This is a genomic window from Aquabacterium sp. (assembly GCF_016195855.1).
Classification (GTDB): domain Bacteria; phylum Pseudomonadota; class Gammaproteobacteria; order Burkholderiales; family Burkholderiaceae_C; genus Aquabacterium.
Map to the genome: position 1 here is coordinate 1 of NZ_JACPYU010000016.1, position 56,142 is coordinate 56,142.

The following is a 56,142-nucleotide window of genomic DNA, read 5'->3' on the forward strand; positions in this document are numbered from 1 at the left end:
AGAGGATTTGCCTCAACGCAGGCCCTCGTCATTCTGGCTCGCAAGCTTCTGAGAGTCGCATGGGCAATCTGGCGCAGTGGAAAAACCTTTGATGCAAGCCAGATGGGCGTACAAAACGCTTGCGTCAAAACATAGAACCTCACTGCGCGGCTGCGCCGCTTCGTTCAAACAAATCGGGCCAGTCAGATAGACGAAGCACGCTACGCGTGCCCACCTCGCCACTGCGCGTCTCGGCGTCAACAAGGCGCCCGGCCAGATACCGGCTCAGACCTTTTCCGCCTCGCTCGTGGCATGCATAGGCCCACGTCCTGGTGGAGGGCGCAGTTCAGGCTTCAGGGCTACAACGCCATTGCCATTGCCATTGCCATTGCCATTGCCATTGCCACCGCGCCAGCAACCGTGGCGATACTCAAGCGGGGCGACAAAGGCTGAGGTGGTGTGCGGCAGGGCGCCTTGTTGGCGTCGGAGGCGCGCAGCGAGATTCAGGTTTGCCCCTTGCCAAGGGCAAGGGGATGGCGAGCATGTTTGAGGCCGCAGGCCGAGTTGCGCAGCCACCTGAGTTGAGCGAGCACTGGAGAGCAGTCCCGCTTCAGCGGGACCGCCAACATTGAAGCCCGGACGCATGCCACCTCGGCCGCGCCCCGCGCTGCCCCGACAAAGCGCGCATCAACGCAACTTATGCAAGCTGAGGACTCAGCTCACACCTGCGGATCAATCCCCAACTCAACCGCCATGCGCTGCACCAATGCACGCAAGGCATTCAACTCACTGGCCATACGCGCCTGCTCGGCCTTCAACGCCGCCAGTTCCTCATCACGCACAGCAGGCGCAGCACCGTAAGAGGCCGATGCCGTCACCGCAGGGATCTGCACCTCACCGCACAGCAAGTGCGCCCAGCGGCTTTCGCGCTCGCCGGGGGCGCGTGGCAGCTTGATCACCCGCGCCGGTTGCTTTTCAGCCAGCTCTTCCAGAAAACCTTCGACCGACGAGACATCGGCAAAGCGGTGCAGGCGCTCGGTGTGCAGGCGCAGCTCGGCGGACGTCTGCGGGCCACGCAGCACCAGCATGGTCAGCAGCGCCACGGACTGGCTGGGCACACCCAGGCCTCGCGCGGCATTGTGGTCAAAGCGCACCACACGGTTGCCACTGACCTCATTGACCAGACTGAGCTCCTTGAGGCCATTGATGGCCTGCAGGGCATCCGCCTCGCTGAGCTGCATGACGGGCTCACGTGCCGTCTTCTGGTTGCAGCCCAGGGTCAGGGCGTTGAGTGACAAGGGGTAGCTGTCCGGCACGGTGTGCTGTTTCTCCACCAGCACGGCCAGCACGCGGGCTTCTTCAAGGGTGAGAGGACGGTGGCTCAATGCAGACTCCTGATGCGATGTGGCTTGAGCTTATACCTGTTGCGAACGGGTTTGCACCGCAATCATGCCGCCGCTTCCCGCCCAGTTCGCTGGCTGGACAGCGCGTAGGCACTGAGCGCCTGCGTCAGGTAGCGAAACAGCGTCATCACCGGCTTGTTGTGGCGCAGGTCCCCGTGGGTGGCCAGCCACATGTCCAGGCTGAAGGTCAGCTGATCGGGCAGGACCGGCAGCAGCTCAGGGTCGCGCCCGGCAATGCCGATCTGGCTGCCGCCAATGCCCAGGCCGGCGCGCAAGGCGGCCAGCAGGGCCAGATCGTTGTCACAACGGAAGGTGAACATCTCGCGTGACAGCGCCACGCCTTGCTGCTGCGCCAGCCGGGTGGCCACGGTGCCTTTGTCCGGGCCGATCAGGGCGTGCCGGGCCATGTCCGCCAGGGTGCGGGGCATGCCCCTGGTATGAACATAACGTTGGTGCGCATACAGGCCGATGTCGACACGGCCCAGCCGTTTGGCGATCAGGGCTTTTTGCGTCGGTCGCGCCATGCGCACGGCGATGTCGGCTTCGCGCTTGAGCAGGTCGTCCATCTTGTCGTTGAGCACGAGCTCGATGGTGACCAGGGGGTGCTGGGCCTGAAAGCGGCTCAAGAGCTCGGGCAGGACTTCACCGCCCATCATGTGGCTGGCGGTGATGCGCACGGTGCCGCGCTCGTCTTGCTCGGCGCCCGAGGCCATGCGCTGCGCGTGTTGGGCGGCTGCGTCCATGGCCTGTGCAGAGGCCTGTATCGCCAGCGCGGCGGCGGTGGGTTTGAGCCCGTCTGGCCCGCGCGTGAACAGCGGGATGCCCAGTGCGGCCTCCAGCGCGGCCACATGGCGCCCCATGCTGGGCTGCGTTGTGCCCAGCGCGCGCGCGGCGGCAGACAGGCTGCCTTCGCGCATCACGGCGAGGAAGGCGCGGTAGAGGTTCCAGTCAATATGGGATTTGGCCATGCATGAATGTATAGCTGGTATGCATTGCTAGGCAATTGATGAATGGGGTGCCAGTCTCTAGCATGGGCCTGTCTACATTCATGGAGCCGTCATGAGCTCGACCAAACCAGTACATTCAACACCCTCCCGCGCCTTGATCGTGGGGGCCACGGGCGGCTTTGGCGCCCAGATGGCGCGCACCTTGTTGGCGCAGGGCTGGGCAGTTCACGCCTTGACCCGGCATGCCGACATGGCCGAGCAGGTGCGCTCGGGCACCGCCAGCTGGCGTGGCCTGGAAGCCGTGCAGTGGCACCTGGGCGACGCGAGCGTGGCCGCCGATGTGCGGCAGGCCGCACAAGGCGCGCAGGTGATCGTGCATGCGGCCAACCCGCCGCGCTACCAACGCTGGCGTGAGCTGGCCCTGCCCATGCTGGCCAACAGCGTGGCGGCGGCGCGTGAAGTGGGTGCCCGCCTGGTGTTGCCAGGCAATGTCTACAACTTCGGCCCGGACGCTGGCGAGCTGCTCAACGAGCGCTCGCCACAGCACCCGCTGACCCGCAAAGGCGCGGTGCGCGTCGAGATGGAGCAAATGCTGCGTGAGGCGGGTGCGAGCAAGACGCAGCCCGTGCGCTCACTCGTGATCAGGGCAGGGGATTTTTTTGGTGGCCACTCGCCTGCATCGTGGTTCGGCAACCTGATGGTCAAGCCGGGCAAGCCTTTGCGCGAGGTGGTGTACCCCGGCGTGCCGGATGTGGGGCACAACTGGGCTTACTTGCCTGATGTGGCCGAGGCCGTGGCCCTGTTGCTGGCCTTGGATCTGCGTGAGCCGCAGCGCCTGGCCACATGCGAGGTGCTGCACTTTGAAGGCCACTGGCTGCCGCAAGGTGGCGAGCTGGCTCAGGCTGTACGGCGCGCATCCGGCAACCCCCGGCTGCCGATCAAGCGCTTGCCCTGGTGGGTGCTGACAGCCTTGTCGCCGCTGGTGCCACTGTTCAGGGAGATCCGCGAGATGCGCTACCTGTGGCAGGTGCCGCTGCGGCTGGACAACCGCAAGCTGCTGAGCCTGATCTGGCAGGAGCCGCACACGCCCCTGGATGAGGCGGTGCGGACCAGTCTGATCGAGATGGGCTGCCTGAGCCGCACGGCCGCGAGCGACTCATCGGCGGCAGCTCGGTCAGCCAATGCGGTGGCCAGCGTGGCTTAGAACAAGCCGCTCAACGTGGGCGCGAACATCGCGATGTTGGCAGCCAGGGCGCCGCCCCACACCAGCGATCGCATCGGGGCGATGTTGGCGAAGTACAGCGCCGTGTAGACCACGCGCAGGCCGATGAAGGCCAGGGCCAGGTGGTCGGTGCGAGCCTGATCCAGGCCGGCAGCCTGGGCGGCCAGCACGCCGAACACGAACAAGGGCAGGGCTTCAAAGCCATTGTTCTGCGCCGCAGCAGCGCGGGCCTTCCAGCCTTCCTGCTTGGCAGCCCAGCCGCGTGGGTCGTTGTTGTCGTAGCCACCCTGGCTGCGCTTCTTGCCGGCCGAGGCGGCTTTGGCCACGCCCATGGTGAGGACGGGCATCACGGCGGCGATCAACACGGCGGTATTGGCAATGGTCATGTCTGGTGTCTCCAAAGAGGATTGTTGTGAACGGCTGTGCCCATGAAAAAGGCCCGGCCATTCTGGTGTTGACAACAATCCTTGTCAATTACAGAAATGGACCGGGCCAGTTTTAACGATGACCGTTTTCAAGCGCACGCTGGCGCTTGCGGCACAGCCGCGTCAGGCGGCCAGGGCGGGGTAGTCGGTGTAGCCGTGTGCGCCGGTGCCGCCGTACAGGCCGGTGTCGGTGAACAACTCGTTGAGGGCGGCGTTCTCTTGCAGGCGGCGAGGCAGGTCAGGGTTGCTGATCGTCAGGCGGCCGAAAGAGACAAGGTCGCCCTTGCCGCTGGCGATGGCTTCCTGTGCCATCTCCTTGCTGTAACCGTTGTTGACCATCCACACGCCGCTGTAGAGCTTGTGCAGGGCTTCGTAGTCGAACGGGGCGTTGTCACGCGGGCCGCCAGTGTGGCCTTCGACCACGTGAATGAACACGGGGTGCAGTTTCTCCAGCTCACGCACCACGTACTCGAACAGCGGCTGCGGGTTGCTCTCGCTGGAGTCATTGACGGGCGAGACCGGGGACAGACGGATGCCAACCTTGCCCGCGCCGATCTCGGCGGTCACGGCGGCCATCACTTCCAGCAGGAAGCGGGCACGGTTCTCGATGCTGCCACCGTAGATGTCGGTGCGCTTGTTCGAGCCGTCGCGCAGGAAGGCGTCCAGCAGGTAGCCGTGGGCACCGTGGATTTCCACGCCGTCAAAACCAGCGTCGATGGCGTTGCGCGCTGCAGTGGCGAAGTCCTTGACGATGCCGGGGATCTCGGCCGTCTCCAGTGCGCGGGGCACCGAGGTGTCGACCATGCCCTGGCCGGGCACAAAGGTCTTGGCCTTGGCAGCGATGGCCGAGGGACCCACGGGCGCTTGTTCACCCGGTTGGTAAGCCGTGTGCGACATGCGGCCGGTGTGCCACAGCTGCACGAAGATCTTGCCGCCCTTGGCGTGCACGGCGTCGGTCACCTTGCGCCAGCCGGCCACTTGCTCAGGCGTGTGCAGGCCGGGCGTGGAGGGGTAGCCCTGGGCTGTGGCCGACACCTGGGTGGCTTCGGCAATGATCAGGCCGAGGCTGGCGCGCTGGGCGTAGTACTCGACCGTCAGCGGGCCAGGCACGTTGCCCTTTTCGGCGCGGCTGCGTGTCAGCGGGGCCATCACCATGCGGTTGGCCAGCGTGATGTCGCCCAGTTTGAAGGGCTGGAAGAGTGCGTCTTGGGTTCCCATTGAAAAGGCTCCAGTGGTGGGTCGGGGGATGCCGGTAATCGGCGATGAATGGATGTTCGGGGTGTCAGGGTTTGAAGAACTTGTCGAGCATCAGATCGACGACGTCTTTCAAAGGCTGTGTGCTGTGTTCGACCTTCATGCGCAGCACCGCGCCTTCCCAGGCATCCCAGAAGAAGCCGGAGAGCGTGGCGGGTGGCAGGTCGGTGCGGACCAGGCCTTGTTGTTGCGCTTGTTCGATCAGCGCAGCGAGGCGCTCCCGCCAGCCCACCATCACGCTGCACAGCACAGTGCGGCAGCTGGTGCTGGACTCGGCCATCTCGGCGGCGAAGTTGCCCACCAGGCAGCCTTGCAGGCCGCTTTGCTCATGGTGCTGGATGAAGCTGCCAAACAGGTGGCGCATGGCCGCCGTGGGTTCGGGTGGGGCGTCGCGCATGGCGGTGTCCCAGGCCCGGTCCACCCAGGCGCCGTAGTTGCGGATGATCTGCGCGGCGAAGGCTTCCTTGCTGTCGAAGTGGTTGTAGAACGAACCCTTCGGCACGCCGGCCTTGTCGGTGATCTGCTGGATGCCCGTGGCGTTGTAACCCAGCTGGTTGAAGAGGGTGTAACCCGCTTCAGTCAGGCGGTTGGGGATGTCGGTTTTGTCTGCGGTGCGGGCCATGGGTCAAATAATATGACCAGTCGTCTTAAAACTTTGGCGACCACTTTTAACCCGACTAATCTGTGTGGTTATGAGGCGAGCTGAGGCAGGCTCAAGCCATCTCGCTCAGCCCATCTCGCTTTCATGCCAGCCGCCCAGCACCCAGCGCGACAAGGCTGCCAGCGAGACGAACACCGCCACGCCGGTCAGGGAGATCAGCACCAGCGCTGCGAACATGCGGGGAATGTCGAGCTGGTAGCCCGACTGCAGGATCTGGTAGGCCAGGCCGGTGCCGGTGCCCCCCGTGCCAGCCACGAACTCCGCGACCACGGCGCCAATCAGCGACAGGCCGCCCGAGATGCGCAGGCCCGCAAAGAAGTAGGGCAGCGCAGACGGGATGCGCAGGCGCAGCAGCGTTTGCCAGCGGCTGGCCTTTTGCAGCTGGAAGTAGGCCGCCAGCCCTGGGTTGACGCTGCGCAGCCCGATGGTGGTGTTGGAGATGATGGGGAACAGGGCCACGAGCGTGGCGCACACCACCAGCGAGGCTGTCGGGTCTTTCACCCAGATGATGATCAGCGGGGCAATGGCCACGATGGGCGTGACCTGCAGCAGCACCGCATAAGGCAGAAAAACGGCCTCGATCCAGCGGCTTTGCACCATGGCAAAGGCCACGAGCACACCCAGCACGATGGCGCTGATGAACGCCAGCACCGTGATCTTGATGGTGACAAGCAAGGCACTGCTGAGCACGGCCCAGTTCTGGACCAGGGTCTTGGCGATCACCCAGGGAGAGGGCACCAGGTATTCGGGGATGGCCTGCAGCGTCGTCCAGGCCTGCCAGATGCCCAGCAGTACGAAGGCCATGAAGAGGGGCAAGGCCGCTTGTTTGAGCTTGTGGGCGAGTGTGCTCATGGTGCATCCCCTGTCAGGGCCGAGGCCTGGCTCAGGCGATGCTGCAGGTGGCGCACGTGCGCATTGAAGGCGGGGCTGGTGCGATGGTCGTCATCACGCGGCCAGGGGTTGTCAAGGGCGTAGTCTTCAACCACGCGGCCGGGCCTGGCGCCCATCACGATCACACGGGATGACAGGAACACCGCCTCGGTGATGCTGTGCGTGACGAACACCACCGTGAGGCCTTGTTGTCGCCACAAGGCCAGCAAGTCCGCATCCAGCCGGTTGCGCGTGATTTCGTCCAGTGCGCCAAAGGGCTCGTCCATCAGCAGCAGCCGTGGGCGGGTGACCAGGCCCCGCGCGATCGACACGCGCATCTGCATGCCGCCGGACAACTCGCGCGGCCTTTGCTTGGCAAATGCGCTCAGGCCCACGAGTTGCAAGGCTTCGTCCACGCGGCCATCGGCTTGCGGGCGTGGCACGCCGGCCAGGTCCAGCGGCAGGCGCACATTGGCATGCACGTCGGCCCAGGGCATGAGCGTGGCTTCCTGGAAGACGAAAGACAGCTGCTGGCCCGACAACTGGATGCGGCCCGCGGTGGGTTGCAGCAGCCCTGCGATCATCTTCAGCAGCGTGCTCTTGCCGCAGCCGGATGGGCCCAGCAGGGAGACGAACTCACCCGGCCGGATGTCCAGTGACACGGGCATCAGCGCCCGCGTGCCATTGGGGTAGACCTGCTCGACCTCGTGCATCGAGACAGCGGAAGCAGCCTTGTCACCCATCAGGGCATGACCCTCATGTCCTTGACGAACTGGGTCGTGTAGGTCTTCCTGATGTCGACCTTGGTGGGGTCCAGCAGCTTGTGTTGCACCAGCAGGTCGTAGGTCTGCTTCATGCGTTCATCGGTGATGACGCCGATGCCGTACTTGGCCGCGTCACCGCCCATGACCGCGCCTTGTTCCTTGATCTTGCCAATGCCGTAGGCCAGCAGGTCGTCGGTCATGTTGGGGTTGTCTTTCTTGATCAGGGTGTTGCCCGGCGTGGGGTCACCTTTGAGGTAGCTCTTCCAGCCCTCCATCGAGGCCTTGACGAAGGCAGCCACCTGCTTGGGGCGTTCCTGGATGGTCTTGACCGAGCACACCACCGTCATCGCATAAGGGGGCCAACCCTGGTCGGACAGCATGAACACCGTGGGCTTGACCTTGCTTTCCTTCTCGATGGAGAAAGGCTCGGAGGCCAGGTAGCCTTGCTGCGCGATGTTGGGGTCGGCCAGGAAGGGCTGGATGCTGAAGTTGTAGGGCTTCATCTGTGCATCGGTGAAGCCGTATTTGGTCTTCAACCAGGGCCAGTAGGTGACCTGACCAGCGCTGCCGACCAGCAGGGTCTTGCGCTTGAGTTGCTCGAATTGCTTGACATCGGGGTGGGCCACGATCACGACCGGGTCTTTCTGGAAGGCGGCGGCCACGGTGACGGCCTGGATGCCTTTTTCCCACACTTGGATGGTCTGCACGTCGTAGCCCATGACGCAGTCGGCCTGGCCGGCCATCATCAATTGCATCAGGTTGACCTGGGGGCCGCCCATCTTGAGCGTGACGTCCAGCCCGGCCTTGGCATACAGGCCGGTGGCCTGGGCCTGGTAGAAGCCGCCATGTTCGGCCTCGGCATACCAGTTGGTGATGTAGGTGAATTTGTCAGCCGCTTGCGCCGCCTGGTGCGCGCACAGGGCGGCCGCGGCGCAGATCGTCAGGGTGGCCAGACGGGAGAGCGGGGAGAGCGGTTGGGCAAAAGAAGCGGGAATCATGGGCGGGGGCTCCATTCAATGACGGCTATCCAGCCCCGCTTTGTACCTGAGCTTGGTCTGGCTCGCCTCGATTGTGTCCGGATTGTGGGTTTGCGTGAGGTCCGGTGAGCTTGACTGAGGCCCGCCAGCCACAACGATAAAATGCGCGGCTTCGTTCAAATCCCCGGGGGCCCTTGTGTCGGATCGTCTCTTCGTGTCATTGCAGTATGTCCTGCCCAAGAAAGCCCTGACCCAACTGGCGGGCTCGCTGGCCTCGCTGCGTGGCGGTGCGGCCACCACCCGCTTCATCCAGTGGTTCGTGGGGCGCTATGGCGTGAACATGAGCGAAGCGGCCAACCCCGACATCGCCAGCTACCCGACCTTCAACGAGTTCTTCTCGCGCCCCTTGAAGCCCGGCGCCCGCCCGCTGGCCAATGCGGACCTGATCAGCCCGGTGGACGGGGCCATCAGCCAGTTCGGCCCCATTCGCAAGGACCAGATCTTCCAGGCCAAGGGCCACGATTATTCGACCACCACCCTGGTGGGCGGTGATGCACAACTGGCGGCCCGCTTTGAAGATGGCCACTTCGCCACCCTGTACCTGAGCCCCAAGGACTACCACCGCATCCACATGCCTTGCGAGGGCAAGCTCACGCGCATGATCTACGTGCCCGGTGACCTGTTCTCGGTCAACCCGGCCACGGCGCGCGGCGTGCCCGGCCTGTTTGCGCGCAACGAGCGCGTGGTGTGCGTGTTTGAGTCAGCACGTGGCCCCTTTGTGCTGACCCTGGTGGGCGCCACCATCGTGGGCAGCATGGCCACCGTGTGGCATGGCGTGGTCAACCCGCCGCGCGGCGGCCAGGTGCGCGAGTGGCGCTATGACGATCAGGACATCCGCTTCAAGCAGGGGGATGAAATGGGGCGCTTCCTGCTGGGCTCGACCGTGGTCATGCTCTTCCCCAAGGGGCCTTTGAGCTTCAACCCGACCTGGGGGGCAACCAAGCCCATCCGCATGGGCGAGATCATGGCCAAGCTCTGATGCCGGGCTGAAGGCGCCTGCAAATGGGCGCATCATGGCGGTGTGAAGGAGGCCTTCATGAGCGCTGTCGAGACCCTGTATGCCATGCAGATGGATGGCCCGGGCCGCCCGCTGCAAAAGGTGTTGCGCGATGCCGTACCGGTCCCCGATGCGGGCCAGGTGACGATCAAGGTGCACGCCTGTGGCGTGTGCCGCACCGACCTGCACATCGTCGATGGGGACTTGCCCTTCCCCGGCCAGGCTGTCGTGCCGGGGCACGAGGTGGTCGGCACGGTGGTGGCCCTGGGGGCTGGTTTGAGCAGCGAGAGTGGCTTGCAGTTGGGGGCCCGCGTGGGCGTGCCCTGGCTGGGCTGGACCTGCGGCCGTTGCGACATGTGCACCAGCGGCCACGAGAACCTGTGCGAGCAGGCGCGCTTCACGGGCTACCAGATTCATGGCGGCTACGCGACCCATCTGGTGGCCGACGCGCGCTATGTGTTCCCCATTCCTGCCTTGTATACCGATGCGGAGGCGGCGCCCTTGTTGTGCGCGGGCCTGATCGGCTACAGGGCCTTGCGCATGGCGGGGGAGGCTTTGCGTGGCACGCAGCCCCGCCTGGGGCTTTATGGCTTTGGCGCCGCCGCCCACCTAGTGGCGCAGATGGCCAGGTTTGAAGGCTGCGAGGTGTATGCCTTCACGCGCGAGGGCGATGCGGTCGCGCAGGCGCTGGCCCTGCAGCTGGGTGCTGTGTGGGCGGGGGCCTCCGAGCAGGCACCGCCCGTGGCCCTGGATGCAGCGCTGATCTTTGCGCCGGTGGGGGCGCTGGTGCCACTGGCGCTGCAAGCCATCCGGCCCGCCGGCATCGTGGTCTGCGCGGGCATCCACATGAGCGACATCCCGTCCTTTCCCTATGCCTGGTTGTGGCGCGAGCGGCGCATCGTGTCCGTGGCCAACCTCACGCGCGCCGATGGCGAGGGCTTCATGGCGCTGGCGGCGCGTTGCCCCTTGCAGGTCAGCACGCACGTCTACCCCATGGAGCAGGCCAACGAGGCCCTGGATGACCTGCGGGCTGGCCGCTTCAGCGGGGCTGCGGTGCTGATGCCTTGATGGCCGCCTGCAGATCCAGGCTGCGGCCACAGTGGAATTGCCGTGTCGAACCCGTGACCGGGTCAACAAAGGACAGCGCTTGAGCCAGCAGTTGCAAGGGCTGCGAGAAATCCGGCGCGACCTCCGGCGGCAAGGCCGGTAGCAGTTCAGGGTAGATTTGGTCGCCCAGGATGGGCATGCCCAAGGCCGACATGTGGGCGCGCAACTGGTGCTTCTGGCCGGTGATGGGGCTCAATCTGAAGCGCCCGAAGCCCGATGCGGACTCGATCAGCTCGATGTGCGTGTCGGCGTTGGCGGGGCCTTCGACCTCGTGCATGGCCATGAAACGTTCGCTCTCTTCCAGCCTGGATTGGTAGCGCAAGGGCAAGCTCACCGCAGGGTTCAATGGCGCAATGGCCTCGTAGGTCTTGGTGATGGCCTTGTCCCGGAACAGGCTCTGGTAGGCATTGCGCGTGTGCGGCTGGATGGTGAAGGCCACCAGGCCCGCCGTTTCGCGGTCAATGCGGTGCATCGGCACCAGGGTGTCGATGCCCAGCTTGCGCTTGAGGCGCACCAGCAGCGTCTCCTGCAGGTAGCGGCCCTTGGGCGTAACGGGCAGGAAGTGCGGTTTGTACGCCACCACCAGGTAATCGTCCTGGAAGACCACGGCCTCATCGAACGGCACCTTATGCTCGAAAGGCAGGCTGCGCCAGTAGTACAGCTTGGTGTGCGCGCGAAACGGCGCTTGCGGGGCGATGGGCTGGCCTTGTGCATCGACCACCTCGCCCTGGCTCATGCGCCGGGCCCAGTCCTCGCGGGGCACCGCAGGGATGCGCTCAGCCAGGAAGTCCAGCATGGTCATCCAGGGGCCGTGGGGCAGGGCGACGCAGCTGGGGCTGACACCATCGATCGTCGGCAGCATGGCTGCTGGCTCAGTCCGGCTTGTCATCCTCGGCGGGCGGCGCATCAGGGCGCGCGCTGGGCACTTTGGGGGTGAAGGCCGACAGGCGGTGCGCCCGCTCCAGGCGCCACAACTCGTCGGGCACGTCGGTGCGGTAGACGTCGTCGGACGTGGTGTCGGTTTCCTGCAGGTGGGTGTCGACCGCCACGCGGTTGTCGAACACAAAGCACTCGCCTTGCCAGTCCTTGTCGGCGTCGGGCATGGCCTGGAAGTAGTTCATGATGCCGCCGTCGAGCTGGTAGACGTCCAGGCCGAACTGCTGCATCCAGGCGCTGGTTTTTTCGCAGCGCACGCCACCGGTGCAGTACATGGCCACACGCTTGCCCTGCGCCTTCCACTCGTCGGCATGGGCTTGCACATAGCCAGGGAAGTCGCGGAAGTTGCCCACGCTGGGGTCGATGGCGTTCTTGAAGCGGCCCAGGCGGTATTCGAAGCTGTTGCGGTTGTCGATGAGGACGACGTCTTCTTGCGCAATCAGCTCGCGCCATTGCTGGGGGCTCAGGTGCTGGCCTTCGTTGCGGTCAGGTACGACGCCGGTGACGCCGTCCAGGCCCAGGGCCACGATCTCTTCCTTGCGGTGCACGCGCACCTTCCAGAACGGCGGGGTGCGGCAGGCACTGCGTTTGAAGGGCATGTCCGCGAAGGCGCCTTGCAGGCGGGGGTCTTCATGCACGGCGCGCTCGAAGGTGTCGAGTTGCTCGGTACTGCCCGCCAGCGCACCGCTGATGCCCTCGTGCGCTACCAGCACACTGCCTTTCAAAGGCTGGACCAGTTCGCGCAGGATGTCGGCCACCTGGTCCGGGTCACTCAAGGGTACAAAGCGGTAGAACGAGGTGTGCTGCAGCGCGGCCTGCTGAGTGGCAGGCTCAGGGGCCGTTGGCGCGGTGGGCGGGAGCTGGGGCGGGGACGACTTGGAGGCGGGCATGCCGCTATTGTCTCAAACGCCGCCAGCGCGTGCGCCATGGGGGGGAATCAGCTCAGCAAGTCCAGCAAGGTGCGGGCCACCACCTTGGTGGCGCGGTGCAGGTCTTGCAGCACCAGGTGCTCGTCGGCACGCTTGGCGTTGGACTCGAACACCGTGCGGGGCCCGGCGCCATAAATGACGGCCGGGATGCCTTGCGCGCAGTACAGGCGCACGTCGGTGTAAAGCGGCGTGCCGCTGGTTGGGATGGGCTCACCAAAGATGGCTTCGCCGTGTTTTTGCAAGGCCTGGACCAGGGGCTCCGTGCCAGGCAGGGGGCGCAGCGAGTGGGCCAGCAGCAGGCGCTTGATGTCGACACGGATGCCGGGGAAGGTGGCCGCAGCCTCGTTGATGACGCGGCGGATGTCGGCCTCGACCACCACCGGGTCTTCTTCCGGGATCATGCGGCGGTCCAGTTTGAGCGTGACCTTGCCGGGCACGACATTGGTGTTCGTGCCGCCCTCGATGCGGCCCACATTCAGGTAGGGGTGCTGGATGCCCGGCACGCCCGAGGTGATGCCCTGGTAGACCTTGTTCTGGGCATACAGGGCATTGAGGATGGTGACGGCGCCCTGCAGCGCGTCAATCCCGGTGTGGGGAATGGCTGCATGGGCCATCTGGCCATGTACGGTCACCTCCATCTGCAGGCAGCCGTTATGAGCCGTGACCACCTCGTAGCTGAAGCCGGCGGCAATCAACAGATCGGGCTTGGTCAGCTTCTGCTTGAGCAGCCAGCCGGGGCCCAGTTCGCCGCCGAACTCTTCGTCATAAGTGAAGTGCAGCTCGACCGTGCCGTTCACGGTGGTGGGCGGCAGTTGGGCCGCGACGGCTTCCAGCGCACGCAGCGCGAAGCTGTAGGTGGCGAAGTCGCTTTTGCTGACGGCAGCGGCCCGGCCATAGAGCTTGCCGTCGGCCACCTCGCCACCATAAGGGGCATGCGTCCAGCCTTCGCCTGGTGGCACGACGTCGCCATGCGCATTGAGTGCGATCACCCGGCCACCGTCCCCAAATCGGCGGCGCACGATGAGGTTGGTCAGGCTTTGCAGGCCATAGGCTTGGACTTCGTGTTCTGGCACGCCATAGGCTTCGGCCTGCCAGCCGAACTCATTGAGCAGGGCGGCCGTGCGTTCGGCATGCGGTGCGTTGTTGCCGGGCGGGGTATCGGTGGGGACCTGTACCAGGGCCTGCAGGAAGCGCACCTCTTCCTCGAAGTGGGCATCGATCCATTGATCCAGTCGGGTGTAGTGCTCGGCTCGTGCGCTCATAGCTGCTCCAGCAGGTGCATGAAGGCGTCCACGCAAAGCTGCGCGTCGTCATTGGTGATGGTTTCCAGCGGGTTGTGGCTGATGCCGGCATTGCCGCCGCGCACGAACAACATGGCCTGAGGCATGCGCTCATGCAGCTTCATGGCGTCATGCCCCGCGCCACTGGGGAGCCTGAACACGGGCAGCCCCACTTTGGCCACGGCGGCTTCCCATCGGGCTTGCCAGCCTGGGTCGGAAGGTGCTGCGCTGGCTTGCATGGTGCGCTCCAGCTGGAAGCGCAGGCCACGACGCTGGCAGATGTCAGCGAGCTGTTTTTGCACGTCGGCCACCATGGCGTCGCGCTGGGCGTTGTCGGGGGCCCGCAGGTCCAGCGTGAACTGGCAGCGGCCGGGTACGACGTTGACCGAGCCGGCCGGCACCTGCAGCACACCGACCGTCCCCACCGAAGGGCCTTGGGGCAGGGCAGCATCTTGCGCCGCGCGTTGCTCGACATACAGCAGCAACTCGGCCACCGCCGCGGCAGCATCCTTGCGGCGGCCCATGGGCGTGGTGCCGGCGTGGCTGGCCTGGCCGACCACCTCGCCGGCAAAACGTGCGCTGCCGTTGATGGCGGTGACCACGCCCAGGGGCTGGTCGATCTCGTCCAGCCAGGGGCCTTGTTCAATGTGCACTTCGACAAAACCCAGATAGCGGGCGGGATCGCGTTGCAGCTGGTCGATGTCGTCCAGGCTGGCCGAGAGGCCCGCCGATTGCATGGCCTGGCGCAGGTTGATGCCGTCTGCATCGGTCTGGTCCAGCCAGCTCGGGTCAAAACCGCCCACCAGCGCGCCCGAGCCCAGAAAGGTGGCCTTGAAGCGCTGGCCTTCTTCTTCTGCAAAGCCAATGAGCTCGATGCCGTGCTGCAGGCGGCGGCCTTGCGCATGCAGCTCGCGCACACAGGCCATGGGCACGAAGATGCCCAGCCGGCCGTCGTACTTGCCGCCGTTGCGCACGGTGTCGTAGTGCGAGCCGGTCAGCAGGCGCGGTGCACTGGGATCACTGCCATGGTAGATGCCGACCACATTGCCCACGGCATCCAGCGAGACCTCGTCAAAGCCGCATTCGCGCATCCAGGCTTGCAGTTGGGCCGCGCAGGCCTGGTGGGCTGGCGTCATGTAGGTCACGGTCAGCTGGCCTTGCTCGGCGTAGGCCGGCTCGCTGTGGGTGGCCAGGGCCTCGGCCCAGTCCCACACCAGATTGCCCAGCACGGGCTCGGTGCCGAATTTGTCATGCAGGCGGATCTCGGCGATGCGGTGGATGTGGCGCAGGCACTCGGCGAGTTCGAAGTCTGCCGGGTTGTCGAGCCGCCGCGCAAAGGTGTCGATGATCTGCTGGCGTGTCAGGCCCAGGCCACGCGGGCCGCGCACAGCCAGGATGAAGGGCCAGCCAAAGCGCGCCTTGTAGTCGGCATTGAGTTGCTGCAGCCGGGCAAACTCTTCGGGCGTGCAATGGGTGAGGCCGGCGCGGTTTTGCTCGTTCGTGGACTCGGCCGTGAGCTGGCCTGCCACGGCGGCTTTACCGGCCAGCTCCGGGTGGGCGCAGATCAGGGCCTTCTGGCGCGGGGCGCCGGCTTGCCGCACCACCTGCGCCAGCGCGAACTTCAAATGGGCGATGGTGGTGAAGGGGCGCAAGCCCCAGGCGGTTTCGGCGATCCAGGGCGAGTGCTCGTACACCCCGTCCAGCAGGGCGACGAAACGGGGCTGGTCGGCGGCGTTGAGTTGGTCCAGCGTCAGGCTCATGCTGTGTTTCCTCAAGCTGGCGCCTGCACCGAAGGCGTGCCAGGTTGGAAGGGGTGAACCTGCTGCCAGTGCCGCGCAATGTCGATGCGGCGGCACACCCACACCTTGTCATGCTGGGCGATGTGGTCGAGAAAGCGCTGGAAGGCCTTGAAGCGGCCAGGGCGCCCCAGCAGCCGGCAGTGCATGCCCACGCTCATCATCTTGGGCGTGTTGTCGCCCGCCGGGTCACCCTCTGCATAAAGCAGGTCAAAGGTGTCACGCAGGTAGGTGAAGAAGTCTTCGCCTTGCGCGTAGCCCTGCGGCAGCGAGAAGCGCATGTCGTTGACATCCAGCGTGTAGGGCACGATCAGGTGGGGCACCGTCTGGCCATCGCTGCGCTGCACTTCGGTCCAGAAGGGCAGGTCGTCGCCGTAGTAGTCGCTGTCGTAGGCAAAGCCACCGTAGTCGGCCACCAGTCGGCGCGTGTTGGGGCTGTCGCGACCGGTGTACCAACCCAGGGCACGTTGGCCTGTCAGCTCCTCAATGATCTGCATGCCGATGCGCATGTGCTCGAGCTCCAGGGCTTCGTCCATGGCCTGGTAGTGGATCCAGCGCCAGCCGTGGCAGGCGATCTCGTGGCCCAGCTCGACAAAGGCCTGTGTCAACGCGGGGTGGCGCTGCAAGGCCATGCTCACGCCAAACACCGTCAACGGCCAGCCGCGTTTTTCAAACTCGCGCAGGATGCGCCACACACCTGCGCGCGAGCCGTATTCGTAGATGGACTCCATGCTCAGGTGGCGATCCGGGTAAGACGCCGGGTTGGCCATCTCGCTGAGAAACTGCTCGCTGCCCGCATCGCCATGCAGCACGCTGTTCTCGCCGCCTTCTTCGTAGTTCAGCACGAACTGCACGGCAATGCGCGCACCGTCGGGCCATTGCGCATGCGGGGGCGTGCGACCGTAACCGATGAGGTCGCGTGGGTAGGGGTGGGGCGCGGCTTGGGTCATGGCTGGGGGATTGATCAGGTGGGCGCGGATGTGCGGGGTGCTTCAATCAACTGGCGCTCCACCGATTCCAGATGGTCATGGAGCAATTGCAGGGCCAGGTCGGTGTCCCTGGCCTTGATGGCCTTGAGCAATTGCGCATGCTCGGCATTCGAGTTCTGTGCGTTGTCGGCAGACTGGTACATGAGCGTGATCAGCGAGCAGCGCGAGACCAGCTCTTGCATCAGGTCCATCAGCACCTTGTTGCCCAGGACCTCGGCCAGCCGTACGTGGAAGTCGAACAGCAATTTGGTGCGCGTGGGCACGTCGATGCGGGCTACGGCGTCTCGCTCGGCTTTGAGGTGGGCCTTGAGCTTGCGGATGTCAGCCGGCTTGATGTGGGCGATCAACTCGCGCAGCATTTGCGACTCCACCATGCGCCGCACGGCGAACACCTCTCTCGCCTCTTTGATGGAGGGGGCCGCCACGAATGCACCGCGCGCGGGCTCCAGGTGCACCAGTTTCAACTCGGACAGGCGGTACAGGGCCTGACGCACTACAGTACGCGACACACCAAAGCGGTCCCCGAGTTTTTGCTCGACCAGCTTGGCACCGGGCAGCAAGCGGTGCTCCACGATGGCCCGCGTGACCGCCGCCACGATGTGCTCGGTGCTGGACACCTCGGGTGACGAATCTGGTGCATCTGGTGCGGCAATGAGGTCGGCATCCGCACGGGGCAACCGGGCACGCCGGCTGCTTGTGTGTGGTGAAGAAGGAGATGCCTTGCGCACGACGCTCATCATGATTAAAGTGTATACACTTTGAGATTGCACATGCAAGTCAATCTGCAGCCAGTCCGCAAGCCCATCGCCGCGGGAGCCACCTCATGAGCAACCAAGCCGACCCATCCGGTACATCGCCAGCCGCTTCGCCCAATGCGGGCTACCTCACCACCCATGTGCTGGACACCGTCCACGGTACGCCAGCAGAAGGCATGAAGCTGGAGCTGTATGTGCGTGAGACTTCGCCCGACGGTTGTGGCGATGGCCGCTGGTTGTCCTTGCGCAGTGTGGTCACCGATGCCGATGGCCGGCTCGATCGCCCCTTGTTGTCTGGCGACGATTTCAAGACGGGCTGCTACCGCCTGATCTTTGATGTCGAGGGCTACTTCAGGGCCAAAGGCTTGCCGCTGCCCAAGCCCGCATTTCTGGGCAAGGTGTCGCTGGATTTTGGTATTGCCGATGCGCAGGCGCACTACCACGTGCCCTTGCTGGTGAGCCCCTGGTCGTATTCAACCTACCGCGGAAGCTAAGGGCCTGCTGATGATGGAGATGTCCCCCTTGTTGGTCTATGCCCTGGACTGGGCCAACCTGCTGCTGCGCTGGGCGCATGTGATCGTGGCCATTGCCTGGGTGGGGTCATCTTTCTACTTTGTCTGGCTGGACAACTCGCTGACGCCCCCGACCGATGTGCAATTGAAGGACAAGGGCGTCGGCGGCGAGCTCTGGGCGGTGCACGGTGGGGGCTTTTACAACCCCCAGAAGTACATGGGGGTGCCCAAAAGCCTGCCAGATCATCTGCACTGGTTTTTCTGGGAGAGCTACTCCACCTGGTTGACCGGCTTTGCCTTGTTCACGGTGCTCTACCTGTTCAACGCGGGCACCTTTTTGATCGACAAATCCGTGCATGCCTGGACACCGGGTGTGGCCGTGCTGGCCGCCCTGGGTTTTCTGGCAGGTTTCTGGCTGCTGTATGACCTGGTCTGCCGCACCCTGGGGCAGGGCAAGAAGGGCGATCAGGTCGTCGGGGCGTGCGTGTTCGTGATCGTGGTGGGGGCGGCCTGGGCCGCTTGCCAGTTGTTTGCGGGGCGTGCCGCCTTCCTGCTGGTGGGGGCCATGATTGCCACGGCCATGAGCGCCAACGTGTTCTTCTGGATCATCCCGGGGCAGCGCAAGGTGGTGGCGGCCATGAAGGCGGGCGAGCCGGTTGACCCCATTCATGGCAAACGGGGCAAGCAGCGCAGCGTGCACAACACCTATTTCGTGCTGCCCGTGCTGTTCGCCATGCTCAGCAACCACTACGGCTGGGCTTTCGGGCACGCGCACAACTGGTTGGTGCTGGTGCTGATCATGCTGGCCGGTGCCTTGATCCGTCAGTTCTTCGTGGCCCGCCACAAGACGCAACTGGCTGAGGCACGCTCGCCCTGGGGCTGGGCGCTGGCGGGTGTGGCCATCCTGATGGGTGTGGCGATCTGGCTGGCACCCGCGCCAACGGCGAATGGGGCGTCCTCTGCGTCAGCGCCGGCCCCGACGCTGGCCCAGGTGCAACTTGTGGTGGCCCAGCGGTGTGTGCTTTGCCACAACGCCCAGTTGGCCAACAAAGGCGTCAGGCTGGACACGCCGGAGCAGATCAGCGCGCATGCGCAGCAGATCTACCAGCAGGTGGTTGTGCTCAAGGCCATGCCCATGAACAACGCCACCGGCATCACCGATGGCGAGCGGGCCTTGCTGGCGCACTGGTTCAATGTGGGCGCCCCCGCACCTTGATGGGCCAGAGTTTCCACGAGGTGGGATCTGGCCCGCTTTTTCAGGGGGGACTCCCCCGGCTTCGGGGGGCAAGAAAGCAACATAAGCCGACAGCCGCTCGTTATAGTTAGCACATACCGTTACAAATCAAGGTCTGGCCGTGAAGAAGTTTGCAATCGCCGTACTGTCATTGGGTCTCCTGGGCGCCTTGCCCGTTGCACAAGCTGCCTCCGTCACCGTGGACGCAGGCAACTACCTGTTGAGCTACGAAGACACCTTCCTGCCGGGCGCTTCGGTGAGCGTGGCTGGCGGTGTGGTCACCTTCGGTGGCCTGGCCTACAGCACCTTCGCCATTGGCGGTTCCATCGAAACGAACGGCGTGCTTGGTTCGTTCGACAGCTACGGTGGCAATCCTTTCCCCATCGTGATCACCGCCAAGGCCGGTTACACGCTGTCCGGTCTGGTTGAGTCGGTCGCCGGTGACCACCGTGCCGTGGCTGGTGAAGCGCAAGACGCGCAAGCTGGTGTGGTGGCTGGTCTGGTTTCCCGCTGGGTGACGGTCAACGGCACCGATCCACTGGGTCAGAACACACCTTACCAACTGGTGTCGCTGGCTCCTGGCCAGGCTTCGGCTGGTGCCTTCAACGCAACGGGCGCGCTGGCTTTCTCGTCGTCTGGCCCCATCGGCCTGTCGGCACTGGACCTGCTGGCTGGTGCTGGCGCAACCGGCCAAGGCAGCGCTGCCTACGTGTCGCTGAGCCAGTACAAGATTGGCGTGCAGACCACGGCCGTGCCTGAGCCTGAAATGCTGGCTCTGGTGCTGGCTGGCCTGGGTGTGGTGGGCTTGCGTGCCCGTCGCGGCCAACAAGCCTGATGGCTGGCGGGGCCGCGAGGCCCCGGCAAAAATTGCAAAGCGCGCTGCTGAAAGGCAGGGCGCTTTTTTCATTCACGCCACATTCATGCCAGTTGCAAGGCCAGCTTGTTGTGCCGCTCAATGAGCGAGGGCAGCAGCACGGTCGTGATGTGCCCGTGGTCGGACACGATGCGGCCATGCACGATGGTCCAGGCGGTTTGCGCAGGCTGGGTCATCAACAAGGACGCAACCGGGTCATGGATGGCGCTGCCTGCCATCGCCAGCGTCTGCAGGTCGTAGATGGCCAGGTCGGCGGCCATGCCTAGCGCGATCTGGCCGATGTCATCGCGGCCCAGCACCTGGGCACCGCCACGGGTGGCCAGCCTCAAGGCCTCTCGGGCAGCCATGTCGGCCGGGCCATAGTCGCATCCAAAGGGTTGCAGGCTGCGCCCGACGCGGGCCAGCAGCATGGCCTGCCGTGCTTCACCCAGCATGTGGGCGGCATCGTTGCTGGCCGAGCCATCCACGCCCAGTCCGACGGGCACGCCCGCGTCCAGCATGCGGCGCACCGGCGCAATGCCTGAGGCCAGGCGCATGTTGCTGCAGGGGCAGTGAGCCACACCGGTGTGCGTGGCGGCAAAGCGGCCAATGCCATGCTCGTCCAGCCTGACGCAGTGCGCGTGCCACACGTCGTCCCCCAGCCATTCCTGCATCTCGGCGTACTCAGTGGGGGTGCAGTTGAACTTCTCGCGCGTGTAGGCCACATCGTGGTCGTTCTCGGCCAGATGGGTGTGTAGGCGCACGCCACCTTGCCCGCTGCTGCGGGCCAGTCGGGCCGAGTCGCGCATCAGCTCGGGGCTGACCGAGAACGGCGAGCACGGGGCCAGGGCCACACGCAACATGGCGAAGCGCCGGGCATCGTGAAAGGTGTCGATCAGGCGCTGGCTGTCCTTGAGGATGTCGGCCTCGCGCTCGACCAGGCTGTCGGGCGGCAGGCCACCTGCGCTTTCGCCTACGCTCATGCTGCCGCGGCAGGCATGAAAACGCATGCCGATCTCGCTGGCGGCGGCGATGCTGTCATCCAGGCGGATGCCATTGGGATACAGGTAGAGGTGATCGCTGCTGGTGGTGCAGCCGCTGAGTAGCAACTCGGCCATGGCCACTTGCGTGGACACGTGGATCATCTCGGGTGTCAGCCTGGCCCACATGGGGTAGAGCGTGCGCAACCAGCCAAACAGTTCGGCGTTCTGCGCGGCGGGCACGGCGCGCGTCAGGCTCTGGAACATGTGGTGGTGCGTGTTGACCAGGCCGGGGATGACGATGTGGCCGCGCGCGTCGATGGTCTGCGTGGCTTGCGCCAGCAAATCGGGCGGCAGGGCGCTTGTGGGGCCAATGGCCACGATTTCATGGTCTCTGATCAGAATGCTGGCATGGCGCCATTCCTGGCCTTGATCATCCATGGTGGCAATGCAGTCGGCATCCTTGATCAGCAGCGTGGTCGGGCTCACTTCAGGCTCACTTGATGTGCTGTTCGAGCATGGCGGCTGGCGCTGGTGCCACGGCATGCTGCTGCCTCAACATCAGCAACTGCGCCACGACGGCCACGGCAATCACGGCAGGCTCCTTGCCTTGAAGGCCGCCCAAGCCGATGGGGCAGGTCATGTGCGCCAGCTGGGCGGGGCTCAAGCCCTTGTCTTCAAGGCGATGCAGGAACTTCGCGCGTTTGGTTTGCGAGCCGATCAGGCCTGCGAACAGGCTGTCGCCGCGCCGCAGCACGGCCTCGATGATGCGCAAGTCCAGGTCATGCCGGTGTGTCAGCACCAGGTGGATGGCACCAGTTGGGGCGTCGGCCACCTCGGCTTCGGGGCAGTCTGATGGCAACCAGTTGATGTGGGCAGGCAAGCGCTGCAAGGTGGCTTCGTCGGGCAGGCCGCAACCAGCATCGTCGCTGTCGCGCGTGTCGATCCAGCGCACCGAGAAATCCAGGTCGGCCAGCAGCTTGACGATGGCCTGGCCCACATGGCCCGCGCCATGCAGTTCGATGTGCAGGCCCTGGCTGATGGGCCACTGCTGCATGGCCAACTCGTTCAGCGGCGCAAACTGCAGGGTCACCACACCACCGCAGCATTGGCCCAGCGTGGGGCCCAGCGCAAAGGTTTGTAGCCAGGTGCCTGGCGGTTGGTGCTGGCACTCCTGCAGGGCCTGCCGGGCCAGCGCAATGGCCTGCCACTCCAGGTGCCCTCCGCCGATGGTGCCGTGCCGCTCGGCGGTGGTGACCAGCATGCGGGCTCCCGCGTCGCGCGGCGTGGAGCCCTTGCTGTCGGTCACGGCGACCAGCATCGCGCGTTGGCCGCTGCGAACCCAGTCGCATGCCAGTTGGCGAAGCGCGGGGGCACTCAGGCTGGACATGACGCGCCGGCCTTGACGGCGTCAATGGCGTCCAGGATCGCCTCGGGCGTGGCGGGGGCGCGCAGGGGTGGGTCAACCTCGTGGGCAGCGACCGAGGAGATCGCATCGCGGATGGCCAGAAAGACCGAGAAGGGCAGCAGCAGCGGCGGCTCGCCCACGGCTTTGGATCGGTACACCGTGTCTTCGACGTTCTGGTTGTCAAACAGCTTGACGCGGAAGTCGGCGGGACAATCGCTGGCCGTGGGGATCTTGTAGGTGGACGGTGCGTGCGTCATGAGCTTGCCCGTCTGCGGATGCCACCACAGCTCTTCGCTGGTCAGCCAGCCCATGCCCTGGATGAAGGCGCCTTCGACCTGGCCGATGTCCACCGCGGGGTTGATGGACTGACCCACATCGTGCAGCACGTCGGCACGCAGCAGTTTCCACTCGCCGGTGAGGGTGTCCACCAGCACCTCGCTGACAGCCGCGCCATACGCGAAGTAAAAGAAGGGGCGCCCCTGCATGGTCTGGCGATCCCAGTGCAGCTTGGGGGTGGCGTAAAAGCCGTCGGACCATAACTGCACGCGCGCCATGTAGGCGGCCATCACCACGTCCTCAAAGCGCAAGGCTTCGGGGCCCACGTGTACCATGTCATCCCCAAAGCGGATGGCTTCGGCCGGCACCTGGTGTTTGCTTGCCAGCATCTGGACCAGCCGGTCGAGGATCTGTTGGGCTGCGTTGGCGGCGGCCTTGCCATTGAGGTCGGAGCCCGTGGATGCGGCGGTGGCCGAGGTGTTGGCCACCTTGCTGGTGTCCGTGGCGGTGACACGCACGCGCTCGGGTTTGACACCCAGGGTGTGCGCCACCATCTGCGCCACCTTGGTGTTCAGGCCTTGCCCCATCTCGGTGCCGCCGTGGTTGACCAGGATGCTGCCGTCGCTGTAGATGTGCACCAGGGCGCCCGCCTGGTTGAGGTGCACCACATTGAAGGAGATGCCGAACTTGACGGGCGTCAGGGCCAGGCCCTTCTTGAGCACCGGGCTGTTGGCGTTGAAGGTGGACAAGGCAGCGCGGCGCGCGCGGTAGTCGCTGCTGCTGGCCAGCTCGTCCATCAACGCGCGCATCACATTGTCTTCAACCGTCTGCCCGTAGGGCGTGACGTTGCGCTCGGTGGTGCCGTACAGATTGGCCAGGCGCACGTCCAGCGGGTCCTTGCCCAGCTGGCGCGCGATCGAATCCAGGATGACCTCGATGGCCAGCGCACCTTGCGGCCCGCCAAAGCCACGGAAGGCCGTGTTGCTTTGCGTGTTGGTGCGGGCACAGTAGCCATGCAGGTCCACCGCAGGCAGGTAGTAGGCATTGTCGAAATGGCACAGGGCGCGGGTCATGACCGGTGCAGACAGGTCGGCAGAAAACCCCGCGCGCGCCAGCATCTCGACCTTGGCACCCAGCACGCGCCCCTCGGTGTCATAGCCCACGTCGTAGTCGTGCACGAAGCAATGGCGCCGGCCCGTGATCATGAAGTCGTCATCACGATCAGGGCGCAGCTTCACAGGCTTCTTGAGCTTCCACGCGGCGATGGCCGCGATGCAGGCGAACACGGCCGATTGCGACTCCTTGCCGCCAAAACCACCGCCCATGCGGCGGCATTCCACCAGCACATCATGGGCATGCAGGTTCAAGGCGTGCGCCACGGCATGCTGCATCTCGCTGGGGTGCTGGGTGGAGCAGTGCAGCAGCAGGCCATTGCCTTCTTTCGGGATGGCGTAAGAGATCTGGCCTTCCAGGTAGAACTGCTCCTGCCCGCCAAGCTGGAAGTGGCCTTGCAGCCTCGCGGGTGCATCAGCCAGTGCCTGGGCCGCGTCCCCGCGATGCAGGTGCATGGGCGGCACCACGTACTGGCCTGCTGCGTGAGCCGCCTCGGGCGTGAGCAGGGCGGGCAAGGGCTCGATCTTCAGAAAGTCCGGTGCGCGGGCGGCCACGCGCCGCGCGGTGTCCCGGTTGCGAGACAGGACCACGAACACGGGTTGACCCAGATAGCGCACGTCACCGTCAGCAAGGATGGGGTCGTCGTGGACCAGGGCGCCGCAGTCATTGAGGCCGGGGATGTCTGCCGCTGTCAGGATGGCCACCACGCCAGCCTGGGCCTTGAGGCCTTCGACGTCGATGGACAGCAGCTTGCCGTGCGCCACGGGCGACAGGCCCAAGGCCGCGTGCAGGGTGCCAGCCAGCTCCGGCAGATCGTCGATGTAGGCGGCTTGCCCAGCCACATGCAGGTGCGCGGACTCGTGCGGCAAGGCGCGTCCGGCTGCCGTGCTGGGGCGAAAGGCGTCAACGGTCTTGTTCATGTGAGCTCGTTCGATACGTCATGCCGGGTGTTCATGTCGCGTGTTCGTGTTCATGCGGCAGCCGCGGGCCACACCTGCACGTCCTGGGGTCGCAAGGGATGGGTCGGCCTGGTTTCAAGCCAGAAGCGTTCCAGCAGGTTGGCCGCCACCTTGATGCGGTAGTCACGGGTGGCGCGCAGGTCGGTCATGGGCTGGAAGTCCCGGGCCAGTGCGGCCTGGGCCTGGCGCAAGGTGGCCTCGGTCCAGTCTTGACCGACCAAGGCGGCTTCGGCCTGGCTGGCCCGACGCGCTGTGGCCGCCATGCCACCCCAGGCCAGGCGCGCTGCGGTGATGCGGTCGCCATCGAGTTCGATGTACAAGCCTGCGCACACAGCCGAGATGTCGCTGTCACGGCGTTTGGAGATCTTGTAGGCGCGCAGCACGCCGGCATCCTGGACGCCGATCAAGGGGACTTGCACGGACTGGATGAACTCGCCGGCCAGCAGGGTGTTCTTCATGTAGTCCAGGTAGAAGGAGGACAAAGGCAGCTGGCGCGTGGCCTGGCCTTGGCGCAGGATCAGGGTGGCATCCAGCGCAAGCAGGATGGGCGCGCTGTCGCCGATGGGTGAGCCGTTGGCGAGGTTGCCTACCAGCGTGCCGGCGTTGCGCACAGGTGGCGAGGCAAAGCGCAGCCAGATCTCGCGCAGCGCCGGCATGTGCGTGGCCAGCGTCTGCCAGGCCTGCTCCAGCGTGACCGCGGCACCGATGTCCAGCGTGGCGGGCTGATCACTTTGTGCCGCTGTTGCCGTGATGGCCTGCAACTCAGCCACATTGCCCAGATAGATGATGTCGCCCAGCGCCTTGAACTGCTTGTTGACCCACAGACCGATGTCGGTGCTGCCGGCCAGCAGGCGGGCTTCGGGCATGGCCTGGCGCAGTGCAGCCAGCTCGGCCAAGCTGCGGGGCGCAAAGAACCGGCTGCGTTGGGCGCTGTCGGTGCAAGACGGGCCTTCGTACACAAGGCCTGACGGTGAGGCTGCGTTCAGGCTGTTCAACTGCGACAGCAATGCGCTGGTCGAAAACACTTCGCGCGGTGCCTCGTACATCTTCTGCCCCGCATCCAGGATGGGCCGGTAGCCCGTGCAGCGGCACAGATTGCCTGACAGCGCGTCGGCCAGGTCTGTGCGGCTCGGGGCCTGCTCGTGTTGCTGGTAGACGTCCCACAAGGACATCACGAAGCCCGGTGTGCAAAAGCCGCACTGCGAACCATGGCAGTCCACCATGGCTTGCTGGCAGGGGTGCAGTTGGTCGCTGCCGGCTGGCTGCAGATCCTCCACTGTAACCAGGGCCTTGCCGTCCAGCGTGGGCAGGAACTGGATGCAGGCATTGACGGTCTTTTGACGCCATGCACCCGTATCGGGGTCAGATTCACCCACCACGACGGTGCAGGCACCACAGTCGCCCTCGGCGCAGCCCTCTTTGGTGCCTGTGCAATGCGCCTGTTCACGCAGCCATTGCAGCACCGTGGTGGTGGGGGGCAGGTCCTTGACTTCCTGTATCTGCCCCTGATGCACGAAGCGGATCGGGCGGGGGGCGGCGGTGCTCATGCGCAAGGCTCCTTCAACAAGTGGTTTCACGTCCGGTGAAAGTGTCCGCAAAGCCCGTGCCTGCGCTGCCACTCACCACGAAGAGGGTATCGCCAGTGTAGAGTCTGGCCATACCATTTTGCTAATAAGCATTATCAGAGTTGGTGTATGAGCAAGAGCGCACTTTTCGAGAAGATCGACCTCTCCCTGATACGTGTCTTGCACACCGTGATCACTGAATGCAGTGTCTCGCGGGCGGCCATACGCCTGCAATCAAGCCAACCGGCCGTCAGCTCTCAACTCAAGCGCCTGCGCGAGTTGACGGGCGACCCTTTGCTGGTGCGATGCGGGCAGGCCATGGCGCCCACCGATGTGGCGCTCAGCCTGCTGGAGCCTGCGGCGGCCATCTTGCAGCACGCGCAGAGCATGTTCGGCCACACGAGCTCGGTGCGCGAGTTCGACCCCGCCACCACCAACCTGACCTTCCGGCTGGCCGCCACCGACTATCTCGACCCCTTCTTTCTGCCCGAGCTGACATTGCGCCTGAGGCGCCTGGCGCCCCATGTGCGCGTGGAGGTGGTGCAACTGTCGGCCGATCTGGACTACCGCCGCAGCCTGGCGCGGGGCGAGGTCGATCTGGTTGTCGGCAACTGGCTGGAGCCTTCCGACGAGTTGCATCTGGGGCGCCTGCTCAGCGACGAAGTCGTGTGCCTGGTGTCCGAAGACCACCCCGCTGCGCGGCTCCCGAAAGAAGGCAAGCGGGCGTGGTCGGTTGACCAGTACCTGGCGTGCGAGCACGTGGCGCCGCCGGCCTTGCACCCCGGTGCGCTGGGCATCATTGACGAGCATCTGGCTGCACAAGGTCTGCGCCGCAACATCGTCGTGCGCAACCCGCACTTTGCACAGCTGCCTTACATGGTGGCCGGTTCCTTGCTGGTGCTCACCACCGGGCGGCGTTTCTGCGAGCGTTATGCGCAACAGTTGAACGTCAAGATCGTGCGTTGCCCGGTGTCCTTCCCGCCGATGAACTACTATCAGCTCTGGCATGACCTGACGCATCACTCTGCGGCCAGCCGCTGGCTGCGCGAGCAGGTGCGTGACGTTGTGCGCGGTCTGCAACTCGTTCGCCCACCCACGCGTGCGCAGGCCTTGCCTGTGCGCAGCGCCAGTTGACTGCCCCACCTGACAGCTACACCCCATGACCCCTGCCGGATCTGACCTGCCCCCACCAGCTTCAGTCGAGCGCCTGGTCTTGTGGGGCGATGTGCTGGACTTCAGCGACGACCCAGGTTTTGCGTCGCCCAAAGAGGCGAAAGGCATGCGCTGGCGCCCTGACCACGCCGTGTTGATCGAGGGCGGGCGGGTGCTGGCTGTTCAGCCACGCGGCAAGGCCTTGGCGGCCGACTGGCAGGAAGCGCCGGTGCAAGATCACCGCGGCCGCCTGATCATGCCGGGCTTCATCGACACCCATGTGCATTGCCCCCAGCTCGACGTGATCGCCAGCTTCGGCACCGCTTTGCTGGACTGGCTCAACACCTATACCTTCCCGGCCGAGCGGCGCTACGCCGATCCTGCCGTGTCGAAAGACGGTGCCCGGCGCTTCCTCAAGGCGCTGTGGGCCCATGGCACCACCACAGCCGTGGTCTTCCCCACCGTGCACAAGGTGAGCGCCGAGGCCTTGTTTGAAGAGGCAGATGCCAACGCGATGCGCCTGGTCACCGGCAAGGTGCTGATGAACCGGCACGCCCCCGAAGGCTTGCGTGACGACGTGGCCCAAGCCGAGCGCGATTGCGTGGACCTGATCGACCGCTGGCACGGCAAGGGCCGACAGGCATTTGCCGTGACCGTTCGCTTCGCGCCCACCAGCACACCCGAGCAGTTGATGATGGCCGGGCAGTTGTGCCAGACCTACGCCGGCACCTATATGCAGACCCACGTGGCTGAAAACCAGGACGAGGTGCGCTGGGTGGCCTCGCTCTTCCCGGATGCCCGCAGCTACCTGGACGTTTACGACCGCGATGGCCTGATCGGCCCGCGTGCCGTGTTGGCGCATGGCATATGGCTCGATGACAAGGACCGCGCCGTGTTGCGCGAACGGGGTGCACAGATCGCCCACAGCCCCTCGTCCAATCTCTTCCTGGGCAGCGGCCTGTTCGACTGGGCCCAGGCTCAGCGCGAGGGCGTCAACGTGAGCCTGGCCAGCGACGTGGGCGGTGGCACCAGCCTGTCCATGCTGCGCAACATGGCCGATGCCTACAAGATCCAGGCCCTGCAGGGCACGCGCCTGACGGCCTGGAAGGCGCTGTACACAGCCACCCTGGGCGCCGCGCGTCACCTCGGGCTGGCCGATGAGATAGGCCGGGTCGAACCCGGCTGCATGGCCGACCTGGCCATCTGGGACTGGGCCGTGAGCGATGTGGCGGCGCACCGCGATCAACTGGCGCAGGCCAGTGGTGATTTGCACGAGCGCCTGTTTGTCTGGATGACCCTGGGGGACGAGCGCAACCTGGTGGGCACGCTGATTGCTGGTCAAACTGTATACAAAACACGGGCCGCAGCATGAGCCTTCGTCTTGAATTGCGCGGCATCACCAAGCAGTACCCCGGCGTGCGCGCCAATGACGGGGTGAGCCTGAAGGTTCAGCCCGGCGAGATCCACGCGGTGCTGGGCGAAAACGGGGCGGGCAAGTCCACCCTCATGAAGATCATCTTCGGCTCGGTCAAGCCCGATGCCGGCGAGGTCTTTTTCAACGGCCAGCCCGTGCATGTGAAGTCGCCCCAGGAGGCGCGCGCGCTGGGCATCAGCATGGTGTTCCAGCACTTCTCGCTGTTCGACACCCTCACCGCGGCCGAGAACGTGTGGCTGGGGCTGGACAAGTCGCTCAGCCTGGCCGAGGTCACCCAACGCATCCGCCAGGTGTCCGGCGAATACGGGCTGGAGGTCGACCCGGACCGGCATGTGCACTCGCTGACCGTGGGCGAACGCCAGCGCATCGAGATCGTGCGGGCGCTCATGACCAACCCGCAACTGCTGATCCTGGACGAACCCACCTCGGTGCTGATCCCCCAGGCGGTCGACAAGCTGTTTGCCACCCTGCGCCAACTGGCCGATCGCGGCTGCGCCATCCTCTACATCAGCCACAAGCTCGACGAGATCCGGGCCTTGTGCCACCACTGCACGGTGATGCGCGGTGGCAAGGTCACCGGCGAGGTGGACCCGCGTCAGGAGAGCAATGCCAGCCTGTCGCGTTTGATGATCGGCGCCGAGCCCGTCGAGTTGAACCGGCAGGCGCCCGTGCTGGGCGAGGTGGCGCTGGCCGTCAAGGGCTTGAGCGTGGCCAGTGACGACCCCTTTGGTGTCAGCCTCCAGGACGTCAACTTCGCCTTGTGCGCGGGCGAGATCCTGGGCATCGCTGGCGTGTCGGGCAATGGGCAGCAGGCCTTGATGGCGGTGCTCAGCGGCGAGGACCCGCGCGGCGCGCCTGGCAGCGTCACCCTGTTTGGCCATGACATCAGCCGGGCCTCGCCCATGAAGCGCCGTCACCTGGGGCTCAACAGCGTGCCCGAGGAGCGTCTGGGGCGCGGCGCGGTGCCCACCATGTCCCTGGCGCATAACACCTTGCTCACGCGGATGGACGCGATCGGCCCTGGCGGCTGGTTGCGCATGGCCGGCGTGTGGGATATGACCAGCGAGTTGATCGAGCGCTTCAAGGTCAGGGCGGCCGGCCCTCAGGCCATGGCACGGAGCCTGTCGGGCGGCAACCTGCAGAAGTTCATCATGGGTCGCGAGATCGATGCCGAGCCGCGTGTCCTGCTGGTGTCCCAGCCGACCTGGGGTGTGGACGTCGGTGCCGCGGCCCAGATCCGTGGCGAGTTGATCAAGCTGCGGGATGCCGGTTGCGCCATCCTGGTTGTCAGCGAGGAGTTGGACGAGTTGTTTGAAGTATGCGACCGCCTGACGGTGATGGCGCAAGGGCGCTTGTCGCCCAGCCTGGCCACTGCCGATGCCACCGTCGAGCAACTGGGGGTGTGGATGAGCGGCCTGTGGGGGCACCACGAGGGGCACCATGAGGGCCACCACGCGGCAACGGGCCAGGAGGGCGGGCATGTTCAAGCTTGAGCCGCGCGCCACACCATCGACCACCTTGATGCTGGCGTCGCCGCTGGTGGCGCTGGCCATCACCGTCTGCATCGGCGTGCTGCTGTTCCTCGCACTGGGCAAGGACCCGCTGGCCGGCCTGCAGATGTTTCTTGTCGAGCCCCTCAAGAGCAGCTATGCCTTGTCCGAGCTGAGCGTCAAGGCCACGCCGCTGATCCTGATCGGGCTGGGGCTGGCAGTGTGCTTCAAGGCCAATATCTGGAACATCGGGGCAGAGGGGCAGTTCGTCATGGGGGCGGTGTTCGCGGGCGGCGTGGCCATGCGGGCAAGTCCGGACAGCGCCAGCTGGATCTGGGTGCTGGTCTTGCTGGCCGGGGCGCTGGGCGGCATGTTGTGGGCGGCCATCGTCGCCTTGCTGCGTGACCGCTTCAATGCCAGCGAGATCCTCGTCAGCCTGATGCTGGTCTATGTGGCCGAGATGGTGTTGAGCTACCTGGTTTACGGCCCCTGGAAGGACCCAGCCGGCTACAACTTCCCCCAGACCATCACCTTTCTGGACGTGACACGGGTGCCCAAGCTCGTCAGCGGCTTGCGCATGAACGTGGGCGTGGGCATTGCCGCGGTGGCGGTGCTGGTGTTGACGGTGTTCATGGCGCGCACCTATGCAGGCTTTCAGCTGCAGGTGGGTGGGTTGGCCCCTGCGGCGGCCCGCTACGCCGGTTTCTCATCACGGCGGGCCTTGTGGACGGCCTTGCTGCTGTCGGGCGCCATGGCTGGCCTGGCGGGGGGGCTGGACGCGGCCGGGCCGCAAGGGCAGCTCACGCCCTACATCCCCATGGGCTACGGTTTTGGCGCCATCATCGTGGCCTTTGTCGGGCGCCTGCACCCTGTCGGCATCGTGTTCTCGGCGGTGTTGATGAGCATGTTCTACATCGGTGGCGAGCTGGCCCAGTCACGCCTGGGGCTGCCCAAGGCCCTGACCGGCGTCTTCCAGGGCTTGTTGCTGTTTGCCTTGCTGGCCTGTGACACCTTCATCCATCAACGCCTGCGCTGGGTGGCTGCCAAATGACCGGACTGACCGCTGATTCCCTGGCGCTGCTGATCGCCGCCACCCTCAACGCCGGCACGGTGGTGGCCCTGGCCGCGCTGGGCCTGCTCATCAACGAGCGTGCCGGTGTGCTCAACCTCGGCGCCGAGGGCATGATGCTGGTGGCCGCCATTGCCGGTTATGCCACCGGCGTGCAGACCGGCAGTGACACCCTGGCTTTCGTGGCTGGCGCGCTGGCGGGTGCTGCCATGGCTGCCGTGTTCGGTGTGCTGGTCATCTGGCTCAACACCAACCAGTACGCCAGCGGGCTGGCGCTCAGCCTCTTTGGCGCGGGCTTGAGCGCGTTTGCCGGTATCCAGTACACCCAGCAGCGCCTGCCCGAGCGCGCGCACTTCGACATTCCCTTCCTGGCTGATCTGCCTTTTGTGGGCCCGGCCCTGTTCCGGCATCACCCCTTTGTCTACCTGGCCGTGGCGCTCACCATCGCGCTGAGCTGGTTCTTGTTGAAGTCGCGATCTGGACTGGTGCTGCGCGCCGTGGGTGAGTCGCCCGAGTCGGCGCATGCGCTGGGCTACCCGGTGCGTCGCATCCGGCTGATGGCCGTGATGGCGGGTGGCGCGCTGTGCGGCCTGGCAGGGGCTTACATCTCGCTGGTGTACACGCCCTTGTGGGTGGAAGGCATGGTGGCGGGCAAGGGCTGGATCGCCCTGGCCCTGACCACCTTCGCCACCTGGCGGCCAGCGCGCGTGCTGCTGGGCGCCTACCTGTTTGGCGGTGTCACCATGCTGCAGTTTCAGTTGCAAGGGCAGGGGGTTCAGATCCCCAGCCAGTGGTTGACGATGTTGCCTTATCTGTCGACCATCGTGGTCCTCGTCCTGATCTCGCGCAATCCGACGTGGATTCGCATCAACATGCCTGCTTCCTTGGGCAAGCCCTTCCATCCGGGCGCCTGAGTTGGCATGATCGCGGCATGATCATTGCTGCGGTCCAGACTTGTTTTCAACCCTGGAGATGACATGACTTCACCGATGTCCAAGCGTTCTTTGTTGAAGTTGGCTGGCCTGGCCACATTGGCCGCATCGGCTAGCCTGGTCGGATGCGGCAAGAAAGACGCCGCCGCCGCCCCCGAGGCTGCTTCTGGCGCCTCTGCGGCTGCCGCCGCTGCGCCCGCGGGCCCCCTGAAGATCGCCTTCGCCTATGTCGGCCCTGTGGGTGACGCAGGCTGGACCTACGCCCACAACGCCGGCCGCCTTGCGGTTGAAAAAGAATTCGGTGACAAGGTCAAGACCACCTTTGTCGAGAAGGTGCCTGAGGGCCCCGAAGCCGAGCGCGTGATCCGCGACCTGGTGGGCCAGGGCAACACCCTGATCTTCGGCACCACCTTCGGCTACATGGAGCCCATGCTCAAGGTCGCGGCCGACAGCAAGGACGTGAAGTTCGAGCACGCCACCGGCTACAAGACCGCGCCCAATATGCGCACCTACGACTCGCGCACCTACGAGGGTGCCTACATGGCCGGCGTGATCGCAGGCGGCATGAGCAAGTCGGGCGTGCTGGGCGTGGTGGGCTCCATCCCCATCCCCGAGGTGATCCGCAACATCAACTCGTTCACCCTGGGCGCGCAAAGCGTCAACCCCAAGATCAAGACCAAGGTCGTGTGGGTGAACGCCTGGTTTGATCCTCCCAAGGAAACCGAAGGCGCGCAGAGCCTGATCAACCAGGGCGCGGACGTGCTGTTCCAGAACACCGACTCGCCGGCCGTGCTGCAGACCGCCGAGAAGGCGGGCAAGTACGCCTTTGGCTGGGATTCGGACATGACCCAGTTCGGGCCCAAGGCGCACCTGGCATCCAGCGTGATCAACTGGGGCCCGTACTACATCAAGGCCACCAAGGATGTGCTGGAAGGCACCTGGCAGACCGGTGGCGTGTGGTGGGGTGTGAAGGAGGGCGCGATCGACATCGTGGCCATTTCCGACAAGGTGCCCGCTGAGCTCAAGGCCAAGGTCGACACCGTCAAGGCCGGCCTCAAGGATGGCAGCTTTGTGATCTGGAAGGGCCCCATTCTGGGCCAGGACGGCAAGGAAGCCTTGGCCAAGGACGCCGTGGCGGATGACAAGTTCCTGGGCGGCATCAACTTCTATGTCAAGGGCGTGGATGGCGCGGTGCCGTCCAGCAAGTAAGCACACCAGATGACCTCAACCCTGACCTCAAGCCGTTTGGCCATCTCCAGGGACAAGCTGCCTGCCCTCGTGCAGGCCATGCCCAAGGCCGAGTTGCACATGCACATCGAGGGCTCGCTGGAGCCCGAGTTGATCTTTGCCCTGGCCCAGCGCAATGGGGTGGCCTTGAGCTACCCCAGCGTCGAGGCCTTGCGTGCGGCGTACGCGTTCACCGATCTCCAGAGCTTTCTGGACATCTACTACGCGGGCGCCTCGGTGCTGCTCAAGGAGCAGGACTTCCACGACATGGCCTGGGCTTACCTGCTCAAGGCCAAGGCCGACAACGTGGTCCACACGGAGATGTTCTTCGACCCGCAGACGCACACCGATCGTGGCGTGCCCTTCGAGGTCGTGATCAAGGGCCTGAAAAGCGCCTGCGACAAGGCCAAGGCGGAGTTGGGTGTCAGCGCGTCGCTGATCATGTGTTTCCTGCGGCACCTGTCTGAAGAAGCCGCCCTCCAGACGCTGAAAGAGGCCTTGCCTTTCAAGCAGCATTTCATCGGTGTGGGGCTGGACTCCAGCGAGCGCGGTCACCCACCTGAAAAATTCGCACGCGTCTTTGCCAAGTGCAAGGAACTGGGCCTGCACCTCGTGGCCCATGCTGGCGAAGAGGGGCCACCCGCCTACATCATCAGCGCGCTGGATGTGCTGCATGTGGAGCGCATCGACCATGGGGTGCGCTGTGTGGAAGACCCGGCCCTGGTGCAGCGCCTGGCCAGGCAGGGCACGGCCTTGACGGTCTGCCCGTTGTCCAACGTCAAGCTGTGCGTGTTCAAGAAGATGGCCGACCACAACCTCAAGACCTTGCTGAAGCTGGGCTTGAAGGCCACGGTCAACTCGGATGACCCTGCCTACTTTGGCGGCTACATGAACCAGAACTTCCTGGCCACCTTTGCGGACCTGGATCTGGATGCGGACGACGCCTACACGCTGGCCCGCAACAGCTTCGAGGCCAGCTTTGTGGATGCGCCCACCAAGGCAGGCTGGATCGCCCAGCTGGATGCGGTGTTTGCCCGCTTTGCCTGAGACAGCCGTTTGACTGGGCCTGTGTTTCAGGCCTGAGCCAGCGATTCAGCCAGCAGCGCCGCACCCGGGCCGAAGCCATAGGCATCCATCGCCAGATGCCCGTGCGTGACGCTGGCATGCAGGCGCTGGCCCAAGGCCGGCATGGCCTCACCCACACAGGCGGCACCGGCAGCAAAGTAGAACGGCAGCCAATGCTCGTCGGTCGGGTGCATCTCGACAGCGAAAGGTGCCTGGGCGCGGTAGTCCAGCAGGGCAGGCCAATCGGCCGCATCGGTGCGTGCCTGAACCCAGGCCCTGAAGGCCGCGCAGTCGCTTTCTTCCGGGGCATCAACCGGGGTGGGGCGCTTGAAGAAGCGGTGCAGGTTGTGCGTGAGGCTGCCTGAGCCGATCACCAGCACGCCTTGTGCTGCCAGCCCTTGCAGCAGGCGGCCCATGGCCAGCACCTCTGCAGGCTTGCTTTGCGGTGTCAGCGACACCGGCACCACGGGCACATTCACCTGCGGGTACAGGTGCATCAGCGTCGTCCAGATACCGTGGTCCAGCCCGCCCTGTGGCGTGAACTGCGCCAGCAGCCCTGCATCGGCCAGCAGGTGGGTGACCTGGTGCGCCAGCTCGGGCTCGCCGGGGGCGTCGTAGTAGATCTCGTCCAGCGCCTCGGGGAAACCGCCAAAGTCGTGGATGGTGTCGTGGTGCGCCGCGCCCAGCACGAAGGGGGTGCGCGTGGCTGTGTGCGGCGACATGATCACGATGGCGCTCGGGCGGCCCCAGATCCGGTCGATCGTCGGGCCCAGGCGCTGCATGAACAAGCCGGCCTCGCCGGGCTCGATCGCGATCATGGGCGAGCCATGCGACAGGAACAAGGTGGGGAGGGAGGCTGGTGTGCTCATCCGCCCAGTTTAGCGACGCAGGGGCAGGAACTGCACCGAGGCCAGCAATGCCAGCACGAGGGCCAAGGGGACGGTCGACACATAGCCTACGTGCTTGAAACCCAGCGCGCCAATCACCCCGCCCACAAAGAAGGACAGCACCAGCCCCAGGTGCACGAGCAGGCGCTCCTTGTTGGCGCGCACCAGGGGCTGCGCCTCGCTTTCGGCGCTGGCGTTCCAGTACAGCATCTTGCCCAGCTCGATCCCGATGTCCGTCACCAGGCCGGTCACGTGCGTGGTACGGATCTCCGCGTTGGAGACCTTGGTGATCATCGCGTTCTGCAGCCCCATCACGTAGCACAGCAAGGCCACCGTGATGCCCATGGACGTGCCGATGTAATGGTGCATGGCGCCCAGCACACCGAAGGCCAGCAACAGGGTCGCCTCGATCAGCAGGGGCAAGGCGTATTCGTGGCGCGAGGCGCGTCGGCGCGCCCAGTTGATCAGGATGGCCGAGGTCGCGGCACCCAGCAAAAAGGCCAGCAGCGAGGTGAACCAATCCACCACCAGGTCCAGGCGGCCCAGGGCCAGGTCATCGGCCATGCTGGACACCACCCCGGTCATGTGCGAGGTGTACTCCTTGACGGCCAGGAAGCCGCCCGCGTTGGTGGCGCCAGCCACGAAAGCCAGCGAAAGCCCCAGGTGCAGATTGGTTCGGCGGGTGCGCTCCGGGGCCGTGAGCGTCCTGAGGTAATCAACGGGCATGTGCGTGGGTGGAGCGAACTTCCATTTAAGCTGCCATCATCGCGCAATCTTTGTGCCAATTCAGTCCAACCGCATGAATGTCTCGTCCAGCAGCATGACCGTACCGGCCTGGCGTTGGGCCCTGCTCCAGACGCGGCGCGACCTGCGCGCCAGCAGCATGCGCTTCTTGCTACTGGCCGTGGTGCTGGCTGTCGCAGCCTTGACGGCTGTTGGTTTTTTCGCCGACCGCATCGAGCGTGGCCTCACGCGTGACGCAGCCCAACTGCTGGCTGCCGATGCCGTCGTGGTGGCCGACCAGCCCATCCCCGAGTCGCTGAAAACCGAGGCTACAGCCAAAGGCCTGCGGGTGGCCGAGACGGCGGTTTTCGCCAGCATGGCCCGTGCACCGGACGAGCAGGGCGGGGAAGCCCGGCTGGTGGCCTTGAAGGCAGTTTCGCCCAATTACCCCCTGAGGGGCCAGATGACGCTGGGCCGCATGGGGGCCGATGGCATCGTTCACCCCGGTGGCAAGGCGCCTGCAGGCGGCCCGCCCGCCGGGCAAACCTGGGTCGAGCCGGGGCTGCTGCTGGCCCTGAACCTCAAGGTGGGGGACGAGCTCTGGCTGGGCGAGGCGCGTTTTCGCATCGGCGCCGTGATCGTCAGTGAGCCCGAGCGGGGTGGTGGGTTTGTCGCTTTCTCGCCGCGTGTGATGGTCCGCGCAGCCGATCTGCCGCGCACGCAACTGGTCCAGCCTGCCAGCCGCATCACCTATCGGTTGCAGGCTGCAGGCCCTTCACGCAAGGGCGACGCCGACACCACCCGCGTGGCGCCGCTGCCCGGCGATGGCAGCCAGCAGGTGCAGCAGTTCGTCGAGGTCGCCCGCAAGATGTCTGAGTCGCAGCGCGGCCTGCGGGTGGAGACGCTGGACACGGGCCGCCCCGAAATGCGCGCCACGCTGGACCGCGCAGGCCTGTTTTTGCGCCTGGTCGCCTTGCTGGCGGCCTTGCTCTCGGCCGTGGCCGTGGCCATGGTGTCGCGTGACTTCGCCCAACGCCGCCTGGACGATTGCGCCTTGCTGCGGGTGCTGGGCGTGCCGCAGCACGTGATGGCCTGGTCCTACGGCTTTCAGTTCGCCCTGGTTGGCTTGATGGCCAGCGTGCTGGGTCTGCTGCTGGGCTGGTTGTTTCACCTGGTCTTCGTGGCGCTTTTGTCGGACCTGGTGGGTGTCTCCTTGCCGGCGGCGGGCTGGCAGCCGATTGTGCTGGGCCTGTCCGTCGGGGTGCTGCTGACACTGGGCTTTGGCCTGCCGCCTGTGTTGCAGTTGACCCAGGTGCCACCGCTGCGTGTGCTGCGCCGCGAGCTGGGACAGTTGCGTCCCATGTCTGGCGCCGTGTGGGCCTTGGGTGGTGGGGCCATGCTGGCCTTGCTGATGATGGTGGCGCGCGACGCGAAGATGGGCAGCATCGCCTTGGGTGGCTTTGTGGGCGCCGTGCTGGTCTTTGCCTTGTTGGGTACGGTGGCCGTGGCCGTCTTGCGGATGCTGGCGGACCGCCTGGTCGGGCAGATGCCCACCTGGTGGACTCTGGGCACCCGCCAGCTGACGGCCCAGCCCATCCAGACGGTGGTGCAGGTCTGTGCCTTGAGCGTGGGCTTGCTGGCCCTGATGCTGTTGATCCTGATCCGCACGGACCTGGTGGCCAGCTGGCGCAATGCCACGCCGCCCGATGCGCCGAACCGCTTCGTGATCAACATCCAGCCCGATCAGGTCGAGGCCTTCCAGGCCGATTTGCGGCAGGCCGGTGTGAAGCAGTTCGACTGGTATCCCATGGTGCGGGGCCGCCTTGTGGCCATCAATGGCAAGGCCGTGCGCATGCAGGATTACGCCGAGGACCGTGCACAACGCCTGGTCGATCGCGAGTTCAACCTGAGCTTTGCGGCCCAGTCACCGGCCTACAACCCGGTGGTGTCCGGGCGCTATGTGAAAGACGAAGCCGATGCCTTCAGCGTGGAGGAGGGGTTGGCCAAGACCTTGGGCCTCAAGCTCGGTGATCGCTTGCGCTTTGACATGGCGGGCGTGCTGCAGGAGGGCCGCATCACCAGCCTGCGCAAGGTGGACTGGTCGTCCATGCGCGTCAACTTCTTCGTGATGGCACCCAAGGCGGACATGCCCCAGTGGCCGGTCACCTACATCACCGCGTTCAAAATGCCGCCCCAGGCCAGGCTGGACCGCACCTTGGTGCAGCGCTACCCCAATGTCACGGTCATTGACGTCTCGGCCACGCTGGCCCAGATCCAGGGTGTGCTGGGGCAGGTGATCACGGCCGTCGAGTTCCTGTTCGTGTTCACCCTGGCCACGGGCTTGATCGTGCTGATGGCGGGCTTGATGACCTCGCGCGAGCGGCGTGCCCGGGAGTGGGCGGTGCTGCGTGCCATGGGGGCGAGCCAGCGCCTGCTGTCCACCGTGCAGAACGTGGAGCTGCTCAGCCTGGGGGCGCTGGCTGGCGCCATGTCCGCCGCCGCGGCGCTGGGCATCGGCTGGGGCCTGGCCACCAAGGTGTTCGAGTTCGAATGGCAAGCGCCCCTGTGGTGGCCCCTGTTCGGAGCCCTCGTCGGGGCGCTGTTGGCCTGGTCGGCCGGGTGGTGGAGCCTGCGCGGGGTGGTCAGCAGGCCGGTGGCCCTGACCTTGCGGCAGGCTGAATGAGCTTGCCTGGCTGGGGCCGGATCAAGACAGGCTGTTGATCAGGCCCATCTCGGCGCTGCCCATTAGCGATTCGATGTCCATCAGGATCAGCAGGCGGTCGCTCACATTGGCGATGCCGGTGATGTAAGTGGTGTCCACCACCGAATTGCTCATTTCCGGGGCGGGCTGGATGGCCTGCTCTGACAGCTGCATCACGTCGCTCACCGAGTCGACCACGGCGCCCACCACGCGGCCCTTGACGTTCAGCACGATCACCACGGTGAAGCTGTTGATCTCGGTCTGGCCGTCTTCGTTGTAGCAGTTGAACTTCACGCGCAGGTCAACGATGGGCACGATCACGCCGCGCAGGTTCACCACACCCTTGAGGTAAGCGGGGGCGTTGGCGATCTTGGTGGGCGGTTCGTACGAGCGGATTTCCTGCACCTTCAGGATGTCGATGCCGTATTCCTCGGTACCCAGGCGGAACGTGAGGTATTCACGGCCGGCGGGCACGTGGCGCACCTGGCGGTTGACACTGTTGCGCATGCCAAATCCTGTGGGGGCGGCGTCACTGCGGGCAGCGGGCTGGGTCTGGGGGGCGGCTTGCAGGGTTTCCATGCTCGTCCTTCGGGGATCAGGGTCGTGCGCCAAGCGGGGCGTACACCGTGGAGACTGGTCTTGCGTCAATATCGGTCAGCTCGCATGGAACTGAAGCCCGAAATTGACCGTCAGAACGTGAGGCCGTACCAGCCCAGGCCGACGCCCCAGGCCCGGCAGTTCGGGGTGGCATTGCTGCGGCTGGTGGTGACATCCAGCCCGAGTTGGTCCGGCAGCAGCCACCAGCGCAGGCCCACCGCCTGGGTGGCGGGGGTGTTGCTGTGGCCCAGGATTTCCGCAAAGACCAGCCAGCGCTCATGTGGGGTCCACGCCAGGGCGGCCCCGTAGTTGTTGGCGCTGACCTGGTTGAGCTTGTTGCGTTCTCGGCCCAGGTTCAGGTGCAAGGTCCACTGCTCGTCCAGGGGCAAGCTGGCGATGGCGCTGAAGCCGGTGACAGCTTGGTGCCATTGATGGCCGTCCGCCGCTTTTTCGCTGCCAGTGCCGGCCTTCAGCCCGAAGCGCCAGCCTTGCCAGGTGGCCCAATCCGGTGCCCATTTCAGTCCGACGCCCCTGGCTTGGGGCTGCGCCTCGCTCGGGGACACCCTGATCAGCTCGAATCCCAGCTCCAGCCCGTCGATCAGGCCGCAGGCGGGCGCCAGGTGGTGGCTGCGTGCGTCACTGGCGCTGTCTACCCAGGCTTCGAGCTGGCATTGGCCCTGGCTGTTGACGCTGGCATCGTCCGTGAGCAAAGGGCGTCCTGCATGGGCATGCCCTGCCGTCATGGCGGCCAGGCATGCCAGCAAGGGCGGCAACAAGCGTGAGCGGCGTGGCACCGCAGTCAAAGTCATGTAGGGCGTCTGCATGCGGTGGCCTGGTCGCCGGGGATCTGGTCACACCTTGAAGATGGCCATCGATTGTGTCAGCTTCATGGCCTGATCCTTCAGGCTGGCGGCTGCGGCGGCAGACTGTTCCACCAGCGCGGCATTTTGCTGCGTCATCTGATCGAGATCGGCGACGGACTGGTTGACCTGTGCGATGCCGGTGCTCTGCTCGGTCGAGGCCGAGGTGATCTCGCCAATGATGTCCGACACGCGCTGCACGCTGGAGATGATCTCTTCCATGGCTGCACCGGCGTCATGGACCAGGCGGGTACCCGATTCGACCTTGGCGCCCGAAGCCAGGATCAGTTGCTTGATCTCCTTGGCGGCGGTGGCACTGCGTTGCGCCAGGCTGCGCACTTCGCCGGCCACCACGGCAAACCCACGACCCTGCTCACCTGCACGGGCGGCTTCCACGGCGGCATTGAGCGCCAGGATATTGGTCTGAAAGGCAATGCCATCGATCACGCTGATGATGTCGTTGATGCGCTTGCTGGTGCTGTCGATCTCGTCCATGTTGGAGACGACTTCCGTCACGATGCTGTTGCCACGGTGGGCTGCGCTCGCTGCGGAATGGGCCAGTTCATTGGCCTGCAGTGCCGAGTCTGCGCTGTGACGCACCGTGCCGGTGAGGTGCTCCATGGAATTGGCCGTTTGCTGCAGGTTGGACGCGGTGTTTTCCGTGCGGGACGACAAGTCCATGTTGCCGCTGGCAATCTCGCTGGAGGCCACCGAAATGGAGTCGGCCGAAATGCGAACGTCCGAGACAATGGCGCGCAGCGATTGCTGCATGCTGAGCAAGGCGGCGAGCAGTTGGGCGGGCTCGTCGGCGCCACTGGTGTCGGCCTGGTTGCTCAGATGACCTGCCGCGATGGCCTCTGAGATGCGCTGCGCTTCTTCCAGCGGGCGGCAGATGCAGATCTGGTTGAGGATGGTCAGCGGCGCCACGATCAGGATGGCCAGGATCACGGCGCCCGCGAAGAGCGCGACCGTTTTGGTCACGGTCTGGCGTTGTTCTTCATCGGCGGTCGCAGACTCCTTGCTCATGATCGCGTCGATGCTGTCCAGATGCGCATCAAATTGGTCTGCCATGGCCGTGGCGGAGGCCAGTTTGCCCAGGCCGTCATGGCTGCTGAGGTTGCCAGAAGCCAGGTTGCTGCTTTCTGCCTCGACGGCCTTTTGGTAGTCGTCCAGTCGCGTCAGCATTTTGCGAACGATGGCGTTGTCCTCGTCCTCTTCGCCCTCCAGCATCTTGGCGCCGAGGTCCCGGAGCGTCTTGATGTTGTCGCGCCAGGTCTGGACAGCCTTGTTCACCGCGGAGGCATCGCCAGCAAGCAGGAGCATGTTTTTCTCTTCGACCCGAATGTGCCCCAAGGCTTCGCGCATGCCAGACAACTCACCCACTTCAGAGAATGAAGCCTTGCGGTACGCCTCGCCCGCTGCCTGGTTGTGGATCAGGCCATACAGCCCGACGCCTCCCACCAGCATCAGGAGGAAAAGCACCACGGCAATGGCGCTGTACATGCGGAATCGGATGGTGAAACCGCGCATCAGGGAAAACATGTTCATGGCCTGGGCCCAAATCCAAAACTGGAGGGTGGTGGCGCCATGAAGCGGGGCAGTTGCCCGGTCCCAAGTCGCCTTGTTCAGGGGGGTTTCGGCGACTTTGCTCACGTCTTGAGCGTTTTGGCTTTCTTCTGGCAAAAAATTGACGGATGTCCGGATCTGCGATGGGCTCGGCAAGCAGTCTGCCCCGTGCGATCGGCTCCCCAAACAAAAAAGCCCCGCAGAGCGGGGCTTGGGAGGGCGGCCTGAACCGGGTCAGACGTTGAACAGGAAGTTCAGCACGTCACCATCCTTGACCACGTATTCCTTGCCTTCTGCGCGCATCTTGCCCGCATCCTTGGCGCCGGCCTCACCCTTGTACTGGATGAAGTCGTCAAAGGCGATGGTCTGGGCCCGGATGAAGCCCTTCTCGAAGTCGGTGTGGATCACGCCGGCTGCTTGAGGGGCGGTATCGCCCACGTGGATCGTCCAGGCGCGCACTTCCTTCACGCCAGCCGTGAAGTAGGTTTGCAAGCCCAGCAACTTGAAAGCAGCGCGGATGAGGCGGTTCAGGCCGGGTTCGTCCTGGCCCATTTCGGCCAGGAACATGGCCCGGTCTTCGTCTTCCATTTCAGCCAGCTCGGCTTCCGTCTTGGCGCAGATGGCCACGACTTCACCCTTTTGTGCCGCGGCGTATTCGCGCAGGCGATCCAGGAAGGGGTTGTTCTCGAAGCCGGTTTCCGACACGTTGCCCACGAACATCGCGGGCTTGGCCGTGATCAGGCACAGCGGCTTGAGAATGGCCAGCTCTTCCTTGCTGAAGTCGATCGAGCGCACGGGCTTGGCCTGGTCCAGCGCGGCCTGGCACTTCTCCAGCACCTTGACCAGGGCGGCGGCTTCCTTGTCGTTGCCGGAGCGGGCAGCCTTGTTGTAGCGGTGCAGGCTCTTTTCCACGGTGCCCAGGTCAGCCAGGCACAGCTCGGTCTGGATGACCTCGATGTCGGCGATCGGGTCCACCTTGCCGGCCACGTGGATCACGTTGTCGTCCTGGAAGCAGCGCACCACGTTGACGATGGCGTCGGTTTCGCGGATGTGCGAGAGGAACTGATTGCCCAGGCCTTCACCCTTGGAGGCACCGGCCACCAGGCCCGCGATGTCCACGAACTCCACGATGGCCGGCAGGATGCGCTCGGGCTGGACGATTTCAGCCAGCTTGGCCAGACGGGGGTCGGGCACCTCCACCACACCCACATTGGGCTCGATGGTGCAGAAGGGATAGTTTTCAGCCGCGATGCCGGCCTTGGTCAAAGCGTTGAAAAGGGTGGACTTGCCGACGTTGGGCAGACCCACGATGCCGCACTTGAGGCTCATGGATGTTCCTGGTTGGATACAAAAGAGGATGCGCGGCGGCCAACCCGGGTGGGCTGGCCGCACGCGCCAAACCGCGCATTTTACGCGGCTGACGAGGTCTTGGGGGACGGGAGGGCGCCGGCGGGCGCCAGTTGCATCCAGTGAACCAGTTCATCAAGCAGTTGCTGGCGGTCTACAGGCTTGGTCAGCACGTTGCTCATGCCCGCGCTCAGGCAACTGTGCCTGTCTTCCTCAAAGGCATTGGCGGTCAGGCCGATGACGGCCACGTGACGGCTGAGCTCGCCCGCTTCGCCCTGGCGCAGGCGCCGGGTTGTCTCCAGCCCGTCCATGCCGGGCATGCGCCAGTCCATCAGCACGGCCGCCGGCTTGTGGCTGCGCAGGTAGGTCAGGGCGTCCGGGCCATTGTCGATTTCCTTGACGCGGGCGCCTGCACCCAGCAGCATTTCTGCCGCCAGCATGCGGCTGACGTCATCGTCGTCCACGATCAGCACCAGGTGGCCTTGAAGGTCGTGCATGACGCCTTGCGCGTGGATCGGGGTGACCTTGGTGTCCTGCAGGATAGGCAAGGGCAGGTCCACGTCAATGCGCGTGCCATGGCCAGGCTGGCTTTTCAGATTGAGCTGGCCCTTCATCAGGTTCACCAGCTCCTGGGTGATCGTCAGCCCCAGCCCGGCGCCGCCATGCTGGCGGTCACTGCGGCTGTCAGCCTGGTAAAAGGCCTCGAACACCTTGCTCTGGTCTGCCTCGCTCATGCCCTGGCCGGTGTCGATCACGCTCATGCGCAGCCAGTCCTCGCCGGCATCGGCCTGAGGCAGGCGCCGCAAGGTCAGGCTCACGTGGCCATGGGTGGTGAACTTGATGGCATTGGCCAGCAGGTTGATCAACACCTGGGTCAGGCGCAACTCGTCGCCCATGCGGGTGGCAGGCAGGTCGTCAGGCACGCCCACCAGCAGTTTGATGCCCTTGAGTTCGGCCATCGGTTTGACGGCGTTGCAGGCCTTCTGAACGATGGCGTGCAGGTCCATGGGTTGCTCCACGGCTTCGACCTTGCCGGCTTCGATGCGGGACAACTCCAGCACCTGATCGATCAGGGTCAGCAGGTGCTGGCCGCTGGTTTGAATCGTGTGCAGCAGGCGCGCGTCCCGCTGGCTGTCGGCCGGCAGGTGCCCCTTGTCGGCCAGCAGGTCGGCCGAAACCAGCATGGCGTGCAGCGGCGTGCGCAACTCGTGGCTCATGACGGCCAGGAAGCGACTCTTGGCACGCGAGGCCGCTTCTGCCGCGTCACGCGCGCGGGCCAGCTCATCGGTGCGGTCCTTGACCCACATCTCCAGCGCCTGGCGGGCATCGCTGGGGCCGTCCTTGTGGCCCGACACGATCAGGCCAATGCCGTGCTTGAGCCGGTCCACGCTGATCAGGCTCACCAGGAAGGTGATCTGCATGAGCACACCGTTGATCACCAGTGATTGCATCACCCCGGACCAGGCCGCATCGGTCGAGGCCAGCTCCAGCCAGATGGCGGGCAGGGCCACCATCGCCAGCATGCCCAGCGACAGGCGCACGGCCCAGCGCCACGGAAAGGTCAGGTGCAGCAGCAGGGACACCACCGGCATCCACTGGAAGTTGTTGGCCACCCAATAGGGCGAGACGGTCTGCCTGTTGAAAAACAGGGCCGACAGGGTGCTGACCATGAAGTACACGCCCAGGCCGCCCGCCGCGATGCGCTGCGTGGCCACCAGGGTGTTGGGGTTGCGCTCCAGCGTGCGGTAGAGCCACAGCATCAACAAGGCCAGCCCGGGCTGAGCCCAGCGGTCGTGAGGGGCGATCAATTGCGTGTACAGCTCGCACCCCCACAAAACCAGTGCCGCCACGGCGGCAATCAGGTAGATGCGCAGCGCGGTCTTGCGCTCGATCAGCGACAAGTAGCGGGTATGGCCGGCATCATGCGATTCGGCCGAGGTGGCAAGGGGATGACCCAAAGCAGTCCTCCACAGACGGTTTACTGCCATTTACGCCCTGCTTTCAATTTGATTTAAGAATTCCACGTTAGATTACTGGAAACGCGCCCTGTTTTCGTATGGGTTGCACGGGTTTGACGTTCGATTTGGTTTCTCAAGGTTATGGCTGGTTTTGATGTGTGCGTCAGTGGTTCGGGTGCGGTGGCCATGAGCCTGGCCCTGGCCTTGTCGGCCGATGGCTGGAAAGTGGCGTGGGCGCGTGCGCCGGAGTCCGGCAAACCCGCCACCCCGGATGTGCGCACCTATGCGCTCAACGCGCGGGCCATCAAGCTGCTGGAGCACTTGCGCGTCTGGCCCGCGTTGCAGGCGCATGCCGCGCCCGTCATGGAAATGGATGTGCGTGGCGACGAAGGCGGTGCCTTGTCCTTCTCAGCCTGGCAGCAATGCGTGCGTGAGCTGGCCTGGATCGTGGATGCCGCCGAACTCGAACGCCTGCTGGGCGAGGCCCTGCGGTTTGCACCCCGTGTGGAAGTGGTGCCACCGGTGGGCGAGCATGGCGCCCCGGTCGAGGCCTCCTTGCTGGCCATCTGCGAGGGCAAACATTCCGCTACCCGCGCTGCGCTGGGCGTCAGTTTTGCGCGACAGGAATATGGCCATTGGGGTGTGGCTGCTCGCCTGAAGGCGACGCAGGCCCACCACGGTGTGGCCCGGCAGTGGTTCCGTTCGCCAGACATCCTGGCCTTGTTGCCCTTCAACCAACCTGACCCGATCGCGTCTTATGGCCTGGTCTGGTCGGTGCCGCAGGCACGCGCCGAGCACCTGCTGGCCCTGAGCCCGACCGAGTTCGAGCGTGAGTTGCAGGACGCCATCCTGCGATCAGACCCCTCGGCGCCGGCGAAAGTCGGCGAGTTGAGCCTGACATCCCCGGTGGCAGCATGGCCTCTGGCTTTGGCGCAAGCTAGCCGCTGGACAGGGCCGGGTTGGGTGCTGTTGGGCGATGCGGCGCACCAGGTGCACCCTTTGGCCGGGCAGGGCCTCAACCTGGGGCTGGCTGATGTCGACACCCTGGTGGCGGTGCTCAGGCAGGCCCGTGCTGACGAACCCTGGCGCGCGCCCGGCGACGAGCGCACCTTGCGTCGTTACGCTCGCCAGCGTGAGTGGCCGACCAAGGCCATGGCCGGTTTGACAGATGGCCTGCTGCACCTGTTTGCCGATCAGCGCGCACCCATGAAGGATCTGCGCAACGCCGGCATGTCGCTGGTTCAACGCCTGGGGCCGGTCAAGAGCTGGTTGATTGGCAAGGCCCTGGATGCCTGAGCAGGTTGGGCCTGCCGGGTCTGATTTCACATCAAAGGACTGAGGATGTATTCCAAGTTTCGCTGCCTGGCTCTCGCTTGCCTGGTTCTGACGCTGGGCCCCGTGGCCCAGGCGCAATCGGGTGAGTTGTCTGCGGGCCAGTTGGCTGCGCTCAAGCTCAAGCTGTCGCGCATTGCCGAGTTGCCGCCGGTCGAATCGGCGCGCACCACGCCCATCCCCGGTCTCATCGAGCTCAAGGTTGGCAACCAGGTTGTCTACACGGACGCCAATGGGGACTACCTGATCGAAGGGCAGATGCTGGAGGTCAAGTCCCAGCGCAACCTCACCGAAGAGCGCCTGGACGAGATCAACAAGGTGGATTTTGCCTCCCTGCCTTTCAAGGACGCCATCGTCTGGAAGAACGGCACGGGCAAGCGTCGCCTCGTGGTGTTCGCCGACCCGAACTGCGGCTACTGCAAGCACCTGGAAAAGGAGCTCCAGCAGATCAAGGACGTGACGGTCTACACCTTCATGATCCCCATCCTGGGCGAGGACTCCAAGGTCAAGCTCGACAACATCTGGTGCGTCAAGGATCGCACGCAAGCCTGGCGCGACTGGATGCTGTCCGGCACGCCACCCGCCAAGTCCTTTGGCATGTGCGCCTCGCCTGGGCAGCGCAATGCGGCTTTGTCGCAAAAACTGCGTGTGCAGGGCACACCTGCCATGTTCTTTGAGGACGGCTCCCGCCTGGCCTCGGCCGCGCCTGCTGCAACCATCGAGCAGCGTCTGAACCGTGCCACCGCCAAGATCGGCGGCTGATCACTGTCAGGCGTCGCATCCTGGCGATCTCTGGGGCTGGCGATGAGCCTCAGGGCTTGCCGGGTTCGCCGCCCGGTGTCTGCTGAGGGGCGCCTTCCATCTTCATGTCGAGCGTGACCTCGCCTGCCTTGGTCAGGATGCGGATTGGCAGGTACTGCAGCGTAGGGGCAAACCAGGTCTCACCCACGAGGTCGCCCTTTTCCTGGTTCGTGCGCCGTGGCTTGACGCGCAGCGCAGGGATGTCACCGATGTCGGTGTGCTGCACATCTTCTTCCATCACGTCAAACGCCAGGGTCTCGGCTTTTTTGCCATAGGCCAGGGGCAGCTCGATCGTGTTGCCGGGCTTGAGCAATTGCGGCTTGGTGATGAACTGGTAGGCCAGGTGGATCAGCAGGCTGACCGGGTCCTGCATGTTCGGCTCGCGTGGCACGCGCTCGCCAGTGCCCAGTACCACCTCGCTGTCTTCGAAGCTGACTACATTGATCTTCGGTGCGCGCAGGGCAACCTTGTTGACGCTCTCGTAGCGTTCGGGTGAAAGGCCTTCCCGGCGGATCAGGCCTTCGCTGATCATGCTCATGCTGCCCAGCAAGGCCACATTGGCATCCAGCCTCACCTGGTAGCGGTTTTCCTGGCGGACCCATTCAACCGAGGCCGTGCCATAGAACGGGCCCCGGAAGTAGCCCTCCAGCTTGTAGCTGACCTTCGTGGCCTTGGGCCAGATGAAAGTGGGGCCGGCGGGCGTGGTCGGGATCTCCTGGGCGTAAGCCGGGTCTGGTATCGGCCCTTTGGGTGCGGACTCCTTCCAGGCCGGGGGCTCGGCTGCCACCGGCTCGGACGCCGCTTGTGTCACGGCACTGGCACTGCCCTCTGCCACCGCCACGACGGTTTTTTCCTCGGGCGCAGAGGCGGCCTTCACCGGCTTTGGCTTGCGCTTCTTGACGGGTGTGGGCGCTGCGGGCGCCGTTTGGGTGGGTTGGGGCAGCACGGCTGCGGCAACGGGGGGCGCACTCAGGCTGACCTGGGTCACATACGTCGCCTCCATGCGCTTGATGGTCAGCTCCGGCGGCGCGAGCTCCTGCATGCGCGAGGACACCTCATGCGTCAGCCACAAATGCACCGCCACCACCCCCACCGTCAGCGCTGCCAGGGCGCGCCGGTGCTGTGGGGCTCGCCAGCCTGCGCGCTTGATCAAGTCTGCAGCCATGCTTGCCGCCGGGCCATCTTGTCAGGTGCTGCGTTCACGTCAGACAGGGCCAAGGTCACGATGTCCGATGCCGGCGGCGTGGGGGCCGGCACGCGCGGGGGCTTGCCTGCTTTGCCTGCGGGCCGGGTCAGCGCCGGCACAGTCAGTGGCAGGATGCGCTGGTCACGGTTGACCAGCAGGGGCTGCGCGCGCTGGGCATCGTGCCACGCGGTCAGGTCCTCGGTCTTCTTGATGCGCCAGCCGTCCAGTGCCAACAACTCGTCGCCGGCACTCAGGCCGATCCGTTCGGCCAGGCCACCACGCATGACGGCCTGCACCTTGGCCATGCCGTTGCTGTCCTGAACGCGCATACCCCACTGTTGAGGCAGTGGGGCCGACTTGCTGCTCCAGGCCACACCCAGACGGTCCAGCAGGTGTTGCAGGGGCAACTCTTCGCAGCCCTCGGTCCACTTGTCCAGCAGCGTCTGCCAGGCTTCCACAACCGGTGTGCCAGCCTTGACAGGCAGCATTTGCGGGTAGCGACCGGCCTCGTCTGCCAGGGCCTGAGCGACATCGGCTTGCGTGATGGGCCGGGCCAGTTGCCACAACCGCTGCATGACGCCGTCCAGTGAGGGGTGGGCCTTGCCGGATGCGGGCAACTCCCGCAGGGCCAGGTCCAGCGCCAGCGCGACCAGCGAGCCCTTGGTGTAGTAGCTCACCGTGGCATTGGCCGTGTTCTCGTCGGGGCGGTAGTAACGCGTCCAGGCATCAAAGCTGGCCTGACCCACGCTGTAGCTCAGCCGCCCTGGCGTGGCCAGCACCTGGTTGACGGTCTTGCTCAACAGCTTGAGGTAGGTTGCTGCGTCAATCAGGCCGGTGCGCAGCAGGAACTGGTCGTCGTAATACGAGGTGAAGCCCTCGAAGAACCACAGCATGCGGGTGTGGTTCTCTTGCGTGTAGTCATAAGGCGCGAACTCGACGGGCTTGAGCCGCTTCACGTTCCAGGTGTGGAAGTACTCGTGGCTGATCAGGCCCAGCAGGGTGGTGTAGGCGTCTTTGTTGAGCGTCTTGCCCACCCGGGGTACATCCTTGCGCCCGCAGATCAGGGCCGTGCTCTGGCGGTGTTCCAGGCCGCCGTAGCCATCTTCGACCACGTTGAGCATGAACACGTAGTGATCGAAAGGGGCCTTGCGGCGGCCGTGCCAGAAGCCGATCTGGGATTCGCAGATACGCCGTGTGTCATCCAGCAGGCGCTGCCCGTCCAGATCGGCCGTGGCGCCAGACACCACGAACTCATGGCGCACGCCGCGGACGGTGAACTCGCCGCGCCAGAAGCTGCCCATCTCGACGGGGTGGTCGACCAGGGCGTCGTAGTCGGGGGCCAGGTAGTCGCCCAGGCCCTTGGCATCGACCTCGACTGCGGGGAGGGCCGTGGCCACTTGCCAGCCCTTGGGCAGGCCGATGATCTTGACGGCCTGCGGCTGATCTTCGAAGCCATGGGCTTTCAGAAAGACGCTGGTGCCGTTGAAGAAGCCCCGCTGCGCGTCCAGGAAGGCGGCCCGCACCGAGGTGTCGAAGGCGTAGACCTCGTACTGCACCGTCAGGGCTGCGCTGCCCTGCGTGTCCAGCTCCCAGGTGGACTTGTCCAGCGGTGTCACACGAACAGCCCGCGTACCTTGCCGGGCTGTCAGGGGCGACAGGTGGCGGGCGAACTCACGCACCAGATAACTGCCAGGGATCCACACCGGCAAGCTCAGTTGCTGGCGGGCCTGAGGTTTGTCCACGCGCAGCGTGACCAGGAAGCGGTGAGCGTGGGCATCGGCCACTTCAATGCGGTATTGGATCATCGTGTGTGCAGGGCGGGGAGGGCGTTTGGGCGTTCAGATTCAGATCTGGGCAGCGGCCAGGAAGCAGCACAGGCTGGCCACGCAGGTGAGGCGAAAGCGCAGCGTCAACCAGCCGGCTACGCCCAGTTCAGGGTAGCGCTTGCGGTCTGACAGGTAGCAGGCCACCAGCAGCACGCCCATGATGACCAGACCGGCGTGTGGTGGCATCAACAGGGCCATCCAGGCGGCCAGTGTGTAGATGACGCCGGTCCACAGGGCGCGTTTGTGGTGATCGGGCATGGGCATGCCGGAGGCCGAGCGCCACATGATCAATCCCCAGGGGATGCCACCGAGGAAGGACACCACCAACGCCGCATAGCTCGTGAGGGCACGAACCACGAACATGAAGGGCTCTTCGTCTATGCGCCCCACCAGCAGCCAGATGAACACAGCCCCTGCCACAAAGGGCGCCAGGCCGGCATAGCCCAGCTTGCGGGCCAGCTCATCGGGCTCGGCGTGGTGGTGGTCGGGCAGGGTATGGGTGGCGGGCAGGGCGTTCATAGGGGACTTCTGGGCAAGGTTGCCATTGTGGCAAGAAGCGCGCGCTCGTGAGGGCTCATCAGGCGGCCAACCAGCTGAAAACCGTGGGAATGTCGTCAGGCAGAGTCACCGGCAGCTTGCGCCAGCGCTCGACGGTATCGGTTCGGCTCCAGCCCTGGGGCAGGGTCAGGCCGCAACTCACGCTCAACAGGGTGTTGCCTTGAAGGTGTTGCAGCAGGGCTTGCCACAGGGCGGTATTGCGGTAAGGGGTCTCGATCACCAGTTGCGTCTGGTGCGCCTTGCGCGAGGTCTGCTCCAGATCCTTGATGCGCTGGGCACGCTCCTGCGCTTCAACCGGCAGGTAGCCCACGAACGCGAAACTCTGGCCATGCAGGCCGCTGGCGGCCAGGGCCAGCACCAGGGAGCTGGGGCCGGACAGGGGCAGCACAGGCACGCCGGCCTTGTGCGCGGCCAGTACCACGGCGGCGCCCGGGTCGGCCACGCCGGGCAGGCCCGCCTCTGAAATCAGGCCGACGTCGTGGCCGGCCAGGGCCGGGGCCAGCAAATCGGTGATCTGGCGATCCTCTTGCGGGTCGGGGCGTTTGCTTGTGCCTTTGTTGCCACCCTTGTTGGGGCGAGGCAGAACCTGGATGTCCTGCTCCTGCAAAGGGGCTCGCAAGGGGCTGATCTCGCCCACGCGCTTGAGGAAGGCGCGTGTGGTCTTGGCGTTTTCGGCGATCCAGTGGGTGAGGCTGGCTGCGGCCGTGATGGCGCCCATGGGCAGCACGTCGCGCAGGTCGGGTGCTGCTTCCCCGGTAGAGTCATCCAGGCAACCGAAATCCAGCGTATTGGGGATCAGCAGCAAGCGACCCGTTTGTGGACCGGTTTGTCGACCTATTGGCTGGCTGGGCTTGTTTTGTTTTGTTGATGACATGGTTGTGATGTGAGGGGGCTGCGGGTCGACGCTGATTCAGCGCAAGGCGGTTCGCCAGCTCAGTGGGTCAGCGCCTGCTTCCCGCAGCAATTGGCTGGTGGCAATCAAGGGCAGGCCGATCAGGGCGGTCGGGTCGTCGGACTCGATGGCGTCCAACAGCACGATGCCCAGGCTTTCGGCCTTGGCGCTGCCCGCGCAGTCATAGGGTTGCTCGGCGTGCAGATAGGTGTCGATGTCCTCGTCGCTCAGTTGGCGGAAGACGACCGTGACGGTACTCAGGCGGGTGCCCATGTAGCCGGTCTGAGGGCGCACCACGCACACGGCGGTGTGAAACAGCACGCGCTCCCCGCGCATGGCCTGCAGTTGGGCTGTTGCACGCTCGTGCGTGCCAGGTTTGCCCAGCGCCTGGCCGTGCAGTTCGGCCACTTGATCGGAGCCAATCACCAGGACGTCGCCGCTGCCTTGCGCTGCCACGTCCTGCGCCTTGGCCTGAGCCAGGCGCCAGGCCAGGTCACGCGGCAACTCGCCGGGCTGGGCGGTTTCCTCGACACGCGGCGCACAGGTCTCGAACGGCAGGCCGATGCGGGACAGCAGTTCCTTGCGATACGGCGAGGTCGACCCCAGCACCAGACGGGGCCAAAGGGCGCTGGTCTGCGCTGGCGACGAGGCATTTTGTGTGCGAAGCGGCATGGGCGAGTGGGTATGGCGGGGTGTGCGCAGGTCGCTATTGTCCCAGGGCTGGCGCCCTTGCCCTAAACTGGCGGGAATGAAAGCACGTACCTTTGCACCCCGGAAGCTGGACATCGGGGCATTTATCGAGTCAGGCGAAACCATGGAAGGGGCCTTGCCCTTGACGGACCTGCCGCGCCTGGCCCAGGAGTTGGCCAAAGACGCCAATGTGGCTGGCTTGCCGCTGGTCAGCTGGTCTGCCACAGGGCGCCAGGTGCCGCAGCGCGTGGGTGGCCCCCAGCTCTGGCTGGACCTCAAGGCCGAGGGCGAGATGGCCATGGAGTGCCAGCGCTGCCTGCATGCCGTGAGCCTGCCGATGTCCGTTGATCACAGCATCCGCTTCGTGAAAGACGAGGCGGCCGCAGCCGAGCTGGACGCCGACAGCGACGATGACGTGCTGGCCCTGTCACGGCAATTCGACCTGATGGCGCTCATCGAGGACGAGTTGATCATGGCCTTGCCCATCGTGCCGCGCCACGATCAATGCCCCACGGACGTGGTCTCGCTGATGACGGCCGAGTCCGAAGCCTTGCCGCCGGGCGCCGAGCCCGAGCCAGCCGCTGACGGTCAGGCCACGACGGCTTCGGGGCGCCCCAACCCCTTTGCCGTGCTGGCTTCCTTGAAAAAGGATCGCTCCTGATTTGATATCAGTGCGCGACTCGTGCTAGAATCGCGAGTTTTCCGGGTTACCCGTTGGTAGCTGCGGTCTAATTCCCAAGCAATTTCATTAACTTGCGGACTGCAAGGCGGCCGGCTTCAGGCAATTTGGAGCTGGCAACGGTGTGGTCTGACAACCCGCGAGCTGCAAACAAGTTCGCACTTTCGGAGTCCATCATGGCCGTTCAGCAAAACAAAAAGTCGCCCTCCAAGCGCGGTATGCACCGTTCGCACAATGCCCTGGTCACGCCGGGTACGGCTGTGGAACCCACCACTGGCGAAACCCATCTGCGTCACCACATCAGCGCCACCGGTTTCTACCGTGGTCGCAAGGTCCTCAAGACCAAGGCTGACGCCTGATCTTTCGGGCCTTACCCGGTTGCTGACCGGGTGGCAAGACACGCCAAGAGGGCTGGGTCAACCGATCACATCGGTTTGCGCCAGCCCTTGTTCTTTTTGCGCGTTCCTTGTGCTTCGCTGTGCAGCGGGCCGCGCGTCTTTCGAATCTGCCCATGACTGTTTCCACGCCTCACTCGTCTGCCCCGACCGCGGGTACTCGATCGTCCGAGGGGGTTCTGTCCCCCGTTCGCATCGTCGTGGACTGCATGGGTGGTGATCATGGCCCGACGGTCACCTTGCCGGCGGCCAAGTCCTTTCTGGACAAGCACCCTGAAGCCGAGCTGGTGCTGGTGGGCCTGGCAGAGGCCATCGAGCCCGCCCGCAACTGGCCCCGCACCACGCTGGTCACTTGCACGGAAGTCGTCACCATGGATGACGCCGTGGAGGTGGCTTTGCGCCGCAAGAAGGATTCGTCCATGCGCGTGGCCATCAGCCAGCTCAAGGCGACGGCCGACAAGCCCGCGCTGGGGCACGCCTGCGTGTCGGCTGGCAATACCGGCGCCCTGATGGGCCTGGCGCGCTACCTGCTCAAGACGGTGGAGGGCATTGACCGCCCGGCGCTGGCCACGGTCATGCCCAACCAGAAGGACGGCTTCACCACGGTGCTCGACCTGGGGGCCAATGTCGACTGCACGGCCGAGCACCTGCTGCAATTTGCTGTCATGGGCAGCGCCCTGGTGTCGGCGGTGGACGGCAAAGACAGCCCCAGTGTGGGTTTGCTCAACATCGGCGAAGAGATGATCAAGGGCAGCGAAGTCATCAAACAGGCTGGTGATTTGCTGCGCACGGCCAACGAACGCGGCCTGCTGAACTTCTACGGCAACGTGGAAGGCAACGACATTTTCAAGGGAACTTCGGACATCGTCGTGTGCGATGGCTTCGTCGGCAATGTCGCCTTGAAGACCGCCGAGGGGCTGGCTGGCATGTTCTCGGCCTTCATCAAGCAGGAATTCACGCGCAACATCTTCACCAAAATGGCGGCTTTGGTTGCCATGCCGGTGCTAAATCACTTCAAAATGCGCGTTGACCACCGTCGCTACAGTGGCGCGGCACTGCTGGGCCTGCGCGGCCTGGTGTTCAAAAGTCACGGCTCCTCCGACAAGCTGGCGTTTGAAGTGGCCCTGAATCGGGCTTATGATGCCGCCCGTCACAAGCTCTTGGACCGGGTTCACGACCAGATCGCTGCCACGCTTGTCAGTCTGCCGACTTCGGCTGACACAACAAGTGGTTCGGCGGATGTGGGGCAGGCGGCCTGATCCTCCCTTCAATGTCCACAAGACATACAGACGACAGTTCTCGTTTACCCAAACAGACTTTGCCGGGCGCTCGATACGCCCGCATTGCCGGAACAGGAAGCTACCTTCCTCCACGCCGCGTCACCAACCAGGATCTGGTTGAGCAGTTGGCAGCCGCAGGCATCCAGTCATCCGATGCCTGGATCGTCGAGCGCACCGGGATTCAGGCGCGGCACTTCGCCGAACCTGACGTCACCTCCAGCATGCTGGGCGTTCAGGCGGCGCTTCGTGCCATCGAGGCAGCCGGCATCCAGCCAACCGACATCGACCTCATCATCTGCGCCACGTCCACGCCGGACATGGTCTTCCCCTCTGCGGCCTGCCTGATTCAGCGCGAACTGGGTATCCACGGCTGCCCCGCGTTCGACGTGCAGGCGGTGTGCTCGGGTTTCATCTACGCGCTCACCGTGGCCGACTCGATGATCCGCTCAGGTGCTTCGCGCCGGGCGCTGGTCATTGGTGCCGAGGTGTTTTCCCGCCTGCTGGACTTCAAGGACCGCACGACCTGCGTGCTTTTTGGCGATGGCGCCGGTGCGGTGGTGCTGGAAGCCTCTGACAAACCCGGCATCGTGAGCTCCTGCCTGCATGCCGACGGCCGCCATGCCAATCTGCTCAATGTGCCGGGCAACGTCTCGGGCGGGCAGATTCTGGGCGACGCCACCCTGAAAATGGACGGTCAGGCCGTGTTCAAGCTGGCCGTGACCGTGCTGGACAAGGCGGCGCACGAGGTGCTGGACGCCGCCGGGCGCGACGCGCATTGCATCGACTGGCTCATTCCGCACCAGGCCAACCTGCGCATCATGCAGGGCACTGCCAAAAAACTGAAACTCCCGTATGACAAGATCGTGGTGACCGTGGATCAGCACGGCAACACCTCGGCGGCCTCCATCCCTCTGGCGCTGGATCACGCTGTGCGCAGCGGTCAGGTCCAGCGTGGTCAGACCCTCATGCTCGAAGGGGTGGGGGGGGGCTTCACCTGGGGTGCGGTGCTGGTCGACTATTGATGTTCATCCCGACCGCTTCTGCTTTTTCCCTATAACAACCACGCGAGACAAGGATCAAGGACCCCGTCATGACTGCATTTGCTTTTGTGTTTCCCGGCCAGGGCTCTCAGGCCGTTGGCATGCTCAACGCCTGGGAAGGCCATGCGGCCGTTCGCGACACCCTGGCCGAAGCTTCTGACGCCCTGGGCGAGGACATCGCCCGCCTGATCGCCGAAGGCCCC

Annotated in this window: 52 protein-coding genes (1 of these 52 only partly in view); 22 read left to right on the plus strand and 30 right to left on the minus strand. The window is 65.0% G+C overall.

Annotated elements, in window-relative coordinates; genetic code table 11:
* Positions 1-291: 291 nt before the first annotated feature.
* Entirely contained in the window at positions 292-432 is a 141-nt protein-coding gene (locus HY019_RS13390; protein ID WP_290692889.1) for a hypothetical protein, read from the plus strand.
* Positions 433-698: 266 nt separating this feature from the next.
* On the opposite strand, the gene HY019_RS13395 is transcribed toward HY019_RS13390, so the two are convergent.
* Positions 699-1,364 (minus strand): YceH family protein, encoded by a 666-nt coding sequence (locus tag HY019_RS13395; RefSeq protein WP_290692891.1) that lies wholly within the window; start codon positions 1,362-1,364, stop codon positions 699-701.
* 62 nt (positions 1,365-1,426) lie between these two features.
* Complete coding sequence (locus HY019_RS13400; RefSeq protein WP_290692893.1) at positions 1,427-2,350, minus strand: LysR family transcriptional regulator; 924 nt, start codon at positions 2,348-2,350, stop codon at positions 1,427-1,429.
* Positions 2,351-2,441: 91 nt separating this feature from the next.
* Here HY019_RS13400 and HY019_RS13405 point away from each other — a divergent pair, with 91 nt between their 5' ends.
* A complete protein-coding gene (locus HY019_RS13405; protein WP_290692895.1) occupies positions 2,442-3,533 on the plus strand; it encodes an NAD-dependent epimerase/dehydratase family protein in 1,092 nt (363 codons plus the stop codon).
* On the opposite strand, the gene HY019_RS13410 is transcribed toward HY019_RS13405, so the two are convergent.
* The 6 genes from HY019_RS13410 to HY019_RS13435 all read right to left on the minus strand — a co-directional run bounded on the left by HY019_RS13410 (position 3,530) and on the right by HY019_RS13435 (position 8,523).
* Complete coding sequence (locus HY019_RS13410) at positions 3,530-3,937, minus strand: MAPEG family protein (RefSeq protein WP_290692897.1); 408 nt, start codon at positions 3,935-3,937, stop codon at positions 3,530-3,532. The two genes, HY019_RS13405 and HY019_RS13410, sit on opposite strands and share 4 nt — an antisense overlap.
* Before the next feature lie 162 nt (positions 3,938-4,099).
* Positions 4,100-5,194, minus strand: a complete 1,095-nt coding sequence (locus tag HY019_RS13415) for an alkene reductase (protein ID WP_290692899.1) — start codon at positions 5,192-5,194, stop codon at positions 4,100-4,102.
* A gap of 64 nt (positions 5,195-5,258) precedes the next feature.
* Positions 5,259-5,852 (minus strand): TetR/AcrR family transcriptional regulator, encoded by a 594-nt coding sequence (locus HY019_RS13420; RefSeq protein ID WP_290692901.1) that lies wholly within the window; start codon positions 5,850-5,852, stop codon positions 5,259-5,261.
* 105 nt (positions 5,853-5,957) lie between these two features.
* A complete protein-coding gene (locus tag HY019_RS13425) occupies positions 5,958-6,743 on the minus strand; it encodes an ABC transporter permease (RefSeq protein ID WP_290692903.1) in 786 nt (261 codons plus the stop codon).
* Positions 6,740-7,504, minus strand: a complete 765-nt coding sequence (locus HY019_RS13430) for an ABC transporter ATP-binding protein (RefSeq protein ID WP_290692905.1) — start codon at positions 7,502-7,504, stop codon at positions 6,740-6,742. The genes HY019_RS13425 and HY019_RS13430 overlap by 4 nt, the downstream gene beginning before the upstream one ends.
* Entirely contained in the window at positions 7,504-8,523 is a 1,020-nt protein-coding gene (locus HY019_RS13435) for an ABC transporter substrate-binding protein (RefSeq protein ID WP_290692907.1), read from the minus strand. The genes HY019_RS13430 and HY019_RS13435 overlap by 1 nt, the downstream gene beginning before the upstream one ends.
* Before the next feature lie 175 nt (positions 8,524-8,698).
* Between HY019_RS13435 and asd the strand changes: the two genes are divergently transcribed.
* Both asd and HY019_RS13445 read left to right on the plus strand, forming a co-directional pair.
* Complete coding sequence (gene asd, locus HY019_RS13440; RefSeq protein WP_290692909.1) at positions 8,699-9,541, plus strand: archaetidylserine decarboxylase; 843 nt, start codon at positions 8,699-8,701, stop codon at positions 9,539-9,541.
* 84 nt (positions 9,542-9,625) lie between these two features.
* Entirely contained in the window at positions 9,626-10,627 is a 1,002-nt protein-coding gene (locus HY019_RS13445) for a zinc-dependent alcohol dehydrogenase family protein (RefSeq protein ID WP_290694182.1), read from the plus strand.
* On the opposite strand, the gene HY019_RS13450 is transcribed toward HY019_RS13445, so the two are convergent.
* From HY019_RS13450 to HY019_RS13475, 6 genes are read right to left on the minus strand one after another with little or no spacing between them, the layout of a single operon-like run.
* Complete coding sequence (locus HY019_RS13450; RefSeq protein WP_290692911.1) at positions 10,599-11,528, minus strand: pseudouridine synthase; 930 nt, start codon at positions 11,526-11,528, stop codon at positions 10,599-10,601. The genes HY019_RS13445 and HY019_RS13450 overlap by 29 nt on opposite strands.
* A gap of 10 nt (positions 11,529-11,538) precedes the next feature.
* The gene (locus HY019_RS13455) at positions 11,539-12,492 is read right to left on the minus strand and encodes a rhodanese-like domain-containing protein (RefSeq protein WP_290692913.1); all 954 of its coding nucleotides are present in this window, start codon (positions 12,490-12,492) and stop codon (positions 11,539-11,541) included.
* Between the two features lie 47 nt (positions 12,493-12,539).
* On the minus strand, positions 12,540-13,793 hold the full coding sequence (locus HY019_RS13460; protein WP_290692915.1) for a M20/M25/M40 family metallo-hydrolase: 1,254 nt from the start codon (positions 13,791-13,793) through the stop codon (positions 12,540-12,542).
* Complete coding sequence (gene uraD, locus HY019_RS13465) at positions 13,790-15,571, minus strand: 2-oxo-4-hydroxy-4-carboxy-5-ureidoimidazoline decarboxylase (RefSeq protein WP_290692917.1); 1,782 nt, start codon at positions 15,569-15,571, stop codon at positions 13,790-13,792. Before uraD ends, HY019_RS13460 begins: the two co-directional genes overlap by 4 nt.
* Positions 15,572-15,582: 11 nt before the next feature.
* Positions 15,583-16,557, minus strand: coding sequence for an allantoinase PuuE (gene puuE, locus HY019_RS13470; RefSeq protein WP_290692919.1), 975 nt, complete (start codon positions 16,555-16,557; stop codon positions 15,583-15,585).
* Between the two features lie 14 nt (positions 16,558-16,571).
* The gene (locus HY019_RS13475; RefSeq protein WP_290692921.1) at positions 16,572-17,273 is read right to left on the minus strand and encodes a GntR family transcriptional regulator; all 702 of its coding nucleotides are present in this window, start codon (positions 17,271-17,273) and stop codon (positions 16,572-16,574) included.
* Between the two features lie 146 nt (positions 17,274-17,419).
* On the opposite strand from HY019_RS13475, the gene uraH reads away from it, so the two are divergent.
* From uraH to HY019_RS13490, 3 genes are all read left to right on the plus strand, one after another.
* A complete protein-coding gene (gene uraH, locus HY019_RS13480) occupies positions 17,420-17,845 on the plus strand; it encodes a hydroxyisourate hydrolase (RefSeq protein WP_290692923.1) in 426 nt (141 codons plus the stop codon).
* A gap of 28 nt (positions 17,846-17,873) precedes the next feature.
* On the plus strand, positions 17,874-19,079 hold the full coding sequence (locus HY019_RS13485; protein ID WP_290694183.1) for a urate hydroxylase PuuD: 1,206 nt from the start codon (positions 17,874-17,876) through the stop codon (positions 19,077-19,079).
* A gap of 139 nt (positions 19,080-19,218) precedes the next feature.
* A complete protein-coding gene (locus tag HY019_RS13490) occupies positions 19,219-19,932 on the plus strand; it encodes a PEP-CTERM sorting domain-containing protein (RefSeq protein ID WP_290692925.1) in 714 nt (237 codons plus the stop codon).
* A gap of 83 nt (positions 19,933-20,015) precedes the next feature.
* Here the strand turns inward: HY019_RS13490 and HY019_RS13495 are convergent, their stop codons facing one another.
* Genes HY019_RS13495 through xdhA form a run of 4 tightly spaced genes read right to left on the minus strand, consistent with a single transcriptional unit; the run spans position 20,016 to position 26,233 of the window.
* Positions 20,016-21,476: an 8-oxoguanine deaminase gene (locus HY019_RS13495; protein WP_290692927.1), complete on the minus strand. Its 1,461-nt coding sequence runs from the start codon at positions 21,474-21,476 to the stop codon at positions 20,016-20,018.
* The gene (gene xdhC, locus HY019_RS13500) at positions 21,427-22,320 is read right to left on the minus strand and encodes a xanthine dehydrogenase accessory protein XdhC (RefSeq protein WP_290692929.1); all 894 of its coding nucleotides are present in this window, start codon (positions 22,318-22,320) and stop codon (positions 21,427-21,429) included. Before xdhC ends, HY019_RS13495 begins: the two co-directional genes overlap by 50 nt.
* Positions 22,308-24,647, minus strand: a complete 2,340-nt coding sequence (xdhB, locus tag HY019_RS13505; protein ID WP_290692931.1) for a xanthine dehydrogenase molybdopterin binding subunit — start codon at positions 24,645-24,647, stop codon at positions 22,308-22,310. Before xdhB ends, xdhC begins: the two co-directional genes overlap by 13 nt.
* A gap of 50 nt (positions 24,648-24,697) precedes the next feature.
* Positions 24,698-26,233, minus strand: a complete 1,536-nt coding sequence (xdhA, locus tag HY019_RS13510; protein WP_290692933.1) for a xanthine dehydrogenase small subunit — start codon at positions 26,231-26,233, stop codon at positions 24,698-24,700.
* Positions 26,234-26,380: 147 nt separating this feature from the next.
* On the opposite strand from xdhA, the gene HY019_RS13515 reads away from it, so the two are divergent.
* From HY019_RS13515 to HY019_RS13545, 7 genes are all read left to right on the plus strand, one after another.
* Complete coding sequence (locus HY019_RS13515) at positions 26,381-27,385, plus strand: LysR family transcriptional regulator (RefSeq protein WP_290692935.1); 1,005 nt, start codon at positions 26,381-26,383, stop codon at positions 27,383-27,385.
* A gap of 25 nt (positions 27,386-27,410) precedes the next feature.
* The gene (gene guaD / locus HY019_RS13520; protein WP_290692937.1) at positions 27,411-28,775 is read left to right on the plus strand and encodes a guanine deaminase; all 1,365 of its coding nucleotides are present in this window, start codon (positions 27,411-27,413) and stop codon (positions 28,773-28,775) included.
* Positions 28,772-30,331: an ABC transporter ATP-binding protein gene (locus HY019_RS13525; RefSeq protein ID WP_290692939.1), complete on the plus strand. Its 1,560-nt coding sequence runs from the start codon at positions 28,772-28,774 to the stop codon at positions 30,329-30,331. The genes guaD and HY019_RS13525 overlap by 4 nt, the downstream gene beginning before the upstream one ends.
* Positions 30,318-31,379, plus strand: coding sequence for an ABC transporter permease (locus HY019_RS13530; protein WP_290692941.1), 1,062 nt, complete (start codon positions 30,318-30,320; stop codon positions 31,377-31,379). The genes HY019_RS13525 and HY019_RS13530 overlap by 14 nt, the downstream gene beginning before the upstream one ends.
* Positions 31,376-32,311 carry an ABC transporter permease gene (locus tag HY019_RS13535; RefSeq protein ID WP_290692943.1) on the plus strand — a complete coding sequence of 312 codons (936 nt, stop codon included), beginning with the start codon at positions 31,376-31,378 and terminating at the stop codon, positions 32,309-32,311. Before HY019_RS13530 ends, HY019_RS13535 begins: the two co-directional genes overlap by 4 nt.
* 63 nt (positions 32,312-32,374) lie before the next feature.
* Positions 32,375-33,538, plus strand: a complete 1,164-nt coding sequence (locus HY019_RS13540) for a BMP family ABC transporter substrate-binding protein (protein ID WP_290692945.1) — start codon at positions 32,375-32,377, stop codon at positions 33,536-33,538.
* 9 nt (positions 33,539-33,547) lie between these two features.
* Positions 33,548-34,603 (plus strand): adenosine deaminase, encoded by a 1,056-nt coding sequence (locus HY019_RS13545; protein ID WP_290692947.1) that lies wholly within the window; start codon positions 33,548-33,550, stop codon positions 34,601-34,603.
* A 26-nt stretch (positions 34,604-34,629) separates the two neighbouring features.
* Here the strand turns inward: HY019_RS13545 and HY019_RS13550 are convergent, their stop codons facing one another.
* On the minus strand, positions 34,630-35,490 hold the full coding sequence (locus HY019_RS13550; protein ID WP_290692949.1) for a class III extradiol ring-cleavage dioxygenase: 861 nt from the start codon (positions 35,488-35,490) through the stop codon (positions 34,630-34,632).
* A gap of 9 nt (positions 35,491-35,499) precedes the next feature.
* Entirely contained in the window at positions 35,500-36,234 is a 735-nt protein-coding gene (locus tag HY019_RS13555) for a YoaK family protein (RefSeq protein WP_290692951.1), read from the minus strand.
* A 73-nt stretch (positions 36,235-36,307) separates the two neighbouring features.
* On the opposite strand from HY019_RS13555, the gene HY019_RS13560 reads away from it, so the two are divergent.
* Positions 36,308-38,914 (plus strand): FtsX-like permease family protein, encoded by a 2,607-nt coding sequence (locus HY019_RS13560; protein ID WP_290692954.1) that lies wholly within the window; start codon positions 36,308-36,310, stop codon positions 38,912-38,914.
* A gap of 21 nt (positions 38,915-38,935) precedes the next feature.
* On the opposite strand, the gene HY019_RS13565 is transcribed toward HY019_RS13560, so the two are convergent.
* From HY019_RS13565 to HY019_RS13585, 5 genes are all read right to left on the minus strand, one after another.
* The gene (locus tag HY019_RS13565; protein WP_290694184.1) at positions 38,936-39,439 is read right to left on the minus strand and encodes a chemotaxis protein CheW; all 504 of its coding nucleotides are present in this window, start codon (positions 39,437-39,439) and stop codon (positions 38,936-38,938) included.
* 182 nt (positions 39,440-39,621) lie between these two features.
* Positions 39,622-40,338: a hypothetical protein gene (locus HY019_RS13570; RefSeq protein ID WP_290692956.1), complete on the minus strand. Its 717-nt coding sequence runs from the start codon at positions 40,336-40,338 to the stop codon at positions 39,622-39,624.
* A gap of 42 nt (positions 40,339-40,380) precedes the next feature.
* Entirely contained in the window at positions 40,381-41,937 is a 1,557-nt protein-coding gene (locus HY019_RS13575) for a methyl-accepting chemotaxis protein (RefSeq protein WP_290692958.1), read from the minus strand.
* Between the two features lie 252 nt (positions 41,938-42,189).
* On the minus strand, positions 42,190-43,284 hold the full coding sequence (gene ychF / locus HY019_RS13580) for a redox-regulated ATPase YchF (protein WP_290692960.1): 1,095 nt from the start codon (positions 43,282-43,284) through the stop codon (positions 42,190-42,192).
* Positions 43,285-43,364: 80 nt separating this feature from the next.
* Positions 43,365-45,260 carry an ATP-binding protein gene (locus HY019_RS13585; protein ID WP_290692962.1) on the minus strand — a complete coding sequence of 632 codons (1,896 nt, stop codon included), beginning with the start codon at positions 45,258-45,260 and terminating at the stop codon, positions 43,365-43,367.
* A 141-nt stretch (positions 45,261-45,401) separates the two neighbouring features.
* Between HY019_RS13585 and HY019_RS13590 the strand changes: the two genes are divergently transcribed.
* Positions 45,402-46,556, plus strand: a complete 1,155-nt coding sequence (locus HY019_RS13590) for an FAD-dependent monooxygenase (protein WP_290692964.1) — start codon at positions 45,402-45,404, stop codon at positions 46,554-46,556.
* A 45-nt stretch (positions 46,557-46,601) separates the two neighbouring features.
* Complete coding sequence (locus HY019_RS13595; protein ID WP_290692966.1) at positions 46,602-47,354, plus strand: DsbC family protein; 753 nt, start codon at positions 46,602-46,604, stop codon at positions 47,352-47,354.
* Positions 47,355-47,403: 49 nt separating this feature from the next.
* Here the strand turns inward: HY019_RS13595 and HY019_RS13600 are convergent, their stop codons facing one another.
* The 5 genes from HY019_RS13600 to HY019_RS13620 all read right to left on the minus strand — a co-directional run bounded on the left by HY019_RS13600 (position 47,404) and on the right by HY019_RS13620 (position 52,527).
* Positions 47,404-48,558, minus strand: coding sequence for a DUF3108 domain-containing protein (locus tag HY019_RS13600; protein WP_290692968.1), 1,155 nt, complete (start codon positions 48,556-48,558; stop codon positions 47,404-47,406).
* Positions 48,543-50,384, minus strand: a complete 1,842-nt coding sequence (locus HY019_RS13605) for a PDZ domain-containing protein (protein WP_290692970.1) — start codon at positions 50,382-50,384, stop codon at positions 48,543-48,545. Before HY019_RS13605 ends, HY019_RS13600 begins: the two co-directional genes overlap by 16 nt.
* Before the next feature lie 39 nt (positions 50,385-50,423).
* Positions 50,424-50,924: a DUF3429 domain-containing protein gene (locus HY019_RS13610; RefSeq protein WP_290692972.1), complete on the minus strand. Its 501-nt coding sequence runs from the start codon at positions 50,922-50,924 to the stop codon at positions 50,424-50,426.
* A gap of 58 nt (positions 50,925-50,982) precedes the next feature.
* A complete protein-coding gene (locus HY019_RS13615; protein ID WP_290692974.1) occupies positions 50,983-51,768 on the minus strand; it encodes an SAM-dependent methyltransferase in 786 nt (261 codons plus the stop codon).
* Positions 51,769-51,873: 105 nt separating this feature from the next.
* Entirely contained in the window at positions 51,874-52,527 is a 654-nt protein-coding gene (locus HY019_RS13620) for a Maf family nucleotide pyrophosphatase (RefSeq protein WP_290692976.1), read from the minus strand.
* A 76-nt stretch (positions 52,528-52,603) separates the two neighbouring features.
* Here HY019_RS13620 and HY019_RS13625 point away from each other — a divergent pair, with 76 nt between their 5' ends.
* The 5 genes from HY019_RS13625 to fabD all read left to right on the plus strand — a co-directional run.
* The gene (locus HY019_RS13625; protein ID WP_290692978.1) at positions 52,604-53,206 is read left to right on the plus strand and encodes a YceD family protein; all 603 of its coding nucleotides are present in this window, start codon (positions 52,604-52,606) and stop codon (positions 53,204-53,206) included.
* Positions 53,207-53,400: 194 nt separating this feature from the next.
* Positions 53,401-53,583, plus strand: a complete 183-nt coding sequence (gene rpmF / locus HY019_RS13630) for a 50S ribosomal protein L32 (protein ID WP_290692980.1) — start codon at positions 53,401-53,403, stop codon at positions 53,581-53,583.
* Positions 53,584-53,735: 152 nt separating this feature from the next.
* Positions 53,736-54,878, plus strand: coding sequence for a phosphate acyltransferase PlsX (gene plsX / locus HY019_RS13635; RefSeq protein WP_290692982.1), 1,143 nt, complete (start codon positions 53,736-53,738; stop codon positions 54,876-54,878).
* Positions 54,879-54,889: 11 nt separating this feature from the next.
* A complete protein-coding gene (locus HY019_RS13640; protein ID WP_290692984.1) occupies positions 54,890-55,921 on the plus strand; it encodes a beta-ketoacyl-ACP synthase III in 1,032 nt (343 codons plus the stop codon).
* A gap of 68 nt (positions 55,922-55,989) precedes the next feature.
* Positions 55,990-56,142, plus strand: partial view of an ACP S-malonyltransferase gene (fabD, locus tag HY019_RS13645; protein WP_290692985.1) — the 5' portion only. The gene runs 786 nt beyond the window's last position; only the first 153 of its 939 coding nucleotides appear in the window; its start codon is at positions 55,990-55,992; its stop codon lies beyond the right edge, outside the window.

Bases quoted from the DNA above. Each gene is read 5' to 3' on its own strand.
- HY019_RS13390 (WP_290692889.1), top strand. From the start codon at position 292: ATGCATAGGCCCACGTCCTGGTGGAGGGCGCAGTTCAGGCTTCAGGGC.
- HY019_RS13400 (WP_290692893.1), bottom strand. From the start codon at position 2,350: ATGGCCAAATCCCATATTGACTGGAACCTCTACCGCGCCTTCCTCGCC.
- HY019_RS13405 (WP_290692895.1), top strand. From the start codon at position 2,442: ATGAGCTCGACCAAACCAGTACATTCAACACCCTCCCGCGCCTTGATC.
- HY019_RS13410 (WP_290692897.1), bottom strand. From the start codon at position 3,937: ATGACCATTGCCAATACCGCCGTGTTGATCGCCGCCGTGATGCCCGTC.
- HY019_RS13415 (WP_290692899.1), bottom strand. From the start codon at position 5,194: ATGGGAACCCAAGACGCACTCTTCCAGCCCTTCAAACTGGGCGACATC.
- HY019_RS13420 (WP_290692901.1), bottom strand. From the start codon at position 5,852: ATGGCCCGCACCGCAGACAAAACCGACATCCCCAACCGCCTGACTGAA.
- HY019_RS13425 (WP_290692903.1), bottom strand. From the start codon at position 6,743: ATGAGCACACTCGCCCACAAGCTCAAACAAGCGGCCTTGCCCCTCTTC.
- HY019_RS13430 (WP_290692905.1), bottom strand. From the start codon at position 7,504: ATGGGTGACAAGGCTGCTTCCGCTGTCTCGATGCACGAGGTCGAGCAG.
- HY019_RS13435 (WP_290692907.1), bottom strand. From the start codon at position 8,523: ATGATTCCCGCTTCTTTTGCCCAACCGCTCTCCCCGCTCTCCCGTCTG.
- HY019_RS13445 (WP_290694182.1), top strand. From the start codon at position 9,626: ATGCAGATGGATGGCCCGGGCCGCCCGCTGCAAAAGGTGTTGCGCGAT.
- HY019_RS13450 (WP_290692911.1), bottom strand. From the start codon at position 11,528: ATGCTGCCGACGATCGATGGTGTCAGCCCCAGCTGCGTCGCCCTGCCC.
- HY019_RS13455 (WP_290692913.1), bottom strand. From the start codon at position 12,492: ATGCCCGCCTCCAAGTCGTCCCCGCCCCAGCTCCCGCCCACCGCGCCA.
- HY019_RS13460 (WP_290692915.1), bottom strand. From the start codon at position 13,793: ATGAGCGCACGAGCCGAGCACTACACCCGACTGGATCAATGGATCGAT.
- uraD (WP_290692917.1), bottom strand. From the start codon at position 15,571: ATGAGCCTGACGCTGGACCAACTCAACGCCGCCGACCAGCCCCGTTTC.
- puuE (WP_290692919.1), bottom strand. From the start codon at position 16,557: ATGACCCAAGCCGCGCCCCACCCCTACCCACGCGACCTCATCGGTTAC.
- uraH (WP_290692923.1), top strand. From the start codon at position 17,420: ATGAGCAACCAAGCCGACCCATCCGGTACATCGCCAGCCGCTTCGCCC.
- HY019_RS13495 (WP_290692927.1), bottom strand. From the start codon at position 21,476: ATGCCGTGGCACCAGCGCCAGCCGCCATGCTCGAACAGCACATCAAGT.
- xdhC (WP_290692929.1), bottom strand. From the start codon at position 22,320: ATGTCCAGCCTGAGTGCCCCCGCGCTTCGCCAACTGGCATGCGACTGG.
- xdhB (WP_290692931.1), bottom strand. From the start codon at position 24,647: ATGAACAAGACCGTTGACGCCTTTCGCCCCAGCACGGCAGCCGGACGC.
- xdhA (WP_290692933.1), bottom strand. From the start codon at position 26,233: ATGAGCACCGCCGCCCCCCGCCCGATCCGCTTCGTGCATCAGGGGCAG.
- HY019_RS13515 (WP_290692935.1), top strand. From the start codon at position 26,381: ATGAGCAAGAGCGCACTTTTCGAGAAGATCGACCTCTCCCTGATACGT.
- guaD (WP_290692937.1), top strand. From the start codon at position 27,411: ATGACCCCTGCCGGATCTGACCTGCCCCCACCAGCTTCAGTCGAGCGC.
- HY019_RS13525 (WP_290692939.1), top strand. From the start codon at position 28,772: ATGAGCCTTCGTCTTGAATTGCGCGGCATCACCAAGCAGTACCCCGGC.
- HY019_RS13530 (WP_290692941.1), top strand. From the start codon at position 30,318: ATGTTCAAGCTTGAGCCGCGCGCCACACCATCGACCACCTTGATGCTG.
- HY019_RS13535 (WP_290692943.1), top strand. From the start codon at position 31,376: ATGACCGGACTGACCGCTGATTCCCTGGCGCTGCTGATCGCCGCCACC.
- HY019_RS13540 (WP_290692945.1), top strand. From the start codon at position 32,375: ATGACTTCACCGATGTCCAAGCGTTCTTTGTTGAAGTTGGCTGGCCTG.
- HY019_RS13545 (WP_290692947.1), top strand. From the start codon at position 33,548: ATGACCTCAACCCTGACCTCAAGCCGTTTGGCCATCTCCAGGGACAAG.
- HY019_RS13550 (WP_290692949.1), bottom strand. From the start codon at position 35,490: ATGAGCACACCAGCCTCCCTCCCCACCTTGTTCCTGTCGCATGGCTCG.
- HY019_RS13555 (WP_290692951.1), bottom strand. From the start codon at position 36,234: ATGCCCGTTGATTACCTCAGGACGCTCACGGCCCCGGAGCGCACCCGC.
- HY019_RS13560 (WP_290692954.1), top strand. From the start codon at position 36,308: ATGAATGTCTCGTCCAGCAGCATGACCGTACCGGCCTGGCGTTGGGCC.
- HY019_RS13565 (WP_290694184.1), bottom strand. From the start codon at position 39,439: ATGCGCAACAGTGTCAACCGCCAGGTGCGCCACGTGCCCGCCGGCCGT.
- HY019_RS13570 (WP_290692956.1), bottom strand. From the start codon at position 40,338: ATGACTTTGACTGCGGTGCCACGCCGCTCACGCTTGTTGCCGCCCTTG.
- HY019_RS13575 (WP_290692958.1), bottom strand. From the start codon at position 41,937: ATGAACATGTTTTCCCTGATGCGCGGTTTCACCATCCGATTCCGCATG.
- ychF (WP_290692960.1), bottom strand. From the start codon at position 43,284: ATGAGCCTCAAGTGCGGCATCGTGGGTCTGCCCAACGTCGGCAAGTCC.
- HY019_RS13590 (WP_290692964.1), top strand. From the start codon at position 45,402: ATGGCTGGTTTTGATGTGTGCGTCAGTGGTTCGGGTGCGGTGGCCATG.
- HY019_RS13595 (WP_290692966.1), top strand. From the start codon at position 46,602: ATGTATTCCAAGTTTCGCTGCCTGGCTCTCGCTTGCCTGGTTCTGACG.
- HY019_RS13600 (WP_290692968.1), bottom strand. From the start codon at position 48,558: ATGGCTGCAGACTTGATCAAGCGCGCAGGCTGGCGAGCCCCACAGCAC.
- HY019_RS13605 (WP_290692970.1), bottom strand. From the start codon at position 50,384: ATGATCCAATACCGCATTGAAGTGGCCGATGCCCACGCTCACCGCTTC.
- HY019_RS13610 (WP_290692972.1), bottom strand. From the start codon at position 50,924: ATGAACGCCCTGCCCGCCACCCATACCCTGCCCGACCACCACCACGCC.
- HY019_RS13620 (WP_290692976.1), bottom strand. From the start codon at position 52,527: ATGCCGCTTCGCACACAAAATGCCTCGTCGCCAGCGCAGACCAGCGCC.
- HY019_RS13625 (WP_290692978.1), top strand. From the start codon at position 52,604: ATGAAAGCACGTACCTTTGCACCCCGGAAGCTGGACATCGGGGCATTT.
- rpmF (WP_290692980.1), top strand. From the start codon at position 53,401: ATGGCCGTTCAGCAAAACAAAAAGTCGCCCTCCAAGCGCGGTATGCAC.
- plsX (WP_290692982.1), top strand. From the start codon at position 53,736: ATGACTGTTTCCACGCCTCACTCGTCTGCCCCGACCGCGGGTACTCGA.
- HY019_RS13640 (WP_290692984.1), top strand. From the start codon at position 54,890: ATGTCCACAAGACATACAGACGACAGTTCTCGTTTACCCAAACAGACT.